This window comes from Desulfovibrio intestinalis (assembly GCF_014202345.1).
In the GTDB taxonomy this organism is placed as follows: domain Bacteria; phylum Desulfobacterota; class Desulfovibrionia; order Desulfovibrionales; family Desulfovibrionaceae; genus Desulfovibrio; species Desulfovibrio intestinalis.
This window is the reverse complement of record NZ_JACHGO010000007.1, coordinates 115,344-173,014: the sequence shown is the minus strand read 5'-3', so window position 1 is coordinate 173,014 and position 57,671 is coordinate 115,344. Positions and strand designations below refer to the sequence as shown.

The 57,671-nt window shown below is 56.0% G+C and carries 36 protein-coding genes (1 of these 36 only partly in view); 18 read left to right on the top strand and 18 right to left on the bottom strand.

What is annotated here, in order from left to right; translation table 11 throughout:
- Window positions 1-673: 673 nt before the first annotated feature.
- Window positions 674-2,827, bottom strand: coding sequence for a methyl-accepting chemotaxis protein (locus tag HNQ38_RS11890; protein ID WP_183721204.1), 2,154 nt, complete (start codon window positions 2,825-2,827; stop codon window positions 674-676).
- A 333-nt stretch (window positions 2,828-3,160) separates the two neighbouring features.
- Here HNQ38_RS11890 and HNQ38_RS11885 point away from each other — a divergent pair, with 333 nt between their 5' ends.
- On the top strand, window positions 3,161-3,385 hold the full coding sequence (locus tag HNQ38_RS11885) for a hypothetical protein (protein ID WP_183721201.1): 225 nt from the start codon (window positions 3,161-3,163) through the stop codon (window positions 3,383-3,385).
- Window positions 3,386-3,480: 95 nt separating this feature from the next.
- On the opposite strand, the gene ahbA is transcribed toward HNQ38_RS11885, so the two are convergent.
- From ahbA to recA, 6 genes are all read right to left on the bottom strand, one after another.
- Window positions 3,481-3,936 (bottom strand): siroheme decarboxylase subunit alpha, encoded by a 456-nt coding sequence (gene ahbA / locus HNQ38_RS11880; RefSeq protein WP_183721329.1) that lies wholly within the window; start codon window positions 3,934-3,936, stop codon window positions 3,481-3,483.
- A gap of 386 nt (window positions 3,937-4,322) precedes the next feature.
- A complete protein-coding gene (gene ahbD, locus HNQ38_RS11875; protein ID WP_183721198.1) occupies window positions 4,323-5,567 on the bottom strand; it encodes a heme b synthase in 1,245 nt (414 codons plus the stop codon).
- An 11-nt stretch (window positions 5,568-5,578) separates the two neighbouring features.
- Window positions 5,579-6,565: a porphobilinogen synthase gene (gene hemB, locus HNQ38_RS11870; protein WP_183721196.1), complete on the bottom strand. Its 987-nt coding sequence runs from the start codon at window positions 6,563-6,565 to the stop codon at window positions 5,579-5,581.
- Between the two features lie 324 nt (window positions 6,566-6,889).
- A complete protein-coding gene (gene ahbC / locus HNQ38_RS11865; RefSeq protein WP_183721193.1) occupies window positions 6,890-8,074 on the bottom strand; it encodes a 12,18-didecarboxysiroheme deacetylase in 1,185 nt (394 codons plus the stop codon).
- A gap of 10 nt (window positions 8,075-8,084) precedes the next feature.
- Entirely contained in the window at window positions 8,085-10,763 is a 2,679-nt protein-coding gene (alaS, locus tag HNQ38_RS11860) for an alanine--tRNA ligase (RefSeq protein ID WP_183721190.1), read from the bottom strand.
- Window positions 10,764-10,896: 133 nt separating this feature from the next.
- Window positions 10,897-11,979, bottom strand: a complete 1,083-nt coding sequence (recA, locus tag HNQ38_RS11855) for a recombinase RecA (protein WP_183721187.1) — start codon at window positions 11,977-11,979, stop codon at window positions 10,897-10,899.
- A gap of 474 nt (window positions 11,980-12,453) precedes the next feature.
- Here recA and HNQ38_RS11850 point away from each other — a divergent pair, with 474 nt between their 5' ends.
- The 3 genes from HNQ38_RS11850 to HNQ38_RS11840 all read left to right on the top strand — a co-directional run bounded on the left by HNQ38_RS11850 (window position 12,454) and on the right by HNQ38_RS11840 (window position 16,410).
- Entirely contained in the window at window positions 12,454-13,572 is a 1,119-nt protein-coding gene (locus HNQ38_RS11850) for a tRNA(5-methylaminomethyl-2-thiouridylate) methyltransferase (protein ID WP_183721184.1), read from the top strand.
- 133 nt (window positions 13,573-13,705) lie between these two features.
- Entirely contained in the window at window positions 13,706-14,068 is a 363-nt protein-coding gene (gene dksA / locus HNQ38_RS11845; protein WP_179980589.1) for an RNA polymerase-binding protein DksA, read from the top strand.
- A gap of 572 nt (window positions 14,069-14,640) precedes the next feature.
- Entirely contained in the window at window positions 14,641-16,410 is a 1,770-nt protein-coding gene (locus HNQ38_RS11840) for an NFACT RNA binding domain-containing protein (RefSeq protein WP_183721181.1), read from the top strand.
- A 199-nt stretch (window positions 16,411-16,609) separates the two neighbouring features.
- On the opposite strand, the gene HNQ38_RS11835 is transcribed toward HNQ38_RS11840, so the two are convergent.
- The 5 genes from HNQ38_RS11835 to HNQ38_RS11815 all read right to left on the bottom strand — a co-directional run bounded on the left by HNQ38_RS11835 (window position 16,610) and on the right by HNQ38_RS11815 (window position 26,517).
- A complete protein-coding gene (locus HNQ38_RS11835; protein ID WP_183721178.1) occupies window positions 16,610-17,821 on the bottom strand; it encodes an acetate kinase in 1,212 nt (403 codons plus the stop codon).
- A gap of 69 nt (window positions 17,822-17,890) precedes the next feature.
- Window positions 17,891-20,002: a phosphate acetyltransferase gene (pta, locus tag HNQ38_RS11830; RefSeq protein WP_183721175.1), complete on the bottom strand. Its 2,112-nt coding sequence runs from the start codon at window positions 20,000-20,002 to the stop codon at window positions 17,891-17,893.
- Window positions 20,003-20,162: 160 nt separating this feature from the next.
- A complete protein-coding gene (nifJ, locus tag HNQ38_RS11825) occupies window positions 20,163-23,711 on the bottom strand; it encodes a pyruvate:ferredoxin (flavodoxin) oxidoreductase (RefSeq protein WP_183721172.1) in 3,549 nt (1,182 codons plus the stop codon).
- Window positions 23,712-24,869: 1,158 nt separating this feature from the next.
- A complete protein-coding gene (traT, locus tag HNQ38_RS11820) occupies window positions 24,870-25,526 on the bottom strand; it encodes a complement resistance protein TraT (RefSeq protein WP_183721169.1) in 657 nt (218 codons plus the stop codon).
- A 283-nt stretch (window positions 25,527-25,809) separates the two neighbouring features.
- Window positions 25,810-26,517 (bottom strand): hypothetical protein, encoded by a 708-nt coding sequence (locus HNQ38_RS11815; RefSeq protein ID WP_183721167.1) that lies wholly within the window; start codon window positions 26,515-26,517, stop codon window positions 25,810-25,812.
- Between the two features lie 302 nt (window positions 26,518-26,819).
- Here HNQ38_RS11815 and topA point away from each other — a divergent pair, with 302 nt between their 5' ends.
- The 12 genes from topA to HNQ38_RS11755 all read left to right on the top strand — a co-directional run bounded on the left by topA (window position 26,820) and on the right by HNQ38_RS11755 (window position 46,375).
- Window positions 26,820-29,066 (top strand): type I DNA topoisomerase, encoded by a 2,247-nt coding sequence (topA, locus tag HNQ38_RS11810; RefSeq protein WP_183721164.1) that lies wholly within the window; start codon window positions 26,820-26,822, stop codon window positions 29,064-29,066.
- Complete coding sequence (locus HNQ38_RS11805; protein WP_183721162.1) at window positions 29,053-30,204, top strand: XdhC family protein; 1,152 nt, start codon at window positions 29,053-29,055, stop codon at window positions 30,202-30,204. The genes topA and HNQ38_RS11805 overlap by 14 nt, the downstream gene beginning before the upstream one ends.
- A gap of 1,046 nt (window positions 30,205-31,250) precedes the next feature.
- Window positions 31,251-32,366, top strand: coding sequence for an efflux RND transporter periplasmic adaptor subunit (locus tag HNQ38_RS11800; protein ID WP_183721159.1), 1,116 nt, complete (start codon window positions 31,251-31,253; stop codon window positions 32,364-32,366).
- A gap of 7 nt (window positions 32,367-32,373) precedes the next feature.
- Window positions 32,374-35,577 carry an efflux RND transporter permease subunit gene (locus HNQ38_RS11795; protein WP_183721155.1) on the top strand — a complete coding sequence of 1,068 codons (3,204 nt, stop codon included), beginning with the start codon at window positions 32,374-32,376 and terminating at the stop codon, window positions 35,575-35,577.
- Entirely contained in the window at window positions 35,574-37,181 is a 1,608-nt protein-coding gene (locus HNQ38_RS11790) for an efflux transporter outer membrane subunit (protein WP_183721152.1), read from the top strand. The genes HNQ38_RS11795 and HNQ38_RS11790 overlap by 4 nt, the downstream gene beginning before the upstream one ends.
- Before the next feature lie 264 nt (window positions 37,182-37,445).
- Entirely contained in the window at window positions 37,446-38,114 is a 669-nt protein-coding gene (locus HNQ38_RS11785) for a hypothetical protein (protein ID WP_183721149.1), read from the top strand.
- A gap of 599 nt (window positions 38,115-38,713) precedes the next feature.
- Window positions 38,714-39,889 carry a VgrG-related protein gene (locus HNQ38_RS11780; protein ID WP_183721146.1) on the top strand — a complete coding sequence of 392 codons (1,176 nt, stop codon included), beginning with the start codon at window positions 38,714-38,716 and terminating at the stop codon, window positions 39,887-39,889.
- A gap of 17 nt (window positions 39,890-39,906) precedes the next feature.
- Window positions 39,907-41,733: a glycosyltransferase family 9 protein gene (locus HNQ38_RS11775; protein WP_183721143.1), complete on the top strand. Its 1,827-nt coding sequence runs from the start codon at window positions 39,907-39,909 to the stop codon at window positions 41,731-41,733.
- A gap of 82 nt (window positions 41,734-41,815) precedes the next feature.
- On the top strand, window positions 41,816-42,421 hold the full coding sequence (locus HNQ38_RS11770; protein WP_183721140.1) for a DUF8043 domain-containing protein: 606 nt from the start codon (window positions 41,816-41,818) through the stop codon (window positions 42,419-42,421).
- 17 nt (window positions 42,422-42,438) lie between these two features.
- On the top strand, window positions 42,439-42,762 hold the full coding sequence (locus tag HNQ38_RS11765; protein WP_183721137.1) for a hypothetical protein: 324 nt from the start codon (window positions 42,439-42,441) through the stop codon (window positions 42,760-42,762).
- A gap of 467 nt (window positions 42,763-43,229) precedes the next feature.
- A complete protein-coding gene (locus HNQ38_RS11760) occupies window positions 43,230-44,492 on the top strand; it encodes a sensor domain-containing diguanylate cyclase (RefSeq protein WP_183721133.1) in 1,263 nt (420 codons plus the stop codon).
- A gap of 614 nt (window positions 44,493-45,106) precedes the next feature.
- On the top strand, window positions 45,107-46,375 hold the full coding sequence (locus HNQ38_RS11755) for a sensor domain-containing diguanylate cyclase (protein ID WP_183721130.1): 1,269 nt from the start codon (window positions 45,107-45,109) through the stop codon (window positions 46,373-46,375).
- Between the two features lie 296 nt (window positions 46,376-46,671).
- Here HNQ38_RS11755 and HNQ38_RS11750 read toward each other — a convergent pair whose 3' ends face one another.
- Window positions 46,672-49,101, bottom strand: coding sequence for a CehA/McbA family metallohydrolase (locus HNQ38_RS11750; RefSeq protein ID WP_183721127.1), 2,430 nt, complete (start codon window positions 49,099-49,101; stop codon window positions 46,672-46,674).
- A gap of 790 nt (window positions 49,102-49,891) precedes the next feature.
- Window positions 49,892-52,336 carry a heavy metal translocating P-type ATPase gene (locus HNQ38_RS11745; protein ID WP_183721124.1) on the bottom strand — a complete coding sequence of 815 codons (2,445 nt, stop codon included), beginning with the start codon at window positions 52,334-52,336 and terminating at the stop codon, window positions 49,892-49,894.
- A gap of 116 nt (window positions 52,337-52,452) precedes the next feature.
- On the opposite strand from HNQ38_RS11745, the gene HNQ38_RS11740 reads away from it, so the two are divergent.
- On the top strand, window positions 52,453-52,830 hold the full coding sequence (locus tag HNQ38_RS11740) for an ArsR/SmtB family transcription factor (protein WP_183721121.1): 378 nt from the start codon (window positions 52,453-52,455) through the stop codon (window positions 52,828-52,830).
- 63 nt (window positions 52,831-52,893) lie between these two features.
- Window positions 52,894-53,490, top strand: a complete 597-nt coding sequence (locus tag HNQ38_RS11735) for a NapC/NirT family cytochrome c (RefSeq protein WP_246388130.1) — start codon at window positions 52,894-52,896, stop codon at window positions 53,488-53,490.
- Between the two features lie 80 nt (window positions 53,491-53,570).
- On the opposite strand, the gene HNQ38_RS11730 is transcribed toward HNQ38_RS11735, so the two are convergent.
- The 4 genes in view from HNQ38_RS11730 to HNQ38_RS11715 are tightly spaced (at most 17 nt apart) and all read right to left on the bottom strand, a layout consistent with a single transcriptional unit that may run on beyond the window.
- Entirely contained in the window at window positions 53,571-54,482 is a 912-nt protein-coding gene (locus tag HNQ38_RS11730; RefSeq protein ID WP_183721115.1) for an ethanolamine ammonia-lyase subunit EutC, read from the bottom strand.
- Window positions 54,483-54,499: 17 nt separating this feature from the next.
- Complete coding sequence (locus HNQ38_RS11725; RefSeq protein ID WP_183721112.1) at window positions 54,500-55,855, bottom strand: ethanolamine ammonia-lyase subunit EutB; 1,356 nt, start codon at window positions 55,853-55,855, stop codon at window positions 54,500-54,502.
- Window positions 55,856-55,865: 10 nt separating this feature from the next.
- Complete coding sequence (locus HNQ38_RS11720; protein ID WP_183721109.1) at window positions 55,866-57,206, bottom strand: TRAP transporter large permease; 1,341 nt, start codon at window positions 57,204-57,206, stop codon at window positions 55,866-55,868.
- Window positions 57,200-57,671, bottom strand: partial view of a TRAP transporter small permease subunit gene (locus tag HNQ38_RS11715; RefSeq protein WP_183721106.1) — the 3' portion only. The gene runs 152 nt beyond the window's last position; the window shows 472 of its 624 coding nt (coding positions 153-624); its start codon lies off the right edge, out of view; its stop codon occupies window positions 57,200-57,202. The genes HNQ38_RS11720 and HNQ38_RS11715 overlap by 7 nt, the downstream gene beginning before the upstream one ends.

The following is a 57,671-nucleotide window of genomic DNA, read 5'->3' as shown; positions in this document are numbered from 1 at the left end:
ATGCCGGGGATATCTTACTCATTAACTGTTGAAAAGCATTTTTTCCGGCGCGGGGCGGCGAAGCGCAGGGGTGGCTTTGCGGGCGTGCTAGGGGATTGCCCGTTTTTCTATTTTGGCCCATCCAAAAGCCCGTTTTTTACGGACGCATGCAGATGGACCAGTTCTGGATTTTGTATAGATAATTACTAAACAGTGCCGCTCATGCTGATGTACTAAAGTTGACCCGGCATGGCAATAGTTTGTGCGGCATATGAATGCATTCACCCTCGCCACACAAAGCGCAGAAAACGCGCGGCCGCCGCACGCTTACCCGCCAAGGATAGCCCGGAATTTTCGTGGCGCTTATACCGGACTGTCAGTTTTTCAGCGCTGTTAATCTTTTTACGCTGTTACCTGCTCTCACATTGCGCGAAAGGGCAGGAGAGGCCAGCGCGCCGCAACACGGCGTGATTCTGCCCAAGGTTGTGTTTGGGGCAGAATGACAACGTTGCATGCATCATATTTCAAAATACTCTGCTCTGGACAGTGCCGTCACGAACGCCCTTCCGGCTATCTCTGCGTTGAACGTCCCTTGTGCTATGGGCGTGTATCATTAAAGCTTACGCAGGAAGGCGGTTCGGTTTTGCTGATATAGCAAGAAAATTCATTTCGTGATGGCACTGTCTGGGTGGCCTTATCCCTTTTCAAGCTCGGCCATCAGATTTTTAAGGGCCGTGGTCTGCTTGCCCAGGGCCTCAACCGCACGGGCGGCTTCCTGCATGGCGGCGGTTGTTTCTTCAGAAATTTGGCTGATGCCAGCAATGGAAACATTGACCTCTTCAGTTGCCGCAGACTGTTGCTCCGCTGCGGTAGCTATGGTGCGGATCTGGTCAGAGGACTGCATGACCAGGGCGGCAATGTGGCGCAGCATGCCCTCTGCCCCCTGCACATCATTCATGGCCCGCCCCAGCAATTCTTTGGTGCGGTCCATGCTGGTCAGCGTTCCCCCGGCTGCCTGCTGAATACCGGTAATGGATTGTCCCACTTCCTTGGTGGCGGCCATTGTGTTTTCCGCCAACTTGCGAACCTCGTCGGCCACCACGGCAAAACCGCGCCCGGCGTCGCCCGCGCGGGCAGCCTCAATGGCGGCATTGAGTGCCAGCAGGTTGGTCTGGTCAGCAATATCTTCAATGGTTTGGGCAATGGCTCCGATGGCGTGGGCCTTGCTGCTCAGATCATCCACAGCCCCATAGGCGAACTGGAAGTCTTTGTGAACAGTATCCATATCACGCAAAATGCTGGAAACCTGTTCCGCACCCTGTTCTGCGGCGGCGCGCGATTCTTCCGACAAATGCGCAGCGGTTCCGGTGTTGTTAGAAATTTCCAGCACTGCGGCGCTCAGCTCTTCCATTGCGGTGGCGGTTTCCATAGCGCGTTGGGATTGGGCTTCTGCTCCCTGTCTGGACACGCTTACCTTGTTTGAAAGTTCATCGGAAACCGTATCGACCACGGCCACCACTGAACGCAGGCTGCCTGCGGCCTGGCGCATGCCTTCGCTGCGGGCCTTTTGGGCCTGAATGGTGGCTTCTTCCGCCGCTTGCTGGGCTGATTCGGCATTTCGTGCGCTGATGCGTGCCTCTTCTGTGCGGTGGTCTGCCTCGCGCATTTTTTCCTTCATGCTGTCCAGCATGGCGGCCATCGCATTGCGCAACACGGCAAATTCGCTCTTGTAGTTGTTGGATACGGGGGTATCCAGTTTGCCGTCGGCCACAGAGCGCGAAAAGGCCGACAAGGACAAAATGGGCTTGATGATGATTTTGTTCAGCATAAGAAAGATAATGCAGAACAGAGCCAAAAGTGTTCCGGCGGCCATCAGCGTTGTGTTCTGGTTGGACTGGGCCAGGCTTCGGGCTTCGGCGTAAAGCTCCGCATCGGGCACAGCAATGCCAAGGCCCATACCCGTAGGAGACACGCTATAAAAAATAGTGGTTGGTTTGCCATCTACTGTTGTGGAAAATTGCGTCTGGCCTTCAGGTTTGACAGCATTCAGTATGGCAGCGGCATCCTTGAAGGGCAGTTTGTCCACGGGTTGCAGCAGCACGGCCTTGTCTGCGGGAAAAGCCGTAATAAGTTTGCTGCGCGTATCAACCGCAAAAGCGGATGATGAAGGCGTGATGTGAATACTGCCCACGACCTCGCGCAGGTATTCCATACTTACGCCAAGAGACGATATGCCGATGATGCGCCCGTCTTTTCCGTACATGATGCCGCTGACAGTGATAAGAAGCGTGTCGATGGAATCGTCCAGATACGGCGCTGACCAGTATACCGTTTGCGGAAGCCGTTGCTTCCTGTCCCAATGCTGGGGCAGGGCCTGCGTATACCACGGTTTGCTCACATAGTTATACTCTGGTGTGGCGTACTCCATACTCATCACAAGCTTGCCCTTGTCCCAACGGGCGTAGGGGCCGAAAAATTTGATATTGTCGGAGAAAAGATCCGGCTCATACCACAGGCCGCAGCCCACAGCCTTGGGGTAGCGTGCAAGGGTGCTCAAAAGATAGGCCTTGGCTTCTTCCTCAATATTCATGCCCGTATTCTGGTGCACCAGCAGCAGGTTTTCACCTGCGGTGGCTATTCCGGCTACCGTATCCTGGGTGACGGTCATATAGGTGTTAATTTTTTGCGTTTCAGCGTTGATACGCTGCTCCACAGTGGCTTTGGTCTGGGCAATGTAGCGGTCTTCCATAACATTCATATTGCGCAGCAGCAGGGCAAAGCCCCCAAAAGCAACAATTATCGTTGTTCCAATAAGTAGAAGCGTTTTGTAGCGGACTGAAATATTCATGGCCGGGGTGCTCTCCTTAAATATAGAATCTATATTGGCATACGTTGCGAGCTATTTTACGGATGTAATCTGGTGACTAGAGTAAATAGATAAAGCAGAAATATACCGCATTGAGAAGTGACAAAGCTGTCACGACAATGTTGTACAGGCTGCGACATGGCTGTCATGTTTATTTTAATATTTGCTAATACATGCTGGTATTATATAGGAGAGGATGTTTATTAACTGGTATAGCTTAGGGCACATGGTTCTGGTCATGTTTTGCTTTTTGCATCTGAAATACCCCCTGCGGTTCGGCTCAAAGCCCGTAAAATACATGCTTGAGAGGGCGTTATGCTGACGCTGAAAGCGAAAATGCGTGACAAAAATGTCATTGGAGAAGAAATAAAAAATCGGTCTTATGGAAAAAAAATCCAAAAGACCGATTTTTATCTTCGAAAAGGGAAAAGATTCTGCGATGGGACGGACAGGCAGATCAACTGCGAAACAGCGTTACACCTTGCAGATGCAAGCTTGGGCCTTCTGTTTCAGGTCAGGAGATTCTTTGTGACGCAGTAAAAGAAGAATGGAGATTTTAGACGGTAGGGGCAAAGGTGTGGGGTGGCCCTTTTGCAAAAGGGCCACCCCACAAAATTGTTTAAAGGCCGCGTATTCTAGTCGCCGCCGTCCATGCGGAAGTCCACACGGATTTTGAAAAGTTTGGTGGCGGGCAGGTTGAGAATGGGTATGCCTGACTGCGCGCTTATGCCGTCCAGAGTAGCCTGGGTTTCTTCAGCCGAGGGGCTGATAAGAGTAAACCAGATGTTGTAGTCGTGCTCGCGCAGATAGTTGTGAGTCACGCCGGGTTTGCTGTTCACTTCGGCCACAAAGCTTTCCATTTTATCTTGCGGCACCTTGGCGGCACACAGCGTGGACACGAAACCAAGTTTGGCCGACTGAAAATTTGCGCCAAGCCGACGGATAATCTTGCGGGCCTTGAGGCTGCGCACCCTGTCCAGGGCTTCCTGTTCTTCAATACCCAGGCGCTGCCCAAGTTCGGCGTAGGGCCGGGGGCACAGGGGAAAGCCCGTCTGGATGATATCAAGCAATTGTCTGTCCAGGCTGTCCATCTGGGCCGAATCCTGTCGGGTATCCACTGGCGTTGTGGTGTGGGCTTGCGTGGTCATGACGTTTCCTTATCTGAGCAGTTACGCTTTGAAATGGATTGGCGGCGCAGTGCCTTTGCTGCCGCACCTGGAGCAGATTAATTCTGAAATGTATTGCACTTCAAAATTGCCATTCTGCCGGAAAAAGCGATTTCCGGCAGAACCCATGCCGCGTTGCGGCGGCTGCGCTCTTGTGCCGCGCCAGAGCATTTAACCCTTATTAAAGCTAAAATGCTCTAGCTGGCAGATGCACTAGGGCGTTCAAACGCGGCCCCTGCATGGCGTCTGCGTCCAGCCAGCCTTGTGGCTTTGGTGGCGGGCAGGGCCGCTGCGGAGGCACTCACAGTTTCCTAAGCCTTGCCCTCTGCATTTCTTTTACGCGTTTTGGCGGGAATATAGGTACACAACGGCTCTTCACCCATATGATCGCCGTCCATGCTGTCGGCACGGGCACGGCAGCCGCCACAAACCTTGTGGTATTCGCACTCGCCGCACTTGCCAGTATAGCAGGACTGATCGCGGAACTGCAAAAAGTACTTGCTCTCACGCCATATCTGGGGAAAAGGCGTTTCGCGCACGTTGCCGCAGTTCAGCTCAAGATAGCCGCAGGGCTGCACCTGCCCCACATGACTGATAAAGCAAAAGCCTATGCCGCCCAGACAGCCGCGAGTGACGGCGTCCATACCGAAATTGTCGGGCGTGACGCTGATGCCTTCTTCCTTGGCCCGCTGGCGCATGATACGGTAGTAGTGCGGTGCGCAGGTAGCTTTGAGGTGCATCTTGGTGGTTTTGCGAAAGTCGTACAACCAGTGCAGCACTTCTTCGTATTCTTCAGCAGTGATGACCTGATCGGCAAGGCCTGCGGCGCGGCCCATAGGCACCAGCAGAAAAATGTGCCAGGCTGCCGCGCCGATGCGCTCGCACAGCTCGAATATTTTTTTGAAACTTGTGAGGTTGTTGCGTGTGACCGTGGTGTTGATCTGAAAGGGCACACCTGCGGCCTTGAGGTATTCAATACCGCGCATGGAGGCTTCAAAAGCGCCGGGCACACCGCGGAAGCTGTCGTGGCTGGCCGCGTCTGCACCGTCGATGGAGATGGAGCAGCGGTTGACGCCAGCTTCCTTGATCTTCTGCGCGGTTTCAGGCGTGATAAGGGTGCCGTTGGGCGAAAAGGCACAGGGCAGCCCCTTGCTGTGGGCATAGGCCACCAGCTCGTAGACGTCGGCCCGCATCATTGGGTCGCCGCCCGTAAAGATGATGATGGGATTGCCCACCTGCGGGAATGTGTCGATAAGGGCCTTGGCTTCTGCCGTGGAAAGCTCGCCGGGGTAGGGTTCCGGGTGAGCTTCGGCACGGCAGTGCTTACAGGCGAGGTTGCAGGAGCGCGTAACTTCCCAGGCAATGAGGCGGCAGGCCGGGCTGCCGTCTTCAAGAGTGCGCATGGGGGCGTTAATGCCAGCCTGTCCACCGGGGTGACCGCCCGGATGCCCTGCCGGGTGCTCAGAGGCCTGGCCGGGGTGGCCGCTGATGGGGTTGCCCGCGCTGCCAGGCATACCGCCGGGGTGCCCCCCGGCGTGGTGCGAATGGTTGCTCATTATTTTCAGCCTTACCTTGCCAGCTTTTGCGCCAGCAGGGTTTCGGTAAAGTAGGTGATGATGGTGTCTGCGCCAGCGCGCTTGAGTCCCATAAGGGATTCAAGCATGACCGCCTGCTCGTCCACCCATCCGTTGAGGCCTGCAGCGCGTATCATCGAATATTCGCCGCTGACCTGATAGGCGCACAGGGGCACATCCACATGGTCCCGCACAAGGCGGATAATGTCGGCAAACGGGCCAGCAGGTTTGACGATAAGGGCGTCTGCGCCTTCCTCAAGGTCAGCATAGGCTTCGAGCAGGGCTTCGCGGGCATTGCCGGGATCCATCTGGTACGACTTGCGGTCGCCGCAGGCCGGGGCGTTTTCTGCAGCTTCGCGAAATGGACCGTAATAGGCCGAAGCGTATTTGACAGAGTAGGACATAAGCGGAACCTGCGTCAGGCCGTTTTCGTCCAACGCCTGACGGATGGCAGCCACACGGCCGTCCATCATGTCCGAGGGGGCAACCATATCTGCGCCAGCTTCGGCGTGGCTTACCGCAGTTTTTGCCAGCAGGGGCAGGGTGGCGTCGTTGCGCACCACGCCTTCGGGCGAGAGTATGCCGCAGTGCCCGTGGCTCATGTATTCACACAGACATACGTCGGTCATGACAAACAGCTTGGGCCAGCGTTTTTTTAACAGGCGCACCGCCTGTTGCACGATGCCATTGGCGTCATATGCGCCCGAAGCCTTGTCGTCCTTATGTGCAGGGATGGCAAAGAGGATCACGGACTTCAGGCCCGTGTCCACGGCCTTTTCCACCTGTTTTTCCAACTGGCCGAGGCTCAGCTGGGCCTGCCCTGGCATAGAGCTGATTTCTTTGCGAAAACTCTGGTCTTCGGTTTCAACCACAAAGTAGGGCTGAATAAGATCTTCCACAAGCAAGGGCGCGGTTTCGCGCATTATGGTGCGAATTTCGGGGGTGGCACGTAAACGGCGGCCGCGATGGAATGATGTCATGGCTATTGTCCTTTGTGCTGGCCTTTATTGTGCCAGCCTGTAGGGATATGCTGCGGCGCGGCGTTGACGTGCGCGTCGTATTTTTTAGTAAAAGGCATGCGTGGCTACGCTGGCGGACAGACCGTTCACTATATAAGAGTAAGGGGCTTTGTGCGGGTTGTTCTGCCGCTGCCGCCGAGCCTGTACAGCACGTTTCAGCCTGTATGCGGACTGGATTTTTGTTGATAAAGAAACAGGCGGCGCGCCTGAACGGAGCGTAGGCGTCTACGTAACCGGGGCGCGCCGCGAAGTTCCATACGGTCAGCGGAATAAAGCCGCGTTATATTACTTGATGCCGATTTCTTCGTCGGTCAGGTAACAGGCCGGGTCCGGGGCCCAGATGTCGTCGTAATAGGCTTCGGCGCGGGCGCGGAAGTTGCCGCCACAGATGTTCAGGAACTGGCACTTGGCGCAGCGGCCCGTGACGTGGGCTTTTTTGTCTTTGAGCTTGTGCAGCAGTTCGATGGAGGGGTCGTCCCATATCTGCGAGAACGGACGCTCAAGCACGTTGCCGAGCACGTGGTTACGCCAGAACTGGTCTGCGTGAACCTTTCCGTCCCAGGAAATACAGCCTATGCCCCGGCCGGAGCTGTTGCCTTCATTGTACTGAAGCAGTTCAAAAACTTCTTCTGCACGCTTGGGATCTTCACGCTTGAGGCGCATCCACACATAGGGGCCGTCGGCGTGGTTATCAACCGTGAGAATTTCCTTACCCTTGCCAGCGTCGAACAGGGCACGGGTTTCATCCATGATGAGATCCAGCACCTGACGGGTTTCCGCGTGGTCCAGGTCTTCCTTGATAAGCTCTGAACCGCGGCCAGAGTAAACAAGGTGGTAAAAACAGGCGCGGGGGATTTCCATATCCTTGAGCAGGCGGAAAATGCCGGGAATTTCGCCAGCATTGCGCTTGTTGATGGTAAGACGCAACCCCACCTTGAGGCCCTCGGCCTGGCAGTTGGCAATGCCTTCCAGAGCCTTGCGGAAAGCTCCGGGCACAGCGCGGAATTTGTCGTGTATCTCTTCCATACCGTCAAGGGAAATGCCTACATACGAAAGACCCACGGCCTTGAGTTCGCGCGCTTTTTCCTTGGTGATGAGGGTGCCGTTGGTGGAAATGACCGCGCGCATGCCCCTGGAGGTGGCGTGACTGGCAAGTTCAACCAGGTCTTTGCGTACCAGCGGTTCGCCGCCGGAGAAAAGCATGACCGGAGCGCCGTAGGCGGCCAGATCATCGATCATGGCCTTGGCCTGTACGGTGCTGATGTCGTCTGAACCGTCAACTTCAACGGCGTGGGCATAGCAATGCACGCACTTGAGGTTGCAACGCTGGGTCATGTTCCAGACCACTACAGGCTTTTTATCCTTGGAAAACTGCAGCAGATGCGAAGGCAGTTTGCCGGATTCGCGGCCATAACGCAGCGCGTCCGAAGGCTCAACCTGACCGCAGTACAACTTGGAAATGCCAATCATTACACAATCCTTATTGTTCGATGCATTTTTTCAGTACGGCAAAGGCCTCATCCAGGCCTTCGGGCTGTGCGCCGCCCGCCTGGGCCAGATCGGGTCTGCCGCCGCCAGCGCCGCCGCAGGGCGCAGCCACAGGCTTGATAAGGGCGGGCGCTGTAAATCTGCCGTGCAGATCCTTGGAGACATAAATAAGCATGCCCACCTTGCCCTCTTCCACAGTGGCAAGGCATGCCACCGCATTTTCAGAAAGGCGCGAGCGTACATCGTCCATAACTTCACGCAGCGCCTTGACGGGCACGTTGTCCAGCCGGGCGGCCAGGAGGCGCACGCCGTTGACTTCTTCGGCACGGGCGGCCAGTTCAGCGCCAGAGGCAGGAGCCGCCGAAGCTTTTTCAGAAGCCTTGCGCAGCTTCTTTACTTCGGCATGCAGGGCCTGTACGCGCTCGGCAAGCTGCCCGGGCCGGGCCTTGAGCAGGGCGGAAAGACCGTCCAGTTCAGCGCGTTGCTCCACGGCATGGCCGTAAGCGTTCCAGCCCGTGACAGCCTCAATGCGGCGGGTGCCAGCGGCAACGCCGCTTTCACTCACGATAAGAAAGGCTCCGGCTTCGCCCGTGCGGGACAAATGTGTTCCCCCGCACAGTTCAACGGATTCAGGATCGCACGTTTCGCCGCCGGAAACTGTGAGCACGCGCACAGTGTCACCATATTTTTCATTAAAGAGCGCCATCGCCCCGGAGGCCACGGCATCGGCCATAGCCATTTCCTTGGCGGAAACCTCAAGGTCGGCCATGATGGCGGCGTTGACCTGGCGCTCAACGGCGGCCAGTTCTTCGGGCGTCAGGGCTGCGATATGTGAAAAGTCGAAGCGCAGACGGCTGCCGTCTACCAGTGAACCAGCCTGTTTCACATGAGTGCCCAGCACACGGCGCAGGGCTGCGTGCAGCAAATGTGTGCAGGTATGGTTGCGGGCCGTGGCCTTGCGTTCATCGGGGTCGACGGCCAGACGCACTTCCTTGCCCTGAAGGATTTCGCCTCTGGTGACTTCGATTTCGTGCACAAGCAGCTGCGGGGCAGGTTTGTGCGTGGTGATGACCCTGGCTTCGCCCGAGGTGGCGCTCATGAGGCCCGTATCGCCTGCCTGACCGCCGCCTTCGCCGTAGAAGGGCGTGGCTTCGGTAACGGCATAGCCGCTTTCGCCTTCGCCAAGCACGTCCACAGGCTGGCCTGCCGCGTTGAGCAGTACGGTTACGGGGCTTTGGGCCGTCAGACCGTCATAGCCCACAAAGCGGCTTTGCGCGCCGCCATCCGCAAGAGATTTGAAGGGGTTGGCTCCGTTTTCGCCCTGACCAAGCAGGCCGCCCTTTTTCTGGTGCTCGCGGGCACGCTGGCGCTGCTCCTGCATGTATTTTTCAAAGCCCTGAGCATCGGCGCTGAAGCCGCGTTTTTCGGCAACGTCGGTCACGATGTCCAGCGGGAAGCCGTAAGTATCATACAGTTTGAAGCAGAAATCACCGGGAATGAGGGTCTTGCCCTGCGCCTTGAGAGAGGACAGCTCTTCGTCAAGCAGGTCCAGGCCTTTCTTGAGCGTCAGGGAGAAGCGCTGTTCTTCCTCGAACACGGCGCGATCGATAAAATCGGCGCTTTCCACAAGTTCGGGATAGGCGTCGCCCATAACTTCGGTGACCTTGCGGGCAACCTTGTGCATAAAGGGTTCGTTCACGCCCATGAGGGTCGCGAAGCGCAGGGCGCGGCGGATGAGCCGGCGCAGGACGTAGCCCCGGTTTTCATTGGAGGGCAGCACGCCGCCCGCAATCAGGAAAGCGGCGGCGCGGCTGTGGTCGGCAATGACGCGCAGGGCAGTATCCACATCGTTGGTGTCAGGTGAGCTGAAGCTGTACTTCACGCCTGCAAGACCCGCCGCGAACTGGATGATGTCCTGAAAAAGATCGCAGTCAAAGTTGGAGCGCTTGCCCTGGGCCACGGCAGCCATGCGCTCGAGGCCCATGCCCGTATCAATGTTGGGCTTGGCCAGGGGGGTGCGGGTGCCGTCGGCGCTCTGATCAAACTGGGTGAACACAAGGTTCCAGATTTCAAGGAAGCGGTCGCAGTCGCACACGCCAATGCCGCAGTCGGGCCCACAGGACATGTCTTCGCCCTGGTCCACATAAATTTCGGAGCAGGGGCCGCAGGGGCCGGTATCGCCCATAGTCCAGAAGTTGTCCTTCTCGCCCATGCGAACGATGCGGTCGGCGGGCAGCTTGGCTATTTCAGCCCACAGCTCTGCGGCTTCGTCGTCTTCACGAAAAACCGTGACCCACAGCTTGTCCGTGGGAAGTTCCAGCTCCTTGGTTACGAAATCCCAGGCCCAGGTGATGGCTTCGCGCTTGAAATAATCGCCAAAGGCAAAGTTGCCGAGCATTTCAAAAAACGTGTGGTGGCGCGCGGTGCGGCCCACGTTTTCCAGGTCATTGTGCTTGCCCGAAACGCGCAGGCATTTCTGGCAGGTTGTGGCGCGGGAGTAGGAGCGCTTTTCTTCGCCAAGAAAGAGTTTTTTGAATTGCACCATGCCGGAGTTGGCAAAAAGCAGCGTGGGATCGTTGGGCGGAATAATAGGCCCTGAAGCGACGATTTCGTGCTGGTGACGGTGAAAAAACTCAAGGTAGCGGCGGCGGATTTCTTTAGCGGTGAGCATATTGGCTCCTGATGAAGGCTGCTCGGTGTGACCCCCGCCCTTACAAGGCCGGGGCCGTACTGGTCATTGCCGTAAGTGGTCACGGTCGCGGGCAGGCAGTCCACAATTGTGCGGGCTGTCGTGCCGGACGGTGTTAATCGTCAGAGCCGACAGGGTCCAGCCCTTCGTCCCGATCTTCAGCTGTGGGAACAAATTCCTTGGGATGCAAGCCCAGAAATTCCACAACCTTGGCTTCAATCTGATTGCGCAGGTCGATATTTTCGTCCAGCAGGGCACGAACTTTTTCGCGTCCCTGGCCCAGTTTTTCAGAGCCAAAGGCGAACCACGAACCGCTCTGGTCGACGATCTTGGCTTCAATGCCAAGGTCAAGCAGCTCGCCCGAACGCGAAATGCCCTGACCGTAAAGAATGTCGAAAATAGCGCTGCGGAAGGGCGGCGCAACCTTGTTTTTGACCACCTTGACCCTGGTGCGGGAACCAAAGGACTCTTCTTTGTCCTTGAGGGTCTGGATGCGGCGGATGTCGAGGCGCACTGACGAGTAGAACTTCAGCGCGTTGCCGCCTGTGGTGGTTTCAGGGCTGCCGTAGCCCGTGACGCCGATCTTCATGCGGATCTGGTTGATGAAGATGACCGAGGTGCGCGATTTGTGGATCGTGCCCGTAAGGCGGCGCATGGCGTGCGACATAAGACGGGCATGGCCGCCCACCTGGGTTTCGCCCATGTCGCCTTCAAGTTCGGCCTGAGGAATCAGGGCCGCCACGGAGTCGACGACCACAAGGTCAACAGCGCCGGAACGCACGAGCATGTCGGCAATATCCAGAGCCTGTTCGCCGTAGTCGGGCTGCGAGATGAGCAGTTCGTCCGTATTGACGCCCAGGCGCTTGGCGTAAGTCACGTCAAGCGCGTGTTCCGCGTCAACAAAGGCGCAGGTTCCGCCCATGCGCTGGCATTCGGCGATGATGTGCAGGGTAAGGGTGGTTTTGCCCGAAGATTCGGGCCCGAAAATTTCCGATATGCGCCCACGCGGAATGCCGCCCACTCCCAAGGCCAGGTCAAGGCCGATGGAACCTGTGGGAATGACGGGTATATTCACATGAGCGTCGTCAGAAAGCTTCATGACAGCGCCCTTGCCGTATTTACGTTCAATGGTGGCAAGGGCAGTGCCCAGGGCTTCTGCGCGCGCGTTTTCAGGGCTCAGGGCCGGTTTTTTGGCCATAGCTTTTATGCTCCGGGTAAAGATATCTTCAAGCTCATCATTATAGCAAAGGGCCGGGCGCAAGGCAAATGCTCAACGGCAGCAGCCCAGTTTGCCGTGCCGCTGGGGGCAACGGGGTGTGCCCACATGTTTTGCCGCCAAAATCAGTCTTCTGGCAACAAACACTGCTGCGCCCGGCGCAGGTTACAGCGCTATGTGGCGTTGTGCCCCGTATTCAGCTTCGTATTCTGCCTTGTATTCAGGCATTGGCTGGCAAAGGCGGCAGGTCTTTACGGCAATATGGGCACTGGCTTCAGTGCTGGTTTTTCTGTGAAGTAGTGGTTTTTTACCGCTCTTTTTACAAATATTCTTTGCCGCTTCAGGCCAGTATACTTGGCATATTTTATTGATGGTAATTATTGATAGTGGGTCTGGCAAGAAATTTCCCTCGCCTGCCTCTTGCCTAGTGCGCCGTGTCTGGCATACAAGCGCGGCATGAGCAATCAGCCTGACATCATCGTACTTTTTTCTGGCGGACTGGACAGCATTCTCGCTGCCAAGGTTCTGGAACGGCAGGGGCTTAAGGTCCGTTGTCTGCACTTTATCACGCCCTTTTTCGGTTCGGCCAAAGCAGTTCCGTACTGGCGAAAAGTCTATGATCTGGACATCGTGAGCCAGGACGTGGGCGAAGATTTTGCGAACATGCTGCGCCAGCGCCCGGAGCACGGCTTCGGCAAGGTCATGAACCCCTGCGTGGACTGCAAAATATTGCTGCTGCGCAAGGCGCGCATCTATATGGAGTCTGTGGGGGCAAAAGGGCTTGCCACGGGTGAAGTGCTGGGGCAGCGGCCCATGTCGCAGCGGCGCGACACTCTGCACCTTATCATGCGTGACGCCGGAGTCAGCGGCACTTTGCTGCGCCCGCTCTGCGCCACGCATTTGCCGCTGACGCAGATGGAAGAAAGCGGCCTTGTGGACCGCACAAAACTGCTGAGTTTTTCTGGCCGGGGACGGCGCGATCAGCTTGATCTGGCGGCAGAGCTGGGCATAACGGAAATCCCCACGCCCGGCGGCGGCTGCCGCTTGACGGAAAAAGAAAACGCCCGCCGCTACTGGACAGTGCTGACCCTGTTGCCCTGCGCCAGCAATGAAGATTTTACCCTGGCCAACCTTGGCCGCCAGTTCTGGCATCATGAAGATGGCGAACACTATTGGCTGTGCATTGGCCGCAACGGGGCTGATAATGACAAACTGGCCGCTGCCGTGCAGCCCGACGACATGCTGCTGCGCCTGCGTGACCTGGCTGGGCCTATGGCTCTGGCACGTCACGGTGCTGGCTGGCCGCGTCATGTTTTGGAAAGCGCAGCGGCCCAGGCGGCCTCGTATGCGCCCAAGGCTGTGGCTTCAGGCGGCCCTGTGGCGGTTCGTGTGCGTCAGGGACAGGCCGAGGGCGAATCGCTTCTTGACCTTGAAGTGAAACCGGAAAGGCTGGAGCAGGTCTGGGGTGAAACCCCGTGGGACGACATAAAGGTTGTCATCAAGGCCGAAGCACGAGAAAGGTTTGAGGCTGCACTGCACAGTAAGCATAAGCCATCCCAAGCAGAAGAGGAGTAAGCATCGGTCATACTGCAAAAGATGCCAATAAAGGTTTGTGGTCTGCTTTACAAAGATAGCGCTTGAAGATATATGCATCCATTGCGTTAATAGTTTGTGTTTGCGCCCCCAGCGGCGTCCGCCGGAGGATTACATGGATCACAAGGACTTGGAGTATTTTCGCAAACTTCTGTCAGAGATGCTTGAAGAAGCCCAGCAAAAGGGCGACAGCACCATTGAAGAATTGACCGATAGCAATGAAGTGTTTGCTGACCCTGCCGACAGGGCCACAGCAGAATCCGATCGCGCCTTTACTTTGCGCATTCGTGACCGGGAACGCCGCCTCATTCGCAAGATCCAGGCCGCGTTGACGCGTATTGATGACGGAACGTATGGCATTTGCGAGGATTGCGGCGATGATATCAGCATCCCGCGTCTCAAGGCCCGTCCCGTCACCCGTCTGTGCATTAACTGCAAAGCCAAACAGGAAGAGGACGAACACCTGAGAGGTGACTAGCATACTGCCGTAAGCGGCTTTACTCTCTGACGGTGTCAGATAATCATTTGTTTTTTTGCTGCGTGCTCCCCGCACTGATTCGCTGCCGTAAGGGCCAAAGGCTCTGTCGGCTCCCAAAGGGCTTATTGGGATAATACAAGGATTTTTGAGAATCCTTGTGCGACGGCGCGGGATTGAGAACACGGCAAGGTTTGCTTGCACGGCCAGAAAAACAGGGGCAGCCTTTGTAACTGCTCTTTACTTCAGCCATGCCGCCTTTTTGCCCATCGGGCCGCGTCAGACGCACTGGCGCGGCCCGGGCTTATATAAAGGCGACGCTATGCAACACAGAGCAAAGTAATAAAGCATCCCATTGCGGCGTTTAGCAGCGCCAATAAAGAGCGCTTACGGCTTCACGGCAGCCTCTGCTCATGCAGTCGTCAGAGTAATTTTATTTTGAAATTGCTCCAGAGCATTTAAATTTTTTCGAAGTTAAATGCTCTGATACCCGGATGCAGTCCGTTGCTGCACAGGTTCGTCTTCACGATTGAAGACATAAACGTTCCCGCCCATTGGCGGGTTTTTGCATATTTATGGACGCACATCTTTTTCGCCGCTTTTGTGAAGACCTGACGCCCCAGCTAACCGGGGCGCGGGTTGAAAAATTGCAGGAACCCGCCCCCGGCTTTCTTGTGCTCACCTGGTACGGTGGTGGGCGCAAACGCCAGTTGTGCCTGCGCTATGCCCGCAAGGAGCCTTTCTGCTTTTTGAGCGGCAGCCGCATCAGCGCGGGCAAGGCTCCTTCAGCCCAGACAATGCGCCTGCGCAAGTATGCGTCTGGCCGCCGCATCGTTTCCTGCGTGGTCAGGTTCTGCGACAGGCAGCTGTGGCTTCTGCTGGCCGGGGGAGACAGCGCGCTTTCGGCACCGGAACACGGCGGCGCTGATTCTGATCCAAGCGCTTTTCGCCTCACCTGGCTTTTGCTGGATCTGCGGGAAGGGCCGTCCCTGCATTTTCTGACCGAGGCTGAAGCGCCGGAAGAAGAACGCCCCCAATGGCCCGAACCTGCCGAACTGGTGCAGGCGCGGCAGAACTGGCGCGAATGGCCAGTGCTTACCCCGGCCCTGCGCCGTACGCTGGCCTGCCTGGAAGAACCGGAGCAGTGGGCTTTGCTGGAAGATTTGCGTGCCGGAGGCGGCGATGTATTTTGCTATGGCCCGGCAACTAGTGAAGCTTCGGGTATTTCGGCGGATACTGCCGCTGATCGCTGTGGAGAGGCTGCCTCTTTTTTATCCAGTGCAAATGGGGCAGACGGCAGTGCAGGCGGCGCAGGCGGTTCCATCCGTACCATACGGGCTATCAGCGCATGGCCTTTGTCGCCGGAACAGCAAGCTGCCTTGCTGACAGAGGATGAGTCTGCATCAGGCCTGCTTCTGCGTGAAGCGTACAGCCCGGACGTGCTACGCCTGACTGAAAAAGCCGGGCAGGACATAGTTCTGGGCCGCCTTGCGGGCGAACAGGCCAAGGAGGCCGCCTTGCCGCTGGACAGGCGTGGCCGCAAGCTGACAAAGCTGCTGGACAAGCTGCGCGAAGAAGAAAACCGTCTCAGGGCCATGACAGAGGCCCAGGCCGATGCGCTGGCCCTGCAGGAAAATTTGTGGCAGTGGCCTGCGGAACACCGGGCGGTCAGCGTTGCGGTGGATGCGGGCTCACACGGCCCGGCCCGCGAAATTCGCCTGGACCCGCGACGGAATGTGCGCGAGGAAATGGCGCGGCTTTTTCATACTTCCCGGCGCGGCTGGCGCGGCTTGGAACATCTGGTACAGCGCCGCAAGACACTTGAGGAAGAGCTGGCGGCCATAGCCCTTGCCCGGCGCGACAGTATGCTCGGTGTCGGCCAGGCACAGGCTGGCGACAGTCAGGCTGGCGAGCGTGGATCGCTGGCGGGTGGTGCTGCGGGCATGCCCGCGGCTCTGCCAAAGAACGTGCAGCTCTTTGTCAGTTCAGACGGCTTTGCCCTGCTGCGCGGGCGTGACGCCAGGGGTAACCTTGCGGCCCGCAAGCTGGCGGCTTCTCACGACATTTGGCTGCATGCGGAAAACGGGCCGGGTTCACACGTTATCATACGCCGCGCCCACGGCGGTCAGGAAGTGCCTGCCAGCACGCTGGACGAGGCCGGGTCGCTGGCTGCCAGCAAAAGCTGGCAGAAAGACGCAGCCCGCGCCCGCATTCAGTACGCGGAAGTGCGCCACGTCAAACCCATGCGCAATGCCCCGGCGGGTACTGTGCGCATAGACAAGGTGCTGGCCTCGCGCGAGGTGCCTGTGGACGCCACGCTGGAGGATACGCTGCTGCCTGAGTAGAACAGCGTGATTTTGAAGTGTGCAGTGCTTCAAAAGAAATCCGTTCTGGAAGTCCCTTCAAGCGTCTGCTTGCGAAGAAGCCATATAAAAGGCCGCCCCTTTTCGGGGGCGGCCTTCAGTATATTCCAGCCAGAGCATTGCAGCAGCGTTGTAGCGCAGGTCTGCTCCAGACCGGCATGGCTGCTGAAACTGCGTGAGCTTATTTGCCCAGCACTTCCACAGTAGCCATAGCGATTTGCAGTTCTTCGTTGGTGGGAATGATGAGCACAGGCACGGTGCTGTCCGGCGTGGAAATGGTACGCGCGCCGGGCTTGCGGGTGCTGTTTTCCTTGGCGTCGATCTTGATGCCCATATGCTCGAGGCCAGCGCACACTTCGGCACGCACGATGTCGTCATTCTCGCCAATGCCGGCAGTGAAGACCAGAGCGTCCACATTGCCGTCGAGCAGGAAGTAGTAGGAACCAAGGGTTTTTTTGATGCTGCGGGCCAGCATTTTGAGGGCCAGAGCAGCGCGGTCGTTGCCTTTTTCCACTTCGGCATGCACGTCGCGCATGTCGGTGTAGCCGCACAGGCCCAGCAAGCCGGACTTTTTGTTCATAAGGGTGTCCACCTGCTCGGGGGTGAGACCCTTTTTGTCCATCACAAAGGGCACAATGGCAGGGTCAATGCTGCCGCAGCGGGTGCCCATGATGAGGCCTTCCAGAGGGGTGAGCCCCATGCTGGTGTCGAAGCACTTGCCGTTTTTCACGCAGCTCATGGACGAACCATTGCCGAGGTGCATGGTGATGGAGCGCAGCTCGTTGAGGGGCTTGCCCAGATATTTGGCCGTGGCGCCAGCGATATACTTGTGGGAAGTGCCGTGGAAGCCGTAGCGGCGGATGCGCAGGTCTTCATACAGCTCGTAGGGCAGAGCGTACATGAAGGCTTCCTGGGGCATGCCCATGCCGAATTCGGTATCAAACACGCCCACGTTGGGCACGCCGGGGAAGAGCTTTTCAGCAACTTCAATGCCCATAAGATTGGCGGGGTTGTGCAAGGGGCCCAGCACGGAGCATTCGCGCACAATTTCTTTCACGCGTTCGTCCACCAGCACGGGGTCGCTGACAGCTTCGCCGCCGTGCAGCACACGGTGGCCGATACCGGCGATTTCGCTCTTGTCCTTGATAACACCCTTTTCGGCATCAGTCAGAAGAGAGATGACCAGTTCCATAGCCTGCACATGGGTGGGGAAATGTGCGGTGCGGATGATCTTTTCTTCCTTATCCGTATCAGGGGCGATTTTGTGGGTCAGGCGGCCTTCGTCCTGTCCGATGCGTTCGGCAAGGCCGGAGCACAGGACGGCGTGGGTATCCATTTCCAGCAGTTGGTACTTGCAGGACGATGAGCCCGCGTTGATGACCAGGATTTTCATGTGTCTTCCTTTTGATGTTGACAGAGGTGGGGGAGGGGTGCCCTCCCCCGGTAATATTACTACTGGCGGTTACTGGCCCGCCGCCATTTTTTCGGCGGCGGCCTGAACAGCCGTGATGGCCACAGTATTTACAATGTCAGGCACGGTGCAACCGCGCGACAGGTCATTGACGGGCTTGTTGAGGCCCTGAAGCACGGGGCCGATGGCCACCGCGCCGGCAGCGCGCTGCACAGCCTTGTAGGTGTTGTTGCCCGTGTTGAGGTCGGGGAAGATGAAGACAGTTGCCTTGCCTGCCACCTTGCTGTCGGGCATTTTGGTCTTGGCCACGCTGGGATCAATGGCCGCGTCGTATTGCAAGGGGCCTTCCAGCGCCAGTTCAGGAGCCATTTCCTTGGCAATGCGGGTGGCTTCCACCACGATGTCCACGTCCGCGCCCTTGCCTGACGTGCCGGTGGAGTACGAAAGCATGGCAACGCGGGGTTCGATGCCGAATACTTCTGCCGTATGGGCAGACGCAATGGCAATTTCGGCCAGCTGCTGGGCCGTGGGGTTGGGGTTGACGGCGCAGTCGCCGAAAACCAGCACACGGTCCTTGAGGCACATGAGGAAGACCGAAGACACAACAGAGAAGCTGGGCTTGGTCTTAACAAATTCAAAAGCCGGGCGAATGGTGTGGGCCGTGGTGTTGACCGCGCCGGAGACCATGCCGTCGGCATCGTCCACCTTGACCATCATTGTGGCGTAATAGGTGGCGTCTGTCATCGTGTCACGGGCCTGCTCGGGCGAGATGCCCTTCTTTTTGCGCAGCTCGTAATAGGTGTTGGCGTACTCATCGAATTTGGCGGAATTGACCGGGTCAATAAGGGTTGCCTTTTCGATGTCCAGCCCAAGGGTGTTGGCCTTGGTGCGGATCTTGTCCACATCGCCCAGCAGGGTGATATGGGCCACATCGCGGCGCAGCAGAATGTCTGTCGCGCGGAGTATGCGTTCCTCAGTGCCTTCGGCAAGAACAATGCGCATCTTGTTGGCCTTGGCGCGTTCGATAAGCTCGAACTCGAACATCATAGGCGTGATACGCGCGCTGCGCTTGCTCACAATACGGCTGGCGATTTCCTTGCCGTTGACATGCTGCTCGAAAAGGCCAAGCACGGTGTTGATCTTGCGGACGTTGCCGGGCTCGATGGGAGCGATGAGCTCCTGAAGGGCCAGCATGGTATTGTAGGTGTGCCCCTTGGTCAGCAGGATGGGCAGGGGAGACGCCGTCCAGCCTTCAATGAACTTGCACACTTCTTCATCCGGGCGGATGCCGCCCGTGAGCAGCACGCCGGCGATGTCGGGCGTGGAGGAAGTGAGGCGCGAGGCAATGGCGGCAATCAGCACGTCGGCGCGGTCGCCGGGCGTCACGACAAGCTGATCTTTGGCGATGTAAGGCAGCACATTGTTCACGTGCATGGCCGCGATCAGATAGTCGTCCACCAGTGCGTCCAGACGGTTTTCACCAAAAAGCACTTCCGCGCCCAGGCCCTTTTTCACATCGCCCATTGTGGGCTGGCCGATGGTGGGCTCATTGGGCACCGAGTAGATAAGCGCCTTGCGCTCGTCGGTGCTGAAATGGGTGCGCAGTTCGTCAAGCTCGGTCTGGGTAAGGTTGCGGCGGTTGATGATGGTGGCCACAACATCCAGAGAAAAGGGAGCGAGGCTGTCCATAGTGATCTGGAGAGACTCGCGAATGTCTTCAGCCGTAGCCTTTTGCCCGCTGGTCACAAGAATGACGGGCGTGCCCAGGTTGGCGGCTATTTCGGCGTTGAGGTCGAATTCGAACACCGGGTCTTTGGCCAGAAAGTCCGTACCCACGCAAAGCACGAATTCAAAGGTTTCCAGCAGTTTTTTATACTTCTGGATGATGTTTTCGATAAGCAGGTTGCGTGAGCCCTGATTGATGATCTGGCGGGCCTCGCGCTGGGTGTAGGCAAAGGTGTCGGCATAGTCCATCTTGAGTTTGAAGTACTCAAGCATCAGGTGGATGTCCGGGTCACGGTCGTCCCATAGAGGTTCATTAATGATGGGGCGAAAGAACGCCACATTGCGCATACTGCGGCTGAGCAGCTGCATGGCTCCCAGGGCGATGGCGCTTTTGCCCGTCATTGGGCCGGTGGCTGTGATATAGAGTCCGTTATACATAAGCTTCCCCTGATTGTGCCGGCAGGCTGGCAGGATGACGCGAAAAGGGCGCAAGCCTTCACCTGCGCCCCGGCCTATTGTTCTATGGCATGACCGCGTCCGTCACCTGAAATCCCTAGCCGGAATCTGGTGGCGAACGCGGTCTTCATTCGTCAGGTTTCTACTTGCTTTCGCCAGTTACTTCGCTGGCGTCAGGGTAGGGCAGATCAGCCAGCTGCTTCAACATGGCGTAACGTTCGGCGTAGGCAGCAGCCAGGTCCGAGCGCAGCATCTTGGAAGCTTCGGGGTCGGTCTTTTCCAGTGAGGCAAAGCGGGTTTCGCCACCCAGGAATTCCTGGATGTCCACGCTGGGAGCCTTGCTGTCGAGCTGGAAGGGGTTTTTCTTTTCCTTGGCCAGTTCGGGATGGTAGCGGTACAGGGGCCAGTAGCCCGTCTGCACGGCCAGCTTGGATTCTTCCTGGCTCTTGCCCATGCCCTTGCGCAGGCCCTGGTTGATGCAGGGAGCGTAAGCGATGATGAGCGAGGGGCCCTTGTAGGCTTCAGCTTCGCGGAAGGCCTTGAGGGTCTGCTGCTTGTCGGCGCCCATAGAGATGGAGGCCACGTACACATAGCCGTAGGTCATGGCCATGCGGCCCAGGTCTTTTTTGCCGGTACGCTTGCCTGCGGCGGCAAACTGGGCAACGGCGCCAAGCGGGGTAGCCTTGGAGGACTGGCCGCCGGTGTTGGAGTACACTTCGGTGTCCATCAGCAGGATGTTGATGTCGTCGCCAGTGGCCAGCACGTGGTCCAGACCGCCGTAACCGATGTCATAGCCCCAGCCGTCGCCGCCGAAGATCCACACGCTCTTCTTGGTGAAGAGGTCGTCCATGTGCCAGATTTCGTGGGCCAGATGGCTTTCAAAGGAATCAAGGTTGGCGATCACCTGGTCGCCGTACTTGCGGGAACCTTCAGCGTCGTCCTTGTTGGCCAGCCAGCCTTCCATAGCTTCTTTGAGCTCGGGGCTGATGCCTTCTTCCTTCAGGGCTTCTTCAATCTTCATGGCCAGCAGGTTGCGGCGCTGATCGTAGGCAAGGCCCATGCCGCAGCCGTATTCGGCGGCGTCTTCAAACAGGGAGTTGCCCCAGGCCGGACCAAAGCCGTCCTTGTTGGTGCAGTAAGGCGTGGTGGGCGAAGAAGCGCCCCAGATGGAGGAGCAGCCCGTGGCGTTGGCGACAATCATGCGTTCGCCGAACAGCTGGGTAAGCACCTTGACATAGGGGGTTTCGCCGCAACCGGCGCAGGCGCCGGAGAACTCGTGCAGGGGCTGCTGGAGCTGCGAACCCTTAACGGTGTCGCGGGCCAACAGGTTGTCCTTGAGAGTCACGTGGGTTTCAGCAAAAGCCAGGTTGGCTTTCTGGTCGTCCATCTGGGTTTCCAGCGGCTTCATGACCAGAGCCTTGTTCTTGGCGGGGCACACGTCGGCGCAGGAACCGCAGCCCAGGCAGTCTTCAGGGTAAACCTGAATGCGGAACTTCATTTCCTTGAGTTCCTTGCCCATGGCGTCCTTGGTCACAAAGCTGGCCGGAGCGCCTTCCAGTTCTTCAGTGGTGGCAAGCACGGGGCGAATGGCCGCGTGGGGGCACACGAAGGAGCACTGGCAGCACTGGATGCAGTTTTCGACCTGCCATTCGGGCACGGCAATGGCCACGCCGCGCTTTTCGCAAGCGGCGGTGCCAAGGGGCATGAAGCCAGCCGGATCCATAGCGGACACGGGCAGCTTGTCGCCCTGCTGGGCAAGAATGGGACGCACCACGCTACGGATGTAATCGTCATCGTCGCAGTGGCACACTTCAGCGCCTTCAGTGGTGTTGATCCAGCTGGCGGGGTACTTGATTTCTTCCAGGGCGTCCATGCCCTTGTCCACGGCGGCGATGTTCATGTTGACGATCTTGTCGCCCTTGCTGCCGTAGGTTTTCTTGATGGATTCCTTAAGCAGGGCCACGGCCTTGTCGAAGTCCAGCACGTTGGCAAGCTTGAAGAAGGCGGTCTGCATGATCATGTTGATGCGGCCGCCAAGGCCTACTTCCTGGGCAACCTTCACGGCGTCCACGTTGTAGAACTTGAGCTTCTTGCGGGCAATGGTGCGCTTCATTTCGGCGGGCAGGTGCTTTTCGAGATCGGCCAGCGACCAGTTGGAGTTCAGCACAAAGGTGCCGCCTTCCTTGATGCCTTCAAGAATGTCGTACTGGGTCACATAGGCGGCCTTGTGACAGGCAACGTAGTCGGCCTTGGTGATGAGGTACGAAGAAGTGATGGGGGCAGAACCGAAACGCAGATGCGATACGGTGAAGCCACCGGACTTTTTGGAGTCATAGGCAAAGTAGGCCTGGGCATAGAGATCGGTGTTGTCGCCGATGATCTTGATGGCCTGCTTGTTGGCGCCCACGGTGCCGTCAGCGCCGAGGCCGAAGAACTTGCACTGCACGGTGCCGGCGGGCACGGTGTCGATTTCTTCGTCCACGTCAAGGGAAAGGTTGGTCACGTCGTCGTTGATGCCAACGGTGAAGTGGTTCTTGGGCTGCAGGGCCAGCATGTTGTCGTACACGGCTTTGGCCATGCCGGGGGTGAAGTCCTTGGAACCCAGGCCGTAGCGGCCGGCCACGATGGTGGGAGCTTCGCCCTTTTCGAGGAAGGCGGTACAGATGTCCTGATACAGGGGGTCGCCCAGAGCGCCACTTTCCTTGGTGCGGTCAAGCACGGTGATGCAGGTGGTGGTGGCGGGCAGGGCGCGCAGCAGATGCTCGGTGGAGAAGGGACGGAACAGGCGCACCTTCACAAGGCCCACGCGCTGACCCTGATTGTTCAGGTAGTTCACCGTTTCTTCGGCCACTTCACAGGAAGAACCCATTGAAATGACGACGCGGTCGGCTTCGGGGTGACCCACGTAGTCGAACAGGCGGTATTTGCGGCCAGTGATGGATTCAACCTTCTTCATGTTTTCAAGCACGATGCCGGGCACGGCGTCGTAGAAGAGGTTGGAAGCTTCACGGTTCTGGAAGTAAATGTCGGGGTTCTGGGCAGTGCCACGGATGTGGGGATGCTCGGGGCTCATTGCAGTGGAACGGAATTCCGCCACTTTGTCCCAGTTCACCAGGCCGTGGATGTCTTCGTAATCAATGGTTTCGATCTTCTGCACTTCGTGGGAGGTACGGAAGCCGTCAAAGAAGTGGCAGAAGGGCAGGCTGGCGTCGATGGCCGACAAGTGAGCCACCAGGGCCAGGTCCATGCATTCCTGCACCGAGGCGGAAGCAAGGAAGCAGAAGCCCGTCTGGCGGGCAGCCATGACGTCCTGGTGGTCGCCAAAGATGGACAGGGCGTGGGAAGCCAGCGCACGAGCCGACACGTGAAAAACGCCGGGGAGCAGTTCGCCGGCGAGTTTGTACATGTTGGGGATCATGAGCAGCAGACCCTGAGAGGCCGTATAGGTGGAGGTCAGCGAACCGGCGGAAAGCATACCGTGCACTGCGCCAGCTGCGCCTGCTTCGGACTGCATTTCACGCACGATCACTTTCTGGCCGAGCAGGTTCTTCATGCCCTTGGCGGCCATCTGGTCCATGACTTCGCCCATGACGGATGAAGGCGTGATGGGGTAGATCGCCGCCGTTTCCGACAGAGCGTAGGCAATATGCGTGGTAGCGTTATTGCCGTCCATGGTTTTCATGTGAGCCATCTGTTCCTCCTTGGCGCCCTGGGGCGCACAATATTTTTTCCAAATTCTGCGTGGCCGGTGCGGCCTGGGTAAGCCCGCATTGTAATGAGCTGTGCGGGATGTGGTCTACTTAGGGAACATTAGGGGTTTTTGAAATCACGCATTTGGTCAAATTTATCGCATCAAATCATGGGCGTCCATAAAAGATTATGGCCGTCCCGAAAGCGGCGTGAAAAACCGCAATTGTCGTTGCAGTGAGTCCATAGCACAAAGTTGGTTGTTTGAACAGTTAAATAGGGCGTCCGAGAAAAAAATTTTTTTCCGAAAAACCTCAAAAAACGGCGTTATTTAATACTTTCAGGATGTTCCAACACCCTGGAAGGCACGGTTCACCGGGTGGGATGCGGCGGTGCCGAGGCAATGCTGCTGGCCCAGGCTGCTTTTTTTCAGGCGAGGGAGCATTGAAAAAGCTTTTATCGCCTGACTGAGCGCCATTTTTCAGCCAAGAGCGCGTGTTTCCCGCTTTTGGGCTGATTCATAAAAAAGTTTATCCTTTAAAACACTACGCAGTTCAGAAATACCATCCTGCTGGAAGGCGGATTTTGACAGAATGCATGCTGTCTGCACCGTGGCGCACTCTCATGGCAACCGGAAGTGTCTGGATTTTCAAAAGTTGCAATGCTCTGATTCCAGCCATAGCATGAATTTGAGATTATTGCAGCAGGTGCTGTTGTAAAAAAATTACCAGTATCCGTTCGTTAGTGTGAACATGTGCATGGGCAGGGTACAGCTCGTAAAAAGTCTTTTTCGTGCCCTTGGCGCAAAATCACTTGTTTAAAGACAGCCCCAGGCGTGAACATTCTGAGGTTATTTGAGCTGTACTTCATCAATCTCTTATGCTCGAAGCCGTTTCGTCCGTCTTTTCCGGCATTGCCTGATCAGGTGTCTGATTGTGGTCCTGCCGTGTCCTGATATGTCAATCACAGGGACCACGGCTACAATTAAAGAGATAATGTCAGGGCAACATACGGCAAGAGTCTGGCATTCATTTTACCTTTATGAACTTCTGGTCCGAGGGCGGGCTGCGCCGTGAGGCAAAGAAACAGCCCCGGCTTTTGTGGAAGCCGGGGCTGCGTTATGGGGCTGAGCCGTTGAAAAAAATGCTTGCTGCGTTGCCTGCTAGGGCGCGCTTGCCGCAGGGGCCGTCGTGTTGCCCTGCGCGTTTTTGTTGGCGGCGTGGATGGCGGTGCCAATCTCGCGGGCCAGGGTTTCCGTGAACTGGGTGGGCGCTCCCGTTTCCATACGAATCTGCCCCTGCGCCAGGACAGCTATGCGCATCTGGCTGTTGGAAAGGGCGTTTCGGCTGGAAATATTTTTAAGCACAGCCCGGCTGGGCCTTGCGGCACTGGGCACGCGGCGCTGCACCAGCAGCACGTCGGCTAATACGGCGGTTCCGCCGCTTCCCGTAAGATAGGAGGAGGTGTCGTACCCCTTGTTGACCGCGTTACGCAGATGGGCGGGATCAGTATTTCCGGCAGACAGCACCGTCAGTTGCACAATATAGCCCGCCTCGCTGGGGTTGGCCACAATGGTGAAGCCGCTGCGCTGCAGCCACGCTTCTGTTTGCGCGCGCAGGCCGAAAACACGGCTGGTGTTGTCGCGCACACTCACATACACGGAATCAGGAACAGAATCGTCGTCCTGCGCTTCCTGAAGTTTGCCCGAGCGCAACACTTCAAGCTTGCCGGGGTCAGCAGGCTGACGCACGCATGCCGCCAGGGGCAGCAGGCTCAGGCAAAGCAGCAGTATGATAAAATGTAGTCCTTTCAGAGTCATAAAAAACCTCGATCATTGCCATCCAAGTTCTGACGGCGTGTAATGAACACGCAAGACAAACGTCTTTTGCGCGTATGCTTGTGAACCTGCATTATCCGGGCCAAATTCAAAGTGCTTCGGTCAGAATTCAGTGAGGCCAGGATGTTGGATCGTCCGGCAGTTTGACGAAGTCACAGTCGTTGGCGAAATTTGGCAGAGCAGGGTTTGACGGGGAATAAATTTGTTGTTGAGGCGGCAATATTTTGGCTGTGCCAGGCCGCTCCTCAATATTTGCGGAGTGGGGTCAGGGCTTTACGGCCTTGACAATTTCGCTGCTCAGTTTGTCTTCCAGAGCGGGAAGGATGTCATCGCGCCCCATATTTTCGCCTTCGGCGCTGACGTTTACCGTGTACATTTCGCTGGGTTTCTTGCCCTGCTTGCTGGTGCCCACCCGCGCGCGCATGCCCCATATATTGCTTGTGCCGCCATCAAGCATGCTTACGCCAAGACCCAGGAGCAGGCCCCCGCCCACACCCCAGGCCGCCCCGCGCCCGCCCCCGGTGCTGCCGCCCACAAGCGCGCCAAGCATGGCTCCCGTGGCTGTATGCCCCAGAGTTCTGCCCGCGTTGGCCGGCGTGCTGCGTGAGCCCAGCGGCATAACGTCATCCACTGCCACATGCAGCGTCAGGTCGGCCTCCTTGGCAGATTCAGCGGGTATAAGCTCCCGTTCGCTCTGCAGATACGCCGTAAGCATGGATTGAAGGTCGGCGTTGAAAGTGGCGCTGCCGCCGCTTACGTCAACAAAAACACTTTGCCCCGGCTTGGCCTTTATGGCTGGCAGCGGGGTGGCGTCGGCCTGATTGGCGCGCGAATCTGCCGGAGTGCCGGGCGGGAAGTTTGATCCGTCCGGATTGGCGCTGTTCTGATGGGAAGAGCAGCCCGCCGCCAACAGACACAGCATTGCAAGGCACAGTGCCGCAGCAAGCCGGTATGGTATTGGACATATATGCATATAGCCCTCATTTTGACTGGAATCTTCTCTACTATTACCGCAAGGTGTACGGGCCTGTCCAGTTCGGACCATTCCATCATGTGTGGAAGGCAGTTAGCACTGTACGATAATAAAAAGTTTTTCCTGCCCGGCCCCGGCGCGGGGCATACATCGCAGCCTGTCTGGCTGCTCCGTAATCTCAGGTCAGCCGGGGCCGCTTCGGCGATGCACACTTGACGCCTGTGCGTTTTATCGTATCTTGCCGTTACATAAAGGGCGCGTCAAAAAATACTGGCGCAGCCGGAAAGCAGTTGAGAGGCAGCATGGGCAAACAGTTGATAATAGTGGAATCTCCGGCCAAAGTTAAGACCATTAAAAAATTTCTTGGGCCGTCATATATGGTGCAGGCCAGTGTGGGCCATGTACGCGATTTGCCCGCCAAGACGCTTGGGGTCAACGAAGAGGACAACTTTTCGCCTCATTATGAAGTTATTGAAAACAAAAAAAACGTGGTCAGTGAACTGCGCGCCGCCGCAGCCAAGGCTGACACCGTATATCTTGCGCCCGACCCCGACCGCGAGGGAGAGGCCATTGCCTGGCATGTGGCGGAGCTTATCCGTGACAAGGCCAAGGACATAAAGCGCATCCAGTTCAACGAAATTACGGCCAAAGCTGTCAAAGAAGCGTTAGCGCATCCGCGCGAACTCAATGGCGACCTCTTTGATGCCCAGCAGGCCCGGCGCATTCTGGACAGGCTGGTAGGCTATAAAATTTCTCCGCTGCTGTGGAAGACCATCAAGCGGGGCATATCCGCCGGGCGCGTGCAATCCGTGGCCCTGCGCCTCATCGTTGAGCGCGAGGAAGAGCGCGAAGTTTTCAAGCCAGAGGAATACTGGCTGTTCAAAGTGCTGCTTTCTGGTGCTGTGCCGCCTCCATTTAAGGCTGATCTTGCCAAGGTCAACGGCAAAAAGGCTGTCATAGCCAATGCCGAAGAGGCGCAGGCGCTGGAAGATGCCCTCAAGGACCAGCCCTTTGTGGTGGAGAGCGTTGAACAGAAAGAGCGCGAGCGTGCGCCGCAGCCGCCGTTCATTACCTCCACCCTGCAGCAGGCGGCCAACCAGCGGCTTTCCTACACGGCCAAGCGCACGATGAACATCGCCCAGCGCCTCTATGAAGGCGTGGAGCTTGGCGACCGTGGCCTGACGGCCCTCATCACCTATATGCGTACGGACTCGACGCGCATTGCCGATGAAGCGCGTGACGCTGCCAAGGATTTCATTGCCGGGCATTTCGGCAAGGATTATCTGCCCAAGCGCGCCCGCGTGTACAAGACCAAGGGCAGCGCGCAGGACGCCCATGAAGCCGTCCGGCCTGTAGATGTGACCATCACTCCTGATGAAGTGAAAAGCCTTCTGCCGCCGGACCAGTATAATCTTTACCGGCTTATCTGGTCGCGCTTTGTGGCTTCGCAGATGGCCGGGGCGCGTTTTCACGACACCACGGTCACCATTGCCTGTGCCCACAGCCAGTGGCGCGCCAAGGGCGAGCGGATGCTTTTTCCCGGTTTTCTGGCGGCTTTGCCCCGTGCCGGGGAAGACGGCGACGCCGAATTGCCGCCCCTTGAAGCCGGGCAGACGCTCAAACTGGACAAGCTGGACAAGGAACAGAAGTTCACCCAGCCCCCGCCACGCTACAGCGAAGCCAGCCTTGTACGCGAACTGGAAGAGCGTGGCATTGGGCGTCCGTCTACCTACGCGGCCATTATTTCAACGCTTCAGGACAGGGAATATGTCAGCCTTGCCGAAAGGCATTTTGTGCCCACGGATCTTGGGCGCGTGGTCTGTCAGCAACTGACCGAGCATTTTGTCCAGCTTATGGATGTGGGCTTTACCGCCCAGATGGAAGAGGGGCTCGACAAGGTGGCGGAAGGCAAGGAGCACTGGGTGGAGCTTTTGCGCGCCTTCTCCGACGACTTCAACCCCACGCTGGCCGCAGCTGCCAAAAACATGCAGAGCGTCAAGGGCGGCATTCCCGCCGACTTGCCCTGCCCGGAATGCGGCAAGCCTCTCATGATAAAGTTTGGCAAGGCCGGGTCCTTTCTGGCCTGTTCCGGTTATCCCGATTGCAGCTACACCAGTAATTTTTCCCGCACCGAAGATGGCAAGGTTGAGGCTGTAGCCGCAGAAAAGCCTCAGTATGAAAAAGTGGGGCAGTGCCCCCAGTGCGGCCGGGACCTTGTCATAAAGAAATCCCGCACTGGCAGCAGTTTTATTGCCTGCACGGGATATCCCGAGTGCAAGCACGCGGCCCCGTTGTCCACAGGCGTGCCCTGCCCGCGCTGTGAAAATGGGCAGCTGGTAGAAAAAAGCACCAAGCGCGGCAAGCTGTTCTATTCCTGCGATCAGTATCCTAAATGTGATTTTGCCTTGTGGGACAAGCCCGTGCCTGGCCCCTGCCCGCGCTGTAATTCACCGTATCTTGTGGAAAAAAAGAGCCGGGCTGGCACAAAAGTCATCTGTCCCGTCAAGGGGTGCGGCTATGTGAAGGAGGATGGTGATGAGCAAAGCTGATCTGCCCGGCGAGACGGGTTCTTCCGAGGCTATGGCCGTTCCCGTTTCTTCAGGCAGTATTGCCGCGCCCTGGGCAGAAACTCTTGAAGCTCGTGTGGCCAGCCTGCTCGGCAAGGGAGAAAGCGTGGTGCTTGTGACGGTTATCAGCCGTACAGGTTCCGCCCCCCGTGATGCAGGCACACGCGCCCTGTATACGCAAAATGGCCCCGAGGGCACTATTGGCGGCGGCCTTCTTGAGGCGCGGGCTATGGAATCGGCGGCCCAGAGCTTGTTTATGGGGCAGTCCAGTCAGGTCGTTTGCGACATGAGTGGCTTTACCCCCGGCAGTGATATGATCTGCGGCGGCGATATGGAAGTGCTGTGTGAGGTCCTTCGGCCTGACCACGCACCCCTGTTCGCGTTGTCTGCCCAGGCGTTGCGGGCTGGTGTGGGCGGTATATGGGTGGTCGACGTGAACCGCGAACCACCCTTGCGGCGTCTTTATCTCGACGGGCTGCCTGAACGTGCGGATATGCCGTCAGACGCGCCCTTGCCGCCGGATGTCAGCCTTGACATTGCCCCGGTGCGCACCCTGCTGGCGCAGCGCAAGGGCAAGCCCGGTCTGGTGGAAGAAAGCGGTTGCCGAATCTACGTTGAACCGCTGGCAGCGCCGCCAGTGCTGCTTTTGTGCGGCGGGGGGCATGTGTCCCTTGAGGTGGCGCGCCTGGCCCACGCCTGTGGATTTATCATCGACGTCGTTGACGACAGGCCGGAATTTTCCAATCCAGAACGCTTCCCGATGGCGCGTCACTGCCATGTGCTGCCCGCCTATGAAAATCTGGTGGAAACCTGCGCCGTCGGGCGAAACCATTATGTGGCCATTATCACGCGCGGGCACGGCTTTGACCGTGAAACCCTGGCGCAGGCTCTGGTCAGCCATGCCCAGTATATTGGCATGATAGGCAGCAAATCCAAGCGCGACCAGATTTACGAGATTCTGCGCGCTCAGGGCGTGCCCGCTTCGGAGCTTGCCGCTGTTTGTTGTCCCATTGGGCTGACCATTGATGCAGAAACGCCGCAACAGATAGCCGTGTCCATTGTGGCCGAGTTGCTGGCCGTGCAGGCAGGCACGCTGAAGAGGTTGCGGTTTGAAGAATAGCAGCGGCCTGGACCCGGGCTGTTTCTTCTATAGATATGGGCCGCATGATTTTAAGCCTTTTTACGCTATATAAGCTGATACGCTTTTATTGCTGTAAATAGATCATCAAAATATTCGCAAGCCATGCAACCTGGGCGGGTATGCGCGTGCAGCTGTACAGGCTGGTCATCCTCCGTTCGAGAGCGCCTTTGCCCGTTTATATGGGCCCTTGCTTGACTTTTTGTGTGGCCCAAGAGATTGTTTCCCAGTTGAAGTCCGGTGCAAGAGCACTGGCTAAACTGTCAAGCTCGTTGCCCTGCTAAGCTGATTTATTGACGCGATGGGCAGTCGTAACATGTACGGCACAATGCTGGCGTAAGCGCAGCATTGTCTGACCATCCGGGATGGCGGCCAGAGCCCCATCTGCAAGAGCGCGCCCACAAGCCGGAAGAGCTGGAAAAGCGATGCCTGCTGTGCAGCAGGGTGCTTGTGAAATCCAAATCGCCTGCACAGCGAAGAGCCAGCCTTGTCTGAAATACTGCTCCACAGGCTGGAGCTGTATGGCTTCCCCCACGGCGTGCATTGGTTCCTGAAAGACAACCGACGTTTTGAACCCTGAAAGAAACGCGGTTCGCTTTTTCGGATTTGATGCGATCAGCAAACATACTTGTCCAGTCGCAGGCTTGACGCGATAAAACACCGCAAAGACCCCCAGAGTATGGACCGGGCGTCTGCATTTCAAAATTTGCGGTTTAAAAGTTATCATTGTGCAATACCGCATGTGAGAGCGTGGCGTCAAAGCCGGGAGACGAGCGACGGCATGACACCGGGGACAGGTAAGGAGAGTAAAAAATTTTAGCAATAAATATAGGGTGTTATAAAAAATCAATACGTTGTTATAACACACTGAAATAAAACAATATTCTCAGAATATGGCAACGCCGTTTCACGGCCTCCGTTGATTGCTTTTTGCGGTGAACTATGTTTCTTAAACTGAGTTTCTGCCCGATTTTATAGACTGGGCGGTTTTTTTGGCGTGTATAACGCGCTTCCTTATGGAGTAGTTCATGACCATCAGACCTCTTTTCTACCTCCCCTTCATACTTGGCCTTTGCCTTGCACTGATTGCCTGCAACGGCGACAAAAATGCCAAGCAGGGGGGCATGCATTTGCCTGTGGCCGTCTTTGACGTAGTAGCCAAAGACCAACCCTGGCCGGCTGAATACCAGGCCCAAGCCTCTGGTTCGCGCGCGGTTGAAGTGCGCTCACGAGTTGAAGCCATTATTGAAAAGCGCCTGTATGAAGAAGGCGACTACGTACAGCAGGGCCAGCTGCTTTTCCAGCTGGAACGTGACCGCTACGAAGCTTTGATGCAGCAGGCTCAAGCCCAGTTCACCAACGCCGAGCGCGAATGGCGAAGGGTTCGCCCCCTGTATGAAAAGAACGCTGTGTCCCAGAAAGAACGCGACAATGCCCTGGCCTCTTATGAAAGCGCCAAGGCTTCTCTGCGTCAGGCCAAAATCAATCTGGACTACTGCCAGGTTACGGCGCCTGTTTCTGGCTATAGCAGCAAGGAAAACTACACGCCCGGCAACTTGGTGGGCAACAATTCCTTGCTCACCTATGTGAACCAGACTGACCCGATGTACATCGATTTTTCCATTGCCGCTCCCGAGCGCATGACCCGCCAGAATCTGGCCACCGAGGGCCGCCTCGTGATGCCAGCCGAGGGCCGGTACAAGGCTGAACTGCGGCTGCTTGACGGCAGCATGTACAAAGGAACGGGCGAAGTGACATTTATTGACAGCCAGGTGCAGCCGAGCACTGGCGTCATCAAGGCTCGTGCCGTGTTTAGCAATGCTGACCGCAGCATCATGCCCGGCCAGTATGTGCGCCTGTATATGGAAGGCGACATTCTCAAGGATGCCGTGCTCGTTCCCCAAAAGTGCGTGCTGCTTACCCAGAAGGGTTCGCTGGTCATGGGCGTGGACAAGGACGACAAGGTGTATCCCATTCCTGTTGTTATCGGCGTGTCCGTTGGCGACAAATATCTTGTGCTTGAAGGGCTTAAAGGCGGCGAACGCATCATCAGCGAAGGCATGATCAAGGCCCGCCCCGGTTCTCAAGTGAGCATAATGCCTTCAGGGGGCCAGCAGCCCCAGGAAGGCGCGGCCAAGAAGTAGGTTAAATATGGCTGTTTCCACAAAGCCGAATTTCTTTTTGCGAAGACCCATTCTTTCTGCGGTCTTGTCCATTGTCATCACCCTGGTGGGTGCGCTGGCCATGCGGGCGCTGCCTATTGCGCAGTATCCCGATCTTGTGCCGCCTACCGTCAACGTCAGCGTGGTCTACCCCGGCGCTTCGGCAGAAACCATTGCCTCCACCGTGCTGGCCCCTCTGGAAGTGAACATCAACGGCGTGGAAAACATGCTGTACATGACTTCCACGGCGGCCTCGGGTTCGGGATCGGGCAGCATCAACGTATACTTTGCGTTGGGGTCCAACCCCGACATGGCGCTTGTCAACGTCAACAACAAGGTCAATCTGGCCCAAACGGTTCTGCCTGAAGCGGTGCGCCGTCAGGGTGTCAGCGTGCTCAAACGTTCGCCAGCCATGTTGCTGGTGTTTTCGTACTTTTCGCCCGATGGCCGCTTTGACCAGGTCTATATCAACAACTGGGCCCAGATTAACGTTGTGGACGCCCTCAAGCGTGTTGAAGGCGTCGGCGACGTAACCATTTTCGGTAGCATGGACTATGCCATGCGTATCTGGCTGCAGCCGGACAAACTTGCCAAGTACGGCGTGTCTGTCAATGAAGTTGCCGCAGCCATTCAGGAGCAGAACTCCCAGTACGCTCCCGGGCGTCTTGGCGAAATGCCTTCTCCTGATTCTACGCAGCTTACCTGGCAGATTGACGCCCAGGGCCGCCTGGTGACGCCGGAAGAATTTGGCGAGATCATCGTGCGTCACGGGCCTGACAGCGCCATGCTGCGTCTCAAGGACGTGGCCCGCGTTGAGCTGGGCGGCAAGGACTACAGCGTTACCTCCCGGTACAACGGCATGGTAGCGCGTATGGGCGCGGTTTACCTGTTGCCCGGCGCCAACGCCATTGCCACGGGCGACCGTGTATTGGACAAGCTGGCCGAAATCGGCACCACCATGCCAGACGGCCTTGACTATACCATTCTCGTGAACACCAACGACTTCGTGCTTGAATCCATTCACGAAGTTATCTCCACCCTGGTGGAGGCAATGATTCTGGTGTTCATCGTGGTTTACGTTTTCCTGCAAAGCTGGCGGGCCACCATTATTCCCTGCATAGCCGTTCCCGTGTCCATTATCGGCACTTTCGCCGGTCTGTACGCTTTCGGCTATACCATCAACACTCTGACGCTTTTCGCCATGGTGCTTTCCATCGGCATCGTGGTGGACGACGCCATCGTTGTGCTGGAAAACGTGGAACGCATCATGACCTCGGAGCATCTGCCGCCCAAGGAAGCCACAGCCAAGGCCATGAACGAGGTCACGGCCCCCATTGTGGCTATTGTGCTCGTGCTCTGCGCCGTGTTTATTCCGGTGTCGTTCATGGGTGGTTTGGCAGGGCAGATGTATAAACAGTTCGCCATCACCATTTCGGTGTCGGTTGTGCTGTCGGGCGTGGTGGCACTGACGCTTACGCCCGCTCTCTGCGCTTTGCTGCTCAAGCCGCACAGCCACGACTACAAGCCCCTGAAAGGCTTTGTATGGTTTAATAAATTCTTTGACGGCGTGACCAATGGCTACGTGGGTGTGGTCAACTTCCTCAAGGCGTCCAGTATGCGCGCCTTGCCGTTGTTTGCCCTCATGATCCTCATCTGCGTGCTGCTGTTCAGGGTGGTTCCCGGTGGTCTCGTGCCCAACGAAGACCAGGGCTACATTCTGGGTATGGCCATTCTGGATGAAGGCGCTTCGCAGCACCGTACTACGGCTGTCAACAAGGTTCTCACCGATTTCATGCTTAAAAACCCCGCCGTGCAGAGCATGGGTACCTTGTCGGGACTGGATATCACGTCTCTTTCCGTCAAGAGTAACTACGGCACCTTCTTTGCCCTGCTTAAACCCTGGGGCGAGCGCAAGAGTCCCAACATGTCTTCGGACGCAGTACTGCAAACCGTTGGCGCGGTTACAGTCATGCAGCCCGAAGCTGTCATTATGGGTTTTGCTCCGCCGCCCATCAGCGGCATGAGCACCACGGGCGGCTTTGAAGGGTATATCCAGATGCGCGGCACCGGCAATCTTCAGGATCTGGAAAGCCAGACCAACAAGCTGGTGCAGGAAGCTATGGCTGTGGATGCTGATGGCAAACGCAAGTACCCGGCCATCGGCATGCTGCGCAACCTGTTCTCCACTGGCTCGCCCCAGCTTTACGCCAATTTGGACCGTGAACGCTGCAAGGATATGGGCATAAGCATCAGTGACGTGTTCACGGCTATGGGCGGCACCTTTGGCGGCGCATACGTGAACGACTTCAACTACATGGGCCGTACCTTCCAGGTGCGTTTGCAATCTGAGGCCCAGTACCGCTTGTTGCCCGAAGATCTGGGCGACGTGTATGTGCCCAATAACAAGGGCGAAATGATTCCCCTTACTGCGGTCATGACCCTTGAGCGCCGCACCGCCCCGCAGGTGGTCGAGCGCTATAACGTCTTCCCGGCGGCCCATATCATGGGTGCTCCTGCCCCCGGCTTCTCTTCGGGGCAGGCACTCAACCAGATGGAAGCCGCGGCCAAGGCCATACTGCCTACCGACTACAGCCTGGGCTGGGTGGGTTCGGCCCTTCAGGAAAAACTGGCAAGCACGGATACAACGACCATCTTTGTTCTGGCCCTCGTCATGGTCTTCCTGATTCTGGCGGCTCAGTATGAATCGTGGTCCTTGCCCCTTTCGGTGCTCACGGCCGTTCCCTTCGGCGTGTTTGGCGCGCTGCTGGCCACTTGGGCCCGCGGGCTTTCCAATGACGTGTACTTCCAGGTCGCCCTGGTGACTCTGGTGGGCCTTGCGGCCAAAAACGCCATTCTTATCGTGGAATTTGCGGTAGAAGCATGGCGTGGTGGCCGTAGCCTTGACGCGGCGGCGAGCTTTGCCGCACGCCTGCGTTTCAGACCCATCATCATGACCTCCCTGGCTTTTATTCTGGGCTGCGTGCCCTTGGCTATCAGCACCGGCGCTGGCGCTAACAGCCGCCATGCGCTGGGCACGGCGGTTATCGGCGGCATGCTGGCGGCCACATGCATCGCAACGCTCTTTGTGCCTTACTTCTTTAAAATAATTATGCAGTTGTCCTTGAAGATTCAGGGCAAGACGGATCCGAACGCCGGAAAAGACGGTACCGGTAATGAACAGGAGGATCTATGAGTTCCATCAGTAATGCCGGACGCATGAACCTGGCCGGGGCCATTCTTGCCCTGTCTGTGTGCGCGCTTTCGGCCTGCTCATTTGCGCCGCGCTATGAGCGCCCCGAAATGGACATGCCGAGCCAGTGGCGCAATGTCGAGGCGGGGGCAGCCCCGCTGAACACTGACTGGTGGACCCGTTTCAATGATCCGGTATTGACCGCTATGGTGGACGAGGCCCTGAAGAACAATCAGGATCTGGCCGAATCTCTGGCCAAGATTGACTCGGCTGCATCACAGGTGGGCGTTGCCACGGCGGACCTGCTGCCTTCAGTCAGCGGTTCGGCCTCATCAGTGGCCGCTGGCGCTTCTGAAAAAACGCCCAATACCATGCCGTTCAATCAATCTGGTCTTTCCCGCACCACGGCCACCAATCAGGCAGCGCTCAACGCTTCCTGGGAGCTGGACCTCTGGGGCAAATACCGCAACAACTATACTATGCTCAGCGACGTGCTCATGAGCACGGTCATCGGCCACGAAGCCCTGCGCCTTTCAGTGGCGGGGCAGACGGCACAGGGCTATTTTGCTCTGCTGGCTCTGGATATGCAGCTGGATACGGCCCGGCGCACCCTCAAGACCCGCGAAGATGCCTTCAGCATCTACACGAGCCGCTACAAGCAGGGCGACATCACCGAGCTTGACTGGCAGCGTGCCCGTGCCGAGGTGGAAACCGCCCGCGCCCAGGTGCATACCAGCACTGTATCCGTAGACAAGGCCGAGGCTGGTCTGGCGGTTCTGCTTGGCCGCTCGCCCCGTGATATTATGGAACGCGGCATGCCGCGCGGCAATGCCATTGGCATGCTGCCTTCGCCTCCTGTGGTTCCCGAAGGCCTGCCTTCGGACCTGCTGCAGCGCAGGCCTGACGTGCGCGCTTCCGAATTCACGCTGATGGCCTACAACGCCAATATCGGCGTGGCCCGCGCCCAGTTCTTCCCTTCCATCTCTTTGACGGGCATGCTGGGTACGGTCAGTTCCGCTGTGGGCAGCCTCTTTACTGGTCCCGCCGGAGCCTGGAGCTACGGTGTCAGCGGTTCAATGCCTTTGCTGGACTTTGGCCGCACCTGGTACAACGTCAAGGATGCCGAGGCGCGTAAAAACGCCTCCATCGCAGTATACCGCAAGACCGTGCAAACGGCGTTTCAGGACATGCGCACTTCTTTGACTGCCCAGCGCGAAGCCGACGCCATTGTGCGCAGCATGCAGATTCAGGTGGAAAGCCTGCGCCGCGCCACGACAATCGCCCGGCTGCAGTATGATAACGGCTACACCGACTACCTGACCGTGCTGGATGCCGAGCGGCAGCTCTTTGCCGCAGAATTGCAGCTGGCCTCTGCTCTGCGTGACCGCCTGAACAGCGTTGTCAGCGTGTGCATGGCCCTTGGCGGTGGTTGGAACGATCCTGGCGCAAGCCCCAGCTTCCCCGTGGTCAGCACGGAGAAACTGCTTGAACAGGAAACCAGCACCGGATCTTTGGGTAAAGCCCCTGTTTCCGGCAAGGCTGCGGCGCAGCCCGTGAAAAAGCAGCCCTCGGGTCAGGATCAGGCCAAGGGCGGCGTAAGCCTGTAAAAACCTAAAAATAATTTCCTTGTGCTGATTTTGTAAAAATTCGCGCAAGGAAATAACCTGCTTAGCTTTGCAAGCCCCCTGGCAATTGTCAGGGGGCTTTTTTTATCCAAAAATTGCAGATTGGAAGAAGACGTTCAGGAATCAATAGCCTGCTTTTTCTGCGCGTTGCGTGGCTCGTTTGGCACGCAACGCCGCGCCAGTTGAGTGTGTTTTTTGATGCCGCACGAAACTTTACATATTTGATCTACTATCGTAAGAGCAACTATGGACAAGTCAGTGTACATCGTTGTTTTCCTGCTCTGCGCGTTGCTGGCGGCCCCGTTGCCGTCATCCCACGCTGCTGACGCCGTTGTGCAGGGGCAAAAAGCCCAGGTGGCTGACAAAGCGAAAAAAGGCACGCCCACTACTGATAAAAACCTGAAGTTCAAGCAAGCCTCTTCTGCCAAAACCGTATCTGTAAAAAAACAGAAGAACGGACTTCATGCCCGCGAATGGAGTTTCAGCGAGGGCAGCAGCCGCGATGCCTGGCAAAATCAGGGTATGCCTACCGATAATTTGCAGGGGCGCGCCGTGGGCAGCCCGGTACCGAAGGATATCGCTCCCGACAAGGCTGTAAACACATCCAAGGGCATAGACAGCGCCCTCAGTCAGGCTGAAAAAAGCCGCAAAAAATTACCCCTCGCTTTGAGTGTGGACGATGAAAGTTCCTCCTGGCGTGAAACCGGAACCAGCGAGCTCTCGCCCGATGAAAATCTGAATATGGAAAGCCGTCATGTGGTGCGGGCCTACGCTGACACGGCTGTAAGCGAGGACCTGAATATAGGTCTCGGGCCGGAACTCATACTCAGAAACGAACAGCGCGAGCGTCCTTCCAACAATAAGCAGCCTGATTCCGTCCTGGGCATGGGCATGCAATTCAAATTGGATTTTTAAAAGAACTGCTTCAATATGCATGGCAAGGGCGGCACGCTGCAACGCAACGTGGATTGTGCCGGAATTATTTCCCGGCAGATCGGCAACGTTGAAGTATGAAGTATTTCATCGTTAATCTGCTCAAGATATTTGGGTTTGAGGACAAGGGGAGCGGCCCTTTTCGCTCTGTCTGGTACGGAAAGTACACGGCAGGATGAAAAGGGCCGCTTGGCGTATCAATCAAAAATGACCATAGAAAAGGCTTGCTGGCTGTCGGGACAAGCCGTTTTGATAGGGGAGTAGCCGTCCCTCTGCATGCGTCGGTATTCTGGCGCAAATTCTCATTAAGCCGCCATTCTTCAGCCGGACTTGCCATGTGTGTGGGCACAACTCTTTGCAATGTCATGTCTTTGAAGGCTTGGCACCGTACTTGCTTTTCTTCTTGCGCGGCGACAGCTCGGCTGGTTGAAGCGGTTTCTGTTTGAAATCCTTTGGCAGCTGAATACAAAGACGCCCACACAAAGCCGAGAGTGGCACTCTATGTGCTGGTAGCGGCAGCGTGAGAGTTTTGAAGCTTTGAAAATGCATGTTTTCAAAGCTAAATGCTCCAGGAGGAATACATGGCGCTTTCAAATTTTCTTATCCGTCCACCCACTGAAGCCCAGCAGAATCAATCTGTAGGCCAGCGCCGCGCTGCGTCCGCGACTGCACCGGGCGGATCCAGCTTTGCTGCGGTAATGCAGGGTCAGGCACGTCAGGCAGAAGATGCCGCGCAGCCGCAGCAGGTTGCGCAAAATCAGGGGGCACAAGCGCCCGCTGCGGCAGGCATGCCCGTCAACTTTACCAGTGGGCAGATGCCAGCGCGCAATATGGTGCTGGCCGGGCGCAGCCCCAGCGACCTTATGCGAACTCAGGTTTTCAACAAGGCCCAGACTGACCTGCGCCAAACGCAGGCTATCGAAGGGCTGATGCAAAGCGTGAGCGGCGGCGGCTCCACCTTGGACTTGGCCCGCAGCATGGGCACGGCCCGGCAGCTGCGTTCAATGACAAGCGCCATTGGCGATAAAATGGGCGGCCTCAGTGTTTCTGATTTTATCCATTCCCGCACGCAGGGGCAAAGCAAGCCGCGTCAGGCTCGCAGCAAAGCCAGCGCAGAAGAAATGGAAATGGGCAAGCTTTCAGCCCAGTTTGAATCTGGCCGGGACGGCGTTGCCGCTGTGGGGTATGACCGCAACGGCGGCACTTCCTATGGCAAATATCAGGTTTCGTCGCGCGCGGGCAGCCTTGGGGATTTTCTCGATTTTCTGGACAACGAAGCCCCGGATATTTCCAAACGGCTGCGTGCGTCCGGGCCGGGGAACACGGGCAGCCGCAAGGGCGCCATGCCCGATACGTGGCGGGCCATTGCCAGTGAGCAGCCCGAGCGCTTTGAAGACCTGCAGGAAGCCTATGTGCGTGAAAGCCATTATAAACCCGCTGTGGAGGCCATAGCGCAGCGCACCTCCCTTGACGCGGACAAACTCTCCACCGCTGTGCGCGAAGTTATCTGGAGCACGGCGGTGCAGCACGGGCCCACTGGAGCGGCGCGCATTTTCGCCCGTGCAGATGGCATGAGCGGCAGCCCCAATGATCCCGGCTATGAACGTAAGCTTATCACCAATGTGTACAAGGTGCGCTCCGGCCAGTTCGGCTCGTCAACCAGCGAAGTGCAGGCTGCTGTGCAGAACCGTTTTCGCCAGGAACGAACTTTGGCGCTCAATCTGCTTGATGACGGCCACAAATCCAATCTGGCCTGATGTATGGCCTATAATGCATGAATACTGCCGCGCCTATTTCTCCCAGTACGCCGTGTGACTCTGCTTTGCCCGTTTGTGGCAAGGGAGAGGGCGATGGCGTCATTGTCATCAACCTGACCCGGTTCGGCGATTTGCTGCAAAGCCAGCCTCTTGTGCACGATCTGCACAGGGCTGGCTTGCGCGTGGGGCTGGTTTGTCTTGAAAACTTCGCTTCCGCGCTTCCGCTTTTGTGCCATGTTGAAAAAGCCTGGCCCCTGCAAGGCGCACGTCTTATGGCAGATGTGAACGGCAACTGGCGGCAGGCAGCCTTGAGTTTGCTGGGATTTGTTCACCGTATCCGTCAGGAGATGCCCGGCGCACGCGTAATCAATCTTACGGCAACGCTACCTGCCCGTTTGCTGGCGCGTATGTTGGCCGTAACGCCAGAAAGTATTTCGGGTTTCAGCATGGACGAAGAGGGGTTTGGCTTCAGCGGGGGCATCTGGACCTCGTTTCTGGCCGGGACTGTGCTGCGCCGGCTTAATACGCCCTTCAATCTGGTGGACACCTTTCGCATGGTGGGCGCGCACGCTTTGTCTGTGTCGGAAAGGGCGCGGGCATTTTCTGGGCAGACGCAAAATACGTCGCCAAATCCGTTACCCAATTCGTTGCCAAATTCGCTACAAAATTTCGGGCTGCAAACGCCGCCAGTCAGCGATATGGACTTTGCCCGCGCTCTGCTGGAAGAGGGCGCTGCCGCGTCTGGTGCGGCCAGCCACAAGGGGTATGTGGCCATGCAGCTTGGCGCCAGCGAGGCCCGACGGCAATGGCCCGTGGCTTCATTCGCCGCATTGGGCGACAGGCTGTGGCGCGAGGTCGGGCTTTGTCCTGTTTTGCTGGGTAGCCCGGCGGAAACATCTCTTGCTGCCGAATACATGCAGGCCGCCGGATGCCCGTACATAAACGCCGTGGGGCAGACCAGCATATCACAGCTGGCGGCTTTGCTCACCCAATGCCGTCTGTTGGTCACCAACGATACGGGCACGATGCATCTTGCTGCCGGACTGAAAATTCCTTGTCTGGCGATTTTTCTGGCCACGGCCCAACCCTGGGATACTGGCCCCTACCTGTCAGGTTGCTGCTGCCTCGAACCAGCCATGACCTGCCACCCCTGCGCCTATGGGCGTGCCTGCCCGTATGAACATGCTTGCCGCGAAGCCATTAGCGGTCAAAGTGCGGGGGATCTTGTTCTTGGGTGGCTTGTTACGGGAAGCTGGGATGCAGCGCTCAAAAAGAACAGCCAAATAGGCAGTGAGGCGCGTGTATGGCTGACGACAAAGGACAAGTATGGCTTTGCCGACCTGCGTTGCCTTTCCGGGCATGAAGGCGAAGACCGCAGCCTGTGGCTGTACAAGCAACGCATTTTTTGGCGTCAGATCCTTGACTCCCTGGAAGGTGAGCGGCCTGCTTCGCATGCATACACAGACGCCGTCGATGACAGTGCCCGCGCCTTGGCGGATGCCGGATCGGCAGCGCATCTGTGCCCCGCAAGAGAGGCTGAAGAAGCCCCGGCGTTCAGCCTGGCCTTTGCCGAGAGCGTAAGAGACTGCCTGACGCAATCGCTGAATTTACTGAACTTGTTGGAAGAACAGGGCGGTCTTGTGGGTAGAAGCGTCACGGCAGGCCAGTTGTTTTTGCGGAATTGTGAACGGCTGCAAAATCTGCTGGACGCGAACTTGGCGTTCACTGCTCTGGGTGGTTTCTGGCGCGAACTGCGTCAGCAGCGCGGCGGGCATATGGACGAGCTTATGGATTTGATCCGCCAGTTGAAAGGTAGTCTAACACTCTTGAAACAAACACTATAAATAAAATGGCATGTAGTTTGCTTTTAATTTGTGTCGCAGATTGACGGCAATTTATTCCCTATGGGGAGTAGGAGGGACAACCATGATTATTGTTGATGGAAATAAAAGTTCCAAGACCATAGCTACTTTTGACAACCTGGAACAGGCGCTGACCACCTTGATGCAGGAAGAAAGTCTGGAAGGCCGTGTTATCACGGATGTTCTGGTAAACAACGAAGCTTTTTCTGAAATCTATCCCCATCAGGCAGAAGATATCGCCTGCGATTCCATTTCGAGCTTGGAGATCCGCTCTGTGCCCAGTAGCGAACTGGCCGTGGATATCGCTGGCGAAATGGACAAGGTTGCCCGGATGATGGGGCACGGGGCGCGCGAAGTTTCGCGCCTGTTCCGTGAGTCGTCGGACACCGACGCGCTTGAACTTTTTCAGGATCTGCTGGATGTCACACGCGATTTCATGAATATGCTTGGCGACCTGCGCCAGCGGTACGCCGATGAGGAAGCCCCGGAATTCTCTGAAAAAACGGATAAGCTTTCCAACCTGCTTTCTGAAATGAGCGATGCTCTGGAAAATGAAGACTGGATTTTGCTGGCTGACTTGCTGGAGTATGAATTTTTGCCCATCTGCACCGATTGGGGGCAGGTTAGCGAGCGTCTGCGCGAAAAGATCATCAAGCGCGTTGCCCAATAGGGCGGCAAGGAGCATTTATGGCTCATGGAATTTGCTTGCTGGACCAGGCACTTGACCTGGCCATGCAGGAGATGGCTGCACTTGAGGACGGTGCGTATGAGAAGGCCGTGGAACTGGCTGAAAAACGCAACGAAGTCACCAGTATGGCTTGGCATATGCTTGAAAGCGGCAGTGTCGAAGAATACCGGGGGCACCTTGTTGAACTCAACCGCGTGCAGGAACATCTGACCAGCCTTGCTACTCAGGCTCGCGATTCCTTGCGCCAGGATCTGCAACGTTCCCGTCGTGAGCGTCAGCGTATGAGCGGCTACCATCAGGCCATTGGTCAAGCCCTGCAGTAGAACGAATGAGTATGTTTGTGTAATTGAGGGCTTGCGCTGTAAAACGGCGTATGCCCTTTTTTACGGCTATATTTTATCAACAAGCGGCCTTTTTCATGCCGGTCGAGCGCGTAAGAACGCACAGCCGGCATGAAAAAGGCCGCTTGCTTGTTGGCTGGCAAAATGGTCACTGTAAGGGCAGCTCAAGGAGCGGCCCATTTTTTGTTTGAGTTTTCAGCGGTTCAATGACAAAAAAGTATACTAGTTGGCAGATTTTGTTTTTTGCAAGCCGATCAGATATATGATTTTACTGGCAAAGTCATATTGGCCGGGCGCTCTATGTTTACTATTGCCTTCATTACGCTTAGGTTGACATAATTTTTTATATAGCTTGCCTGTGATTTCATGCTTTAGAGATGTGCCCATTTTCAATGGAGACTGCTCAAGTGGCTTCACAGAATCGTTTTCTTTTACTGAGGAGTTTAGCGATGGAAAGCCAGTACTGGAAGCTCGACCCAGACTTGAAATACCTGCAAGTCTACTCGATGAAAGAAAAAATACTGGGTCTTTCAGAAGGTGATCTGGTTGGAAGGTCCTTTTTGGACTTTATGAATCCCGATGATGCCGACAAAATTCGTGACGTGTTTTACAGCAAAGAAAAAAAGCCCCTTTCCTTCTCGCATGTGGTCGTGCGCTATGTCTCCATGCGCGGTTTTTTACTGGTTATAGAAATAAGCGGCGTTCCCATATTTGATGAAAACAACGTGTTTCTGGGGTTTCAGGGCACGGAAAAAGATCTGGCGGCCATTCCGATTCAAACTGATGAAAAAGATGCTCCGCAACTTGAATTGATATTTGGGCTGGCCCCCATTGCCATTTGCGCAGTTGGCCGGGATGGCCGGCTGCTGGCCGTAAATGCCAAATATGCAGATTTGTTTGGCAGCTCTTTGATGTCGCTGATGGGCATCAAGGTTGCAGATATAGATGAGGAAAGGGGTGAGAAAATTGTTCAGGATTTCAAGCATCTTGATGCTGGTGTATCCGTTCCTGACCATGAAGTGAGCATCAATAACAGAGACTATCTTGTCTCTGTTACCCCGATTTCCAGCGCAACCAGTTCGGTGGTGGCTATCTGCGTTGTTCTTCTGGACATTACAGAGAGAAAACGTCTTGAGCGTGTGGTGGCTGTGGCCAACCAGCGACTTGCTGAAATGAACACCAGAGATTACCTCACAGGGGCATATAACCGAAGATATTTCGATGAGTTCCTGACCCGTGAATTGCTGAGCCTGGGGCGTACTGGCGGTTGCCTTAGCGTGGCATTCATTGATGTGGATTTTTTCAAACGCTACAATGATGTGTATGGGCACCTTGCAGGTGATCATTGCCTTATCAGTGTGGTCAAGGCCATGACGGAAGCTCTGTTGCGCGCCACTGACTGCCTGTTTCGTTATGGGGGCGAGGAATTTGTTGTTGTCATGCCTGGCACGGACGAGGCTGGCGCACTCGCCATTGGGGAACGTCTTCGAGAGTCTGTCTACGATCTAAATATTCCGCATTCAGAAAATTCGTGGGGGCGGGTTACTGTCAGTATTGGCTTGCGAACCATTGAAGCAGCCTGCGCCTACTGTAACATGAATACCAGCGACGAGATAATCAAGGCCGCGGATGAAGCCCTTTACAGGGCCAAGGCAAGCGGAAGAAATTCCATAGCATCCTCCAGTCAGATATGCACGCCAGGGGGAAATTAGCCTGCTGCTGATTTGTCATAAAGAGTAGCAGCACAGCTCGCGGGCCGATTTTTTTAGTGCAAGAGTCTTCACAAGTTGCCGATCAAATATGGCAATAGGTTCATCGGGCGGGTAAATGCATAATCGCTGGGTGCAATAACTATTTTTGGGGCAGCAATTTTTTAGATTTTGGGCTTTAAGATATTTTATTAGCGAGTAGTAATATTAAATGACAGATAGTATTACGTTTATGATAAGCAGGTGTGATTCCTAAAATGTATAACATGCTTTGACGAAAACAATTTTCTAAATATTTTATGTAAGGTGAAGTAAGAATCTTTGTTTCTGCTGTAAATATGGAATATACATTCTTTTCAATGAAGAGGATGTATATTTTTTTATTCTTCATCATCTATCAGTAAAGCCAAAATAAAATGCCGCTGCCATGTATGAGCAAGAATACATGCATCACGCCAGGGCTATGCATTATATTTACTATTTCATCGCGGGCGCATATTTTAACAGAATATCCATGCGTAATTTCGGTTTTCACCGTATGCATAGCGAGCGCTACGTTCGGTTATGGCTATTCCAATGGGGCCACAGAGATTGTTTTTCTATGATGAGGTTCAGTTATGGAAAGCAAGGCGTGGAAGATCTGTCCTGAGTTGAAATATCTTCGGGTTTGTTCAGATAAAGAAAAAATGCTGGGTCTGCCGGAAGGTGGACTGATTGGAAAATCCTTTCTGGATTTTATGGAGCCCGAAGAGGCCAGCAGGACACGCCAATTTTTTTACGGCTCCGGCGGGGAACCTCGTTCTTTTTCCCGTGTGGTCGTGCGCTATCTTTCCCCAGACGGATTTTTGCTTGTTCTGGAGATCAGCGGTGCTCCCGTGTTTGATGCGGGCGGTATTTTTGTTGGATTCGAGGGCGAGGACCGTGATATTGCCGCAATACCAACCAATATTGCCGGAATAGATCTCCCGCAACTGGAACAGATATTTGGCATGGCCCCAATTGCAATCTGCGCCGTTGGGCGCGATGGGCTGCTGCTGGCTGTAAATGCCATGCATGCGGCTTTATCGGGCCGATCACTGATGTCTTTGATTGGCGTCAAGGTCGGGGATCTGCACCCTGAAAGCGGGCAAAAAATTATTCAGGATTTCAAGCTGCTTGATGCGGGTGGGCATGTTCCCGATCATGAAGTTGTTATCGTGGATAGAGATTACCTCGTTTCTGTTACACCAATAGCCAAAGAATCTGGAAAAATTATAGCTATTTGCGTTATTCATTTGGATATTACCATACGAAAGCGCTTGGAACTTCAGGTGGCTGTGGCCAACCAGCGCCTTGAGGAAATGAATGCCAGGGATTACCTCACTGGGGCATATAACCGCAGATACTTTGATGAATTTCTCACCCGTGAGGTATTGAGTCTGGGGCGTACTGGCGGCTGTCTTGGCGTGGCATTCATTGATGTGGATTTTTTTAAACTTTTCAATGACGTATATGGACATCTTGCAGGGGACCACTGTCTGGCCAGTATCGTCAAGGCCATGACAGGGAGCCTGTTGCGCTCCACTGATTGCCTGTTTCGCTATGGAGGCGAGGAATTTGTTGTGGTCATGCCCGGCACGGACGATGCGGGCGCAATGGTCATAGCGGAGCGGCTTCGCAAGGCTGTCTATGATCTCAATATTCCGCATTCTGAAAGCCCGTGGGGCCGGGTGACCATCAGTATCGGGGTGAGGGCCATTGAAGCCGTGTGCGCCTACTGCGAAATGAGCACCAATGAGGAGATTGTCAAAGCTGCGGATGAAGCCCTGTACAGAGCTAAAGCCAACGGGCGTAATGCCATAGCATCTTCTAGTCAGATATGCGCCTATGAGCAGGGGCCTCTGTAGAAAAACTGCCATAATTTTTTGTCCCCAACCTCATCGACGCTTCGCTGGGCGAAGAGGCTGTGAGCCTTGGCGGCTCAGCCGATATAATAGCAATGCCCACGCAGTAAAAACTACTGCGTGGGCATTTTGTATCAATAGAGCAGATTAACTTTGAAATGTATTGGATTTCAAGGCTGTCATTTTGCCAAAATGCGATTCTCGGCAGAATCCACGCCGCGTTGCGGCGCGCTGCATCCTTGTGCAGCGTTAGAGCATTTAAATTTTTTCAAAGTTAAAATGCTCCAGCCCGCCGCTATCTATTTCTTCACTTCAACCCAGATGGGGTTGGTGACGGCGTAGCGGCCTTTGCCATCCATTACAACAAAGTTGTACCAGGTGTCCTTTTCAGGGGTAGCCTCAAAGCTGTAGGCCACGGCGTCTTTGGTGTCATTGAATTCTTTTTTGCCCACAGGTTTGCCCTCGCTGTACACCTCAATGCTTTTCAGGCCGTGAACGGCTTGCAGTTCGGCGTTCAGCGTGATGGCTTTTCCGGCTGTTACGGTTTTGGTGGAGCCGAACATGCTGTCGCTGCCGGGAGTGATGATGGGCCCCATAGTAATGTAGCTGTTTCCGGCCTTGAGGGCTGCCATGTAGGACTTGGAGGTCACTTTGCCGTCAACGTGTGCGTACGTTCTGATGATGCCGGGATAGAGAATGGACGTCACGTCGTGCTGGTCAGAGCCAGAGCTGAGATAGATTTTTTTTCCTTTATTCCAGTAGGCCATAGCGGCATCAAGAGCGCGCTTGTCCATATTCTTGGGATCTTTCAGGTCAATGGTCGACTGGATTTCAAGCAGGTCAAAGTCATCACTGCCCGGGGCGTGGCCGCCCTTTACGCCGTCACGGTTATGCAGGAAGCCGTAGTCGGTGTACGGGTGGTTCATGACGACAAGAGCGCCCATGGCGTGCCCGGCCTTGATGATTTCCGCAGGAGTAAGGTCTGGGGATATGGGCTTTTGCTTGTAATCTGCCCCAAGAATGCCCCAGTGCCCCCAACCGGGAGAAACTTCAAGGCTGGAAAGGAAGGGATTGCCCGTCGTGTGCGCCAGCTTATCCATTTCTGCGTTATTGGCCACAGAGTCGTGGTCAGACACGGCAAGACAGACCAGGCCGGCAGCCAGCTGACCCTTGTGCAGTTCCTTGATGGGAGTTGCGCCGTCGCCAATGTCCGAGTGCTGATGGATGTCGGCACTGTACCATTTTCTGCTGGAAGTCTGAATGGCAGTGGGAATGGTGATGGTCTTTTTAAGTATTTCTTTGGGCTTGACGGTTTGCTTGACCACTACGGGCAGACTTTCAAAGTCGCTGCCGTGGGTGATGGTAAACGTCAGTTCGTTTTCGGGCGCAGGAATGTCCGCACGGATTTCATGCGTCTTGGGATCAGAAAAAAATACTGTTCCGCCAAGGGTTTTGACGGTTGAGGTTGTGCCGCCAACCTTTATCTTGGCATGAACGGGCTCGCCTTTTTCGTTGACCACCTTGAAAATGGCCTTGGCTCCATCCTTCACCGAGAATTGAACTTTCTGGTCAGCCGCAAGCGCCATCAACTGGCTGTTCGAGGGGGTATAGCCCTTGGCTTCGACGTGGGTACTATAGTTGCCCTGTGGAAGCTTCATTGAGAAATTGCCCTTCTCGTCAGTCATTTTCCACACAAGGGGTTGCATGATGTCTTTTTTGACCGCATCAGCGCCGTGGGACTTCACGGTTTCCTTGTATGCGCCTTCTTTGCTGATGATGACAAAAGCGCCGGGAACCGGTTTGCCGCTGCTGTCTTTAACCTGGCCCTGCACAAGGGCAAAGGGCAGCGCGGGGTCTTTTTCCTGATAGCGTTCAAGTATGGGCGCGGTTTCGCCCTTGTCAATAACGATAATTTCGCCTGTGTATTCGTATGTTTTTCCAGGCTCGATGGTACGCAGCACATACAGGTCTTTGTAGCCGCTGGAACCCTTGTAGGCGTTGGCGCCGTCAACCTGCACGCCGACAGCATAGTCCTTGCCGTAGGTGACGATAAAGTCGCCAAAGCGTTCCTGCACGTCTTTATCCGCTCCAACGGCAATGCCCGTGGCCTTGAGGTCGGGGTAGTAGCCAAAGGGGCCGTACATGCTGGCGGCAAGGGTGCTCAAAGAGTAGCCGCTGTACATGTTTTCGTAGGGCTCATTGCCTGCAGGGTTGTGGACTGTGGTTTTAAGGCCAATGTAGTTTTTATTCGCTTCAAGCGTGTACTGGATGGTGACACTGAGGGGAAGGGTATGCCCCTTGGTCCAGTAGCGGCTGTTTACCGTGACCACGATTTTATCTTTTTCCTGCTTGCAAAGGATGTCCTGTGAAGGAACATGCAGCAGGTCTTCATTGTTGTACGATCCGGTGGCAGACCAAAGGTCGTTAAGAAATTCTATGTCGTTGACCAGGTCTGTTCCGAATTTGCCGTCTTTCATGACTGCAATGTCGAGGATGCTGCCGCTGGTCATGTTCCAGTAATTGTTGGAACCAACAGCAAAAGATACAGCAATTTTTCCATTGTAGATGGTGAAATCTTTTTCGTGAATCGCCATGCCCTGATCAATGGGAGTGGCCCCTTTTATGACGCCCAGGGGCAGGGTAGGGGATGTTCCGGCAAAACACACAGCGGGCAGTGTTGTAGTGGCAAGCAGCCCTGCTGTAGCAATAAGGAATTCTCTACGCTTCATTTTGTCTCCTGCAATAGTGTGCAGCCCAGGGCATGCCTTGGGCCGAGAATGCGCCGCGCGGATGTGCTCCATCGTGACAGAAAAATTATTTTTAATTTAGCCAAGCGTAAATTGTACGTCATAATATGCACTAAACGGCCTAGGCAAAAAAAATAGCGAAAATATAACTAAGTTATTCTGTATCTGCTAAAGAACTTCTAATAATCAAATACTATAGTTGTTATGTGAAATATCTTGAGTCCAAGCGTATCTGGCTGCCCACTTGCTTTCCCTCGCTGCTGTGCCGGTATTTCAGAGATACAAAATCCAAAATGTGCAGGACGGGCAAGCATTATTCACAGTGGGTGCGCTATTCATAAAAATGGCAGACCGCACAGGCCGTCTTTTCCTGTAAACAGGCAAATATCAGCAGTTTTTTCATTGCTGATCTGCAAAAAGACGTTCTTTAAGTTTTTAAAGACTAGTTTATCTGCAAGAAAATTCAATAAAAACTTTTTCAATTAGATAATTTTTGATAGAGCATGTGTATATTATGTGATATTCATTAAAAATTTTAACATGGCATTTAAAAGGTTCCAGTATACAGTAATGTTTCAGCCATAAGGAATGCTTTTAAGGTTTTTTATAGTGAAAATGGTTTGTCTGGGTGGTTCAATTGGCAGGATCAGGCATATACCATTGCCAAACAGAATCCGCAGAGTTCAAGCGTTAAAGCCAGGAACTCCGCGGATTCTTATGTGGCAGATGGCGGTGAGATGCAGCATTTTTCTGATGCCGCACCTTTTCAAAACTATTTTCGCAGGAGCCGCAAACCGTTGAACACAACCAGCAGGCTGGTTCCCATATCTGCGAACACAGCCATCCATAAGGTCGCTTGCCCGGCGAATGTCAGCGCCACAAATATGGTCTTGATGCCCAGGGCCAGGCCGATATTCTGCTTGAGCACGCTGGATGTTGCCCGAGAAAGCCGGATAAAGGCAGGAATTTTACGCAGATCGTCGTCCATAAGGGCTACATCGGCGGTTTCAATGGCCGTATCCGCCCCTGCGGCTCCCATTGCAAAACCTATGTCGGCTCTGGCAAGGGCGGGGGCATCGTTAATACCGTCGCCAACCATGCCGACTTTGGTTCCAGTGGAAACCAGTTCCTCAATTTTTTGCAGTTTGTCTTCAGGCAGCAAGCCACCGTGGGCGCGGCTTGTTCCCACTTGGGCGGCAATTGCTTCGGCGGTGTGGGAGTTGTCACCCGTGAGCATTACTGTTTGCACGCCAAGGGCATGAAGTTCTGAAACCGCCTGCTGGCTGGTTTCCTTCACTGTATCAGCCACCGCAAAAACAGCCAGCACCAGCTTGGCGTTGGCAAGCAACACCACGCTTTTTCCCTGCTTTTCCAGACCGGAAAGATGTGCCTCCAATTCTGGCGAACAGAGGCCGAGCTCATCAATCATCCTGTGGTTGACGAGGTAGTAAACCTCCGAACCGACACTCCCTTGAACCCCTCTTCCGGGCAAGGCCGCGAAGTTTTCCACTTCCTGAACAACGACATTATCGTGGATTGCGGCCATCGACAGCGCTTTTGACACGGGATGGTCGGAACGGGCGGCCAGGCTTGCCGCAAGAGACTGGGCACTGGCCGGATCAGCCTCGCCCCAGGGAACGAAATCTGTCTGAACAGGCTTGCCGTGAGTCAAGGTGCCTGTTTTGTCCAGCGCCAGCCAGCGCAGTTTGCGGCCATCTTCCAGGTACACGCCACCCTTGATGAGGATGCCTTTTCTGGCGGCTGCCGCAAGACCGCTGACGATACTTACGGGTGTTGAAATAACCAGAGCGCAGGGGCAAGCAATGACCAGAAGCACCAGCGCCCTGTATATCCAGTCCATCCAGGGCGCTCCGTACGCCAGCGGCGGCACAAGAGCAACGGCCAGGGCCAGAATAAAGACCGCTGGAGTATAGTAGCGGGCAAACTGGTCTACAAAACGCTGCGTCGGGGCGCGGCTCCCTTGAGCTTCTTCAACCGCATGAATGATCCGGGCCAGGGTGGAATCGTCGGCTCCAGCCATAACCCGGTATATGAAGGAACCTGATTCGTTGATGGTTCCCGCGAAGACGGTGTCGCCTGCCGCCTTTTCCACAGGCAGGCTTTCGCCTGTAATGGGGGCCTGATTGATAGCGGAGTGGCCTTCCTCGATCTCTCCGTCAAGAGCGATGCGTTCGCCGGGTTTGACGCGTACCCGGCTCCCGATGGCAACCTGTTTGGCATCCACATCGGCCCAGGTGTTGTCCGGCTGCTGCACGGTGGCTTTGTCAGGCGCAAGTTCCATGAGGCCACGGATGGCGTTTCTGGCACGGTCCAGTGAGCGCGCTTCAATAACCTCTGCCAGCGTGAACAGCACCATAACCATAGCGGCCTCAGGCCATTGCCCAATCAGCAGCGCGCCCGTGACTGCGAACGACATCAGCGCGTTCATATTCAGGTTAAGATTTTTCAGGGCGATCCAGCCCTTTTTGTAGGTGGAAAGCCCGCCAATCAGAATGGCAGCCAGAGCCAGAGCAAGAACTATCGTGGTGTTGCCGGAAGCGAGTTCCACTACTTCGGAGGCCACTGCGGCAGCACCGGCAATGCCCAGCCTGCGCCAGTTGACTGGTGCTGATGTGGAGGCGGGAGCTGAAGATTCCGTGTCCAGCAGGCTTGCCCCCATATCCAGAGATTCAAGCGCGGCAGTGATTGCAGAAAGGGCCTCAGGCTCGTGCACAATTTTGAGCGTGCGCTGGATCAGATTAAAATCAAGGCCGATGATGCCGTCGATAGGCGTCAGCTTGGCACGTATCATCCCGACTTCTGTGGGGCAGCACATTCCGGTAACGGAAAAAAGTGAGGGGATGCCCCTGCCGTCAAACACAGGTTCGGCCTGCATGCCAATGGACGTGAGGGCCTTTTCAACTTCGCCCAGCGAGTCCAGCGAGTGGTGCACGGTAAGCATTCGCTGCATCAGGTTGAACTCAAGCCTGTCAACGCCTGGCATGCCCTCAAGTTTTTTTCTGATCAGGGCTTCCTCGGTAGGACAATCCATATTCTCAATTGTATATGTTGCCCGGTGTAAGGACTGTCCAGACACAGGAGCCAGTGTGGAAGGCTGTGTGGTGGTTCCGCATGAGCAGCAACCGCAAGCAGTTGGGGCAGTAGCGCAGCTCTGGGGCTGATCGGAGCGCGCCGTGGCCGGTTTGATTTCTGACATGTTTTTGAGCATCCTGCTTCTCCTGAAGGAAATGGAATAAGCTGTACTGCCCCGACCGTATACAATCTTGACAAACAAGTAAATGATTGCTTAATTGTTTATTTGAAGGAGGAGACATGCCCGACAAGCTCGAAACAAGCCCCGTCTGCTGCTGCACGATCATCCATCAGGACGTGGTGGATCAGGTGAAAGAAGGACTGTTGCCAGATTCCTCTCTTGGCGAAATGGCAGAGTTGTTCAAATGTCTTGGTGACCCGACGCGGCTCAAGATTGTGTATGCCTTGCTGGCAGCGGAGATGTGCGTTTGCGACATTGGCGCGTTGCTTGAAATGAGCACGCCAGCCATTTCACATCATCTGAAGGTTCTTCGGCAGCTTAAACTGGTTACGTTCAGGCGCTCAGGTAAAATTGTCTATTATACCATCGCGGATGAACATATTTCTCCCATTTTGTCGCAGGCTTTGGCGCACATCAAGGAAAGCGGCAACGGATAGCCGGGGCAGTATTTAGCAGAAAAGTAGGGGTTGGTTGCGTGTTTTCCAAGGTTATAATGCTCCTTGGGATTAAGGGGGGGGCTGCTGCTTGTTGGCTTTTTTGTGTCCGGCGCTTCTCTGGTCGCAACATCGCAGGATGGTTTTTGCCTTTCCTGTCATGAAATGCGTTCCTATAAAGAAGAACTTTCGCGATCGCCCCACGCCAGGGATGCAAACGGCAAGCCCATAGGATGCGCGCAGTGCCACGTTTCCAGTTCTGGCCCGATTTCCATGCTAGAAACAAAAGTTGCCGTGGGTATCAGTTCACTTTGGACGCATTTTACTTCTGAGAATTTGCTTTTGGACCGGTCCGAGATGCGGGAGACGGCCAGAAAATATGTGGCTGACGCCAACTGCCGGGCCTGCCATGAAGATTTGATGCTGAACGCCGCCCAAAGTGGCCCGGTGTCGGCAAAGGGCCAGGCCGCGCATTTGGAATATCTGAAAAAGAATCCCCACCCTGATCGTGGTGGCTGTTCGCGCTGCCACGGCAAACCCGTCCGCAACACCCGCGCCAGAAAGCAAGCTTCACAGATAGAAGTCAAAGGGTGTGTGTCCTGCCACGAGAATATGGCGCACGGTTCATTTTCGGCCAGCAGGGAAAGCGGGTCGGACAGATGAACACGGCAATCGCGGAGCACTGCGGGAACTGTTGTGCGCTCTGGTGATTTCACGCATTTTACACAATCCTTCTCGTCAGGCTACACCAGTTCCTTGTGCCCGCCGTCCAGAGGCATGTCGTCCTTGAGGTTTACGCCGCTCAGTCCTCTGGCAAAGGCTCCCCGCACCAGATAGCTGAGCTTGCGCACACCGTCTTCAATACTCAGGCCCGCCGGGCGCACGTTGGAGATGCAGTTTCGTGCTTCGTCCGTGCAGCCGGGAAAGGGCGCGTATGTCAGATAGACCCCCAATGAATTGGGTGAACTCAGCCCCGGCCTTTCGCCAAGCAGAATGACCACAAGCCTTGCCCCCAGCAGATGGGCGATTTCATCGGCCACAGCTACCCGGCCATATTCGATGAGCGCCACGGGCGTGGTGCTGAACCCTGCCTCAGCGGCCCAGGCCATAAAACTGGCAGCAAAAGGCGCGGCGTTTTCGTGTACGGCGCGGGCGGACAGTCCATCGCTGATGGCGAGGCAAATGTCCGCGCGGTTGTTCGTGCTCTTGTCCATATTGCCGTTCGTGCAGGTGCCTGTGCAGGTTTCTTCGCAACTGTTCGTGTCTGTTGGCGTGTCTTGATGGTTTTTTTCCTGCCCTAGTCTGGCCATGTACTGCTCAAGAAGCGTACGCGAGGCCTCTGAAAGTTTACGGCCTCTGTCAGGGCGGGCCAAAAATTCTTCCTTGTTTGTAGCGGCGCTTTGCAGCTCAAGACACGGCAAACCTTGCGCTTCCAGCGTGTCGCGCAGGTTTTTTATTTCGTAAGGGGTCAGTACGGCGTCCCGCGCTTTGGCGTGGTCCAGACGAAAAGCCAGCCATTCAGCGTGCGGCAGGCTGACTCCACAGCGTCCCAGGGCGATGCGTGCGTCGGTATACCGGCGTAATTCGGCCCAGGGGTCTTCACCCACAGGTGACGCTCCATTGGCGGGGCGGGCGGTTTCCTTGTGTTCCTTCATGCATCCTCCAGACAGCGTCAGCCCATCCGTACTTTTTCTTCCAGCGCGTGCAGTTTTCCGCCGGGCGGCAGCAACGAGCCCTCACAATCATGAATGCCCATTTCTTCAAGCCATTTTTCAAATTCCGGGGCAGGCCGCTTGTTGAGCAGTTTACGCAGATAGGCCGCATCGTGAAACGATGTGGACTGGTAGTTGAGCATGATGTCGTCCGCACCGGGAATGCCCATGATGAAATTGCAGCCCGCCGAACCAAGCAACGTGAGCAGGGCGTCCATATCGTCCTGGTCGGCATCTGCGTGGTTGGTATAGCAGATGTCCACTCCCATTGGCAGACCCAGCAGCTTGCCGCAGCAGTGGTCTTCAAGCCCGGCCCGGATGATCTGCTTGCCGTTGAACAGGTATTCTGGCCCGATAAAGCCCACTACGGTGTTTACCAGCAGAGGATTGAACGGGCGGGCCACGGCGTAGGCGCGGCATTCAATGGTTTGCTGGTCAACGCCAAAATAGGCATTGGCCGAAAGGGCACTGCCTTGCCCGGTTTCAAAGTACATGACGTTGTTGCCCACGGTGCCGCGCTTCAGTTCCAGGGTGGCTTTGTGGGCTTCGTCCAGCATGTTCAGGTTGATGCCAAAGCTGGCGTTGGCTTTTTCTGTTCCGGCAATGGACTGGAAGCACAGGTCAATGGGAGCGCCGCGCTCCACCAGCACCAGAGCGTTGGTTACGTGGGTCAGTACGCAGCTCTGGGTGGGGATGTCGTAACGGGCAATCAGTTCGGCGAGCAGGTAGAGCAGGCGGGTGATGTTCTCAAGGCTGTCAGTCGCCGGATTGATGCCGATAACCGCATCGCCGGAGCCGTAGTACAGGCCGTCAATGGTTGAGGCCAGAATGCCGCGCGCATCATCTGTGGGGTGATTGGGCTGCAGACGGGTAGAAAAATGTCCGCCAAGCCCGATGGTATTACGAAAACGTGTGACCACCCTGCATTTGGAGCCGACAAGAATAAGGTCTTGCAGGCGCATGAGCTTGCTGGCGGCGGCCACCATTTCGGGGGTAAGGCCGGGAGCCAGAGCGGCCAGAGTGTTTGCGTCCGCCTCGTCAGTGAGCAGCCAGTCGCGCAGCTGCCCCACGGTAAAAGAACTCACCGGAGCAAAGGCCTCTGCATCGTGCGAATCTAGGATCAGGCGGGTTACTTCATCTTCTTCGTAAGGGATAACGGCTTCGTTAAGAAAGCGTTTCAGCGGCACATCGGCCAGAGCCATCTGGGCGCGTACGCGTTCTTCGTCCGAAGCGGCGGCCACACCGGCCAAAACGTCGCCCGACCTCAGGGGCGACGCCTTGGCCAGCAGTTCCCGTAAAGGACTGTTGGTGTTCACGGGAGTTTCCTCACTTGAGAATGTTGGGCAGGAACATAGCTATGTTGGGGAATACCATAACAAGCACCAGACTCAGGAGCAGCAGGGACACTACCGGGATGATGGATGAGTAAATGTCCTGCAAGGTTACATCTTTGGGGGCCATAGCTTTCATCAGAAACAGGTTGTACCCAAGCGGCGGCGTCATATAGGCGACCTGGCAGGTAATGGTGTACAGCACGCCGTACCAGATGGGGTCGAAGCCCAGCGATTTGACCAGAGGGATGTACAGGGGAGCCACAATAATGAGCATGGCTGTATCGTCCAGAAACATGCCCAGCAGCAGAAAGGAAATCTGCATGATAATCAGCACGCCCCAGGGGCTGAGGTGCCAGCCGTCCAGAAAGAGCGTCTTGATGGCATGCACTGCGCCCAGGCCGTCAAAAACAGAGCTGAAGCACAGGGCCGCCATAATAATCCACATGAACATGCAGCTCACGCTCAGGGTTTGCAGCAGGGCGACCTTCATGACTTTCTTGGTGAGGCGGCGCTTGGCCCAGGCCGCCAGCGTGGCCACAAGCGCACCCACTGCGGAGCTTTCCACAAGGCTTGCCATGCCGGACAAAAAAGAACCGGTTACGGAAAAAATGATAACCAGCGGCAGCAGACCAGCCCACAGCAGACGACGCTTTTCGGCGGGGCTGATGCTGGCCAGTTCTTCTTTGGAAAGGGCCGGGGCCAACGCGGGATTGAGCTTGCAACGGATAACAATATAGATCGTGAGCATCAGGGCCAGCAGCAATGCGGGGCCGATGCCCGCCAGCCACAGCGTGCTGACAGGCTGGCGGGCTATCATGCCGTACAGTACCAGAACCACACTGGGCGGCATCATGAGACCAATGGTACTGCCAGCCTGAATAATGCCCGAGACCATACGCTTGTCATACCCGCGTTTGAGCATTTCTGGCATGGCGATGCTTGCGCCGATGGCAAGGCCCGCCACACTAAGGCCGTTCATGGCCGAAACGGCCACCATCAGGCCCACCGTGCCAAGGGCAAGGCCACCGGGCAGACCGCCCATCCACACGTGGAACATGCGGTAAAGATCGTTGGCAATGCCGGATTCTGACAAGATATAGCCCATGTAGATGAACAGGGGCAGTGAAATCATCGGGAACCATTTCATCAGGGTGATGCTGGCGTTAAAAGCCATTTGCGAGCCGCCGGTGCCCCACAGCAATGCGCCGGCCACGGCGCCCACAAAGCCAATAGCCGCAAAAACACGCTGCCCTGTGAGCATGAGCAGGCCCATAGAGGCAAACAGAAGAAGGGCTGTGCTTTCGTGCGAAAGCGTAAGCGTGAAGTCTAGCATTTGGGTGAATCCTTTACGGCGCTGGCTTGCACCGGGGAGAGGGGGGAGTCGGCAGAGGCGTCTGGCGTGATTTCAGCGTCAATCAGCAGCCTTTCGGGAACGTTCTCTTCGATGATCAGGCCTCTGGAGCGCGCCAGTGCCTTAAAAAACTCAGAAATTGACTGCAACAGGGTCAGACTTATCCCCACGGCCATGATGATCTTGATGGGCGCCAGGGGGGGAGCCCAGGCAGTATTGTTGTGCTGGTTGAATTCAATGGAGTACCAGGTGCTGGACAAGCAGCCGTACAAAAGAAAGCCCAGGTAGCCCACGAGAAAGATGGAGGTGTACACGTCGGCCTTGGCCTGCTTGCGCCAGGACCAGCGGGCATAAAATACGTCCAGCCGCACGTGCGAGTTGAGCAAAAGGGCAAAGCCGCCACCAAGAATGTAGTAGGCCACCATGCAAAACTGGGCCATTTCCACG

Bases quoted from the DNA above. Each gene is read 5' to 3' on its own strand.
- HNQ38_RS11770 (WP_183721140.1), top strand. From the start codon at position 41,816: ATGATTATTGTTGATGGAAATAAAAGTTCCAAGACCATAGCTACTTTT.
- HNQ38_RS11790 (WP_183721152.1), top strand. From the start codon at position 35,574: ATGAGTTCCATCAGTAATGCCGGACGCATGAACCTGGCCGGGGCCATT.
- topA (WP_183721164.1), top strand. From the start codon at position 26,820: ATGGGCAAACAGTTGATAATAGTGGAATCTCCGGCCAAAGTTAAGACC.
- pta (WP_183721175.1), bottom strand. From the start codon at position 20,002: ATGTATAACGGACTCTATATCACAGCCACCGGCCCAATGACGGGCAAA.
- recA (WP_183721187.1), bottom strand. From the start codon at position 11,979: ATGGCCAAAAAACCGGCCCTGAGCCCTGAAAACGCGCGCGCAGAAGCC.
- HNQ38_RS11800 (WP_183721159.1), top strand. From the start codon at position 31,251: ATGACCATCAGACCTCTTTTCTACCTCCCCTTCATACTTGGCCTTTGC.
- HNQ38_RS11750 (WP_183721127.1), bottom strand. From the start codon at position 49,101: ATGAAGCGTAGAGAATTCCTTATTGCTACAGCAGGGCTGCTTGCCACT.
- alaS (WP_183721190.1), bottom strand. From the start codon at position 10,763: ATGCTCACCGCTAAAGAAATCCGCCGCCGCTACCTTGAGTTTTTTCAC.
- HNQ38_RS11890 (WP_183721204.1), bottom strand. From the start codon at position 2,827: ATGAATATTTCAGTCCGCTACAAAACGCTTCTACTTATTGGAACAACG.
- ahbA (WP_183721329.1), bottom strand. From the start codon at position 3,936: ATGGACAGCCTGGACAGACAATTGCTTGATATCATCCAGACGGGCTTT.
- ahbC (WP_183721193.1), bottom strand. From the start codon at position 8,074: ATGATTGGCATTTCCAAGTTGTACTGCGGTCAGGTTGAGCCTTCGGAC.
- HNQ38_RS11730 (WP_183721115.1), bottom strand. From the start codon at position 54,482: ATGAAGGAACACAAGGAAACCGCCCGCCCCGCCAATGGAGCGTCACCT.
- HNQ38_RS11740 (WP_183721121.1), top strand. From the start codon at position 52,453: ATGCCCGACAAGCTCGAAACAAGCCCCGTCTGCTGCTGCACGATCATC.
- HNQ38_RS11850 (WP_183721184.1), top strand. From the start codon at position 12,454: ATGAGCAATCAGCCTGACATCATCGTACTTTTTTCTGGCGGACTGGAC.
- nifJ (WP_183721172.1), bottom strand. From the start codon at position 23,711: ATGGCTCACATGAAAACCATGGACGGCAATAACGCTACCACGCATATT.
- dksA (WP_179980589.1), top strand. From the start codon at position 13,706: ATGGATCACAAGGACTTGGAGTATTTTCGCAAACTTCTGTCAGAGATG.
- HNQ38_RS11805 (WP_183721162.1), top strand. From the start codon at position 29,053: ATGAGCAAAGCTGATCTGCCCGGCGAGACGGGTTCTTCCGAGGCTATG.
- ahbD (WP_183721198.1), bottom strand. From the start codon at position 5,567: ATGAGCAACCATTCGCACCACGCCGGGGGGCACCCCGGCGGTATGCCT.
- traT (WP_183721169.1), bottom strand. From the start codon at position 25,526: ATGACTCTGAAAGGACTACATTTTATCATACTGCTGCTTTGCCTGAGC.
- HNQ38_RS11795 (WP_183721155.1), top strand. From the start codon at position 32,374: ATGGCTGTTTCCACAAAGCCGAATTTCTTTTTGCGAAGACCCATTCTT.
- HNQ38_RS11745 (WP_183721124.1), bottom strand. From the start codon at position 52,336: ATGTCAGAAATCAAACCGGCCACGGCGCGCTCCGATCAGCCCCAGAGC.
- HNQ38_RS11720 (WP_183721109.1), bottom strand. From the start codon at position 57,206: ATGCTAGACTTCACGCTTACGCTTTCGCACGAAAGCACAGCCCTTCTT.
- HNQ38_RS11885 (WP_183721201.1), top strand. From the start codon at position 3,161: ATGCTGACGCTGAAAGCGAAAATGCGTGACAAAAATGTCATTGGAGAA.
- HNQ38_RS11765 (WP_183721137.1), top strand. From the start codon at position 42,439: ATGGCTCATGGAATTTGCTTGCTGGACCAGGCACTTGACCTGGCCATG.
- HNQ38_RS11760 (WP_183721133.1), top strand. From the start codon at position 43,230: ATGGAAAGCCAGTACTGGAAGCTCGACCCAGACTTGAAATACCTGCAA.
- HNQ38_RS11785 (WP_183721149.1), top strand. From the start codon at position 37,446: ATGGACAAGTCAGTGTACATCGTTGTTTTCCTGCTCTGCGCGTTGCTG.
- HNQ38_RS11775 (WP_183721143.1), top strand. From the start codon at position 39,907: ATGAATACTGCCGCGCCTATTTCTCCCAGTACGCCGTGTGACTCTGCT.
- hemB (WP_183721196.1), bottom strand. From the start codon at position 6,565: ATGACATCATTCCATCGCGGCCGCCGTTTACGTGCCACCCCCGAAATT.
- HNQ38_RS11755 (WP_183721130.1), top strand. From the start codon at position 45,107: ATGGAAAGCAAGGCGTGGAAGATCTGTCCTGAGTTGAAATATCTTCGG.
- HNQ38_RS11815 (WP_183721167.1), bottom strand. From the start codon at position 26,517: ATGCATATATGTCCAATACCATACCGGCTTGCTGCGGCACTGTGCCTT.
- HNQ38_RS11840 (WP_183721181.1), top strand. From the start codon at position 14,641: ATGGACGCACATCTTTTTCGCCGCTTTTGTGAAGACCTGACGCCCCAG.
- HNQ38_RS11835 (WP_183721178.1), bottom strand. From the start codon at position 17,821: ATGAAAATCCTGGTCATCAACGCGGGCTCATCGTCCTGCAAGTACCAA.
- HNQ38_RS11780 (WP_183721146.1), top strand. From the start codon at position 38,714: ATGGCGCTTTCAAATTTTCTTATCCGTCCACCCACTGAAGCCCAGCAG.